At 45.0% G+C, this 57,671-nt stretch carries 46 protein-coding genes (2 of these 46 only partly in view); 17 read left to right on the top strand and 29 right to left on the bottom strand.

The genetic code is table 11. The features are described from left to right. Positions 1-213: the end of an ammonium transporter gene (locus AC0L6N_RS01260; RefSeq protein ID WP_473478109.1), read on the top strand. It extends 996 nt beyond the left edge of the window; the window shows 213 of its 1,209 coding nt (coding positions 997-1,209); its start codon lies beyond the left edge, outside the window; it ends in the stop codon at positions 211-213. Between the two features lie 58 nt (positions 214-271). Here the strand turns inward: AC0L6N_RS01260 and AC0L6N_RS01255 are convergent, their stop codons facing one another. Next, complete coding sequence (locus tag AC0L6N_RS01255; RefSeq protein WP_473478107.1) at positions 272-1,180, bottom strand: LysR family transcriptional regulator; 909 nt, start codon at positions 1,178-1,180, stop codon at positions 272-274. Positions 1,181-1,308: 128 nt separating this feature from the next. Between AC0L6N_RS01255 and AC0L6N_RS01250 the strand changes: the two genes are divergently transcribed. The 10 genes from AC0L6N_RS01250 to AC0L6N_RS01205 all read left to right on the top strand — a co-directional run bounded on the left by AC0L6N_RS01250 (position 1,309) and on the right by AC0L6N_RS01205 (position 11,808). After that, positions 1,309-2,529: an acyl-CoA dehydrogenase family protein gene (locus tag AC0L6N_RS01250; RefSeq protein WP_011573527.1), complete on the top strand. Its 1,221-nt coding sequence runs from the start codon at positions 1,309-1,311 to the stop codon at positions 2,527-2,529. A gap of 1 nt (position 2,530) precedes the next feature. After that, complete coding sequence (locus AC0L6N_RS01245; protein WP_473478105.1) at positions 2,531-3,643, top strand: phosphotransferase family protein; 1,113 nt, start codon at positions 2,531-2,533, stop codon at positions 3,641-3,643. After that, positions 3,644-4,348, top strand: a complete 705-nt coding sequence (locus AC0L6N_RS01240; protein ID WP_473478103.1) for a histidine phosphatase family protein — start codon at positions 3,644-3,646, stop codon at positions 4,346-4,348. An 87-nt stretch (positions 4,349-4,435) separates the two neighbouring features. Next, positions 4,436-5,185, top strand: coding sequence for an SDR family oxidoreductase (locus tag AC0L6N_RS01235; RefSeq protein WP_473478101.1), 750 nt, complete (start codon positions 4,436-4,438; stop codon positions 5,183-5,185). Positions 5,186-5,284: 99 nt separating this feature from the next. After that, a complete protein-coding gene (locus tag AC0L6N_RS01230) occupies positions 5,285-5,947 on the top strand; it encodes a hypothetical protein (protein WP_473478100.1) in 663 nt (220 codons plus the stop codon). Positions 5,948-6,141: 194 nt separating this feature from the next. After that, entirely contained in the window at positions 6,142-6,996 is an 855-nt protein-coding gene (locus tag AC0L6N_RS01225) for a bile acid:sodium symporter family protein (RefSeq protein ID WP_473478099.1), read from the top strand. A gap of 105 nt (positions 6,997-7,101) precedes the next feature. After that, positions 7,102-8,298, top strand: coding sequence for a benzoate/H(+) symporter BenE family transporter (locus AC0L6N_RS01220; RefSeq protein WP_473478097.1), 1,197 nt, complete (start codon positions 7,102-7,104; stop codon positions 8,296-8,298). A gap of 9 nt (positions 8,299-8,307) precedes the next feature. Then, entirely contained in the window at positions 8,308-8,949 is a 642-nt protein-coding gene (locus AC0L6N_RS01215) for a GntR family transcriptional regulator (protein ID WP_473478095.1), read from the top strand. 133 nt (positions 8,950-9,082) lie between these two features. Further along, on the top strand, positions 9,083-11,113 hold the full coding sequence (locus tag AC0L6N_RS01210; protein ID WP_473478092.1) for a putative bifunctional diguanylate cyclase/phosphodiesterase: 2,031 nt from the start codon (positions 9,083-9,085) through the stop codon (positions 11,111-11,113). Between the two features lie 110 nt (positions 11,114-11,223). Beyond that, a complete protein-coding gene (locus tag AC0L6N_RS01205) occupies positions 11,224-11,808 on the top strand; it encodes a thymidine kinase (RefSeq protein ID WP_473478090.1) in 585 nt (194 codons plus the stop codon). 95 nt (positions 11,809-11,903) lie between these two features. Here AC0L6N_RS01205 and ilvN read toward each other — a convergent pair whose 3' ends face one another. From ilvN to AC0L6N_RS01155, 10 genes are all read right to left on the bottom strand, one after another. After that, a complete protein-coding gene (gene ilvN, locus AC0L6N_RS01200) occupies positions 11,904-12,401 on the bottom strand; it encodes an acetolactate synthase small subunit (RefSeq protein ID WP_006994009.1) in 498 nt (165 codons plus the stop codon). Further along, on the bottom strand, positions 12,401-14,119 hold the full coding sequence (locus AC0L6N_RS01195) for an acetolactate synthase 3 large subunit (RefSeq protein ID WP_011573517.1): 1,719 nt from the start codon (positions 14,117-14,119) through the stop codon (positions 12,401-12,403). The genes ilvN and AC0L6N_RS01195 overlap by 1 nt, the downstream gene beginning before the upstream one ends. Before the next feature lie 220 nt (positions 14,120-14,339). Then, positions 14,340-14,708, bottom strand: coding sequence for a MaoP family protein (locus AC0L6N_RS01190; protein WP_473478089.1), 369 nt, complete (start codon positions 14,706-14,708; stop codon positions 14,340-14,342). Between the two features lie 203 nt (positions 14,709-14,911). Further along, positions 14,912-15,400, bottom strand: a complete 489-nt coding sequence (locus AC0L6N_RS01185; RefSeq protein WP_473478087.1) for a DUF4442 domain-containing protein — start codon at positions 15,398-15,400, stop codon at positions 14,912-14,914. A 342-nt stretch (positions 15,401-15,742) separates the two neighbouring features. Then, positions 15,743-16,042: a DUF1244 domain-containing protein gene (locus tag AC0L6N_RS01180; protein WP_006994014.1), complete on the bottom strand. Its 300-nt coding sequence runs from the start codon at positions 16,040-16,042 to the stop codon at positions 15,743-15,745. A gap of 32 nt (positions 16,043-16,074) precedes the next feature. Then, entirely contained in the window at positions 16,075-16,662 is a 588-nt protein-coding gene (locus AC0L6N_RS01175) for a glutathione S-transferase family protein (RefSeq protein ID WP_011573515.1), read from the bottom strand. Positions 16,663-16,811: 149 nt separating this feature from the next. Continuing rightward, complete coding sequence (locus AC0L6N_RS01170; RefSeq protein ID WP_473478085.1) at positions 16,812-19,949, bottom strand: efflux RND transporter permease subunit; 3,138 nt, start codon at positions 19,947-19,949, stop codon at positions 16,812-16,814. Next, positions 19,949-21,112: an efflux RND transporter periplasmic adaptor subunit gene (locus tag AC0L6N_RS01165; RefSeq protein WP_473478083.1), complete on the bottom strand. Its 1,164-nt coding sequence runs from the start codon at positions 21,110-21,112 to the stop codon at positions 19,949-19,951. Before AC0L6N_RS01165 ends, AC0L6N_RS01170 begins: the two co-directional genes overlap by 1 nt. 411 nt (positions 21,113-21,523) lie before the next feature. After that, positions 21,524-23,569, bottom strand: coding sequence for a RecQ family ATP-dependent DNA helicase (locus tag AC0L6N_RS01160; RefSeq protein ID WP_473478081.1), 2,046 nt, complete (start codon positions 23,567-23,569; stop codon positions 21,524-21,526). 195 nt (positions 23,570-23,764) lie between these two features. Then, entirely contained in the window at positions 23,765-25,552 is a 1,788-nt protein-coding gene (locus AC0L6N_RS01155; RefSeq protein WP_473478079.1) for a trans-sulfuration enzyme family protein, read from the bottom strand. Positions 25,553-25,823: 271 nt separating this feature from the next. Between AC0L6N_RS01155 and AC0L6N_RS01150 the strand changes: the two genes are divergently transcribed. Together AC0L6N_RS01150 and AC0L6N_RS01145 are read left to right on the top strand one after the other, a co-directional pair. Beyond that, the gene (locus AC0L6N_RS01150) at positions 25,824-26,801 is read left to right on the top strand and encodes a GGDEF domain-containing protein (protein ID WP_011573510.1); all 978 of its coding nucleotides are present in this window, start codon (positions 25,824-25,826) and stop codon (positions 26,799-26,801) included. Between the two features lie 101 nt (positions 26,802-26,902). Next, on the top strand, positions 26,903-27,289 hold the full coding sequence (locus AC0L6N_RS01145) for a DUF2750 domain-containing protein (RefSeq protein WP_473478077.1): 387 nt from the start codon (positions 26,903-26,905) through the stop codon (positions 27,287-27,289). A 10-nt stretch (positions 27,290-27,299) separates the two neighbouring features. On the opposite strand, the gene AC0L6N_RS01140 is transcribed toward AC0L6N_RS01145, so the two are convergent. Both AC0L6N_RS01140 and AC0L6N_RS01135 read right to left on the bottom strand, forming a co-directional pair. Further along, entirely contained in the window at positions 27,300-27,965 is a 666-nt protein-coding gene (locus AC0L6N_RS01140) for a UPF0149 family protein (protein WP_473478075.1), read from the bottom strand. Then, positions 27,962-28,129 carry a hypothetical protein gene (locus AC0L6N_RS01135; protein WP_473478073.1) on the bottom strand — a complete coding sequence of 56 codons (168 nt, stop codon included), beginning with the start codon at positions 28,127-28,129 and terminating at the stop codon, positions 27,962-27,964. Before AC0L6N_RS01135 ends, AC0L6N_RS01140 begins: the two co-directional genes overlap by 4 nt. A 51-nt stretch (positions 28,130-28,180) precedes the next feature. On the opposite strand from AC0L6N_RS01135, the gene AC0L6N_RS01130 reads away from it, so the two are divergent. Next, positions 28,181-28,807, top strand: a complete 627-nt coding sequence (locus AC0L6N_RS01130; protein WP_473478070.1) for a MarC family protein — start codon at positions 28,181-28,183, stop codon at positions 28,805-28,807. A gap of 57 nt (positions 28,808-28,864) precedes the next feature. Here AC0L6N_RS01130 and AC0L6N_RS01125 read toward each other — a convergent pair whose 3' ends face one another. Further along, complete coding sequence (locus AC0L6N_RS01125; RefSeq protein ID WP_473478068.1) at positions 28,865-29,905, bottom strand: alpha/beta fold hydrolase; 1,041 nt, start codon at positions 29,903-29,905, stop codon at positions 28,865-28,867. 157 nt (positions 29,906-30,062) lie between these two features. After that, positions 30,063-31,655 carry a cation:proton antiporter domain-containing protein gene (locus tag AC0L6N_RS01120; RefSeq protein WP_473478066.1) on the bottom strand — a complete coding sequence of 531 codons (1,593 nt, stop codon included), beginning with the start codon at positions 31,653-31,655 and terminating at the stop codon, positions 30,063-30,065. 414 nt (positions 31,656-32,069) lie between these two features. Between AC0L6N_RS01120 and AC0L6N_RS01115 the strand changes: the two genes are divergently transcribed. Continuing rightward, on the top strand, positions 32,070-32,240 hold the full coding sequence (locus tag AC0L6N_RS01115; protein ID WP_006994027.1) for a DUF3545 family protein: 171 nt from the start codon (positions 32,070-32,072) through the stop codon (positions 32,238-32,240). Between the two features lie 74 nt (positions 32,241-32,314). On the opposite strand, the gene AC0L6N_RS01110 is transcribed toward AC0L6N_RS01115, so the two are convergent. Then, positions 32,315-33,880: a SulP family inorganic anion transporter gene (locus tag AC0L6N_RS01110; RefSeq protein WP_473478063.1), complete on the bottom strand. Its 1,566-nt coding sequence runs from the start codon at positions 33,878-33,880 to the stop codon at positions 32,315-32,317. A gap of 197 nt (positions 33,881-34,077) precedes the next feature. Continuing rightward, positions 34,078-34,698, bottom strand: a complete 621-nt coding sequence (locus AC0L6N_RS01105) for an FKBP-type peptidyl-prolyl cis-trans isomerase (protein ID WP_006994029.1) — start codon at positions 34,696-34,698, stop codon at positions 34,078-34,080. Positions 34,699-35,001: 303 nt separating this feature from the next. Here AC0L6N_RS01105 and ppc point away from each other — a divergent pair, with 303 nt between their 5' ends. Together ppc and AC0L6N_RS01095 are read left to right on the top strand one after the other, a co-directional pair. Next, the gene (gene ppc, locus AC0L6N_RS01100; protein WP_011573504.1) at positions 35,002-37,620 is read left to right on the top strand and encodes a phosphoenolpyruvate carboxylase; all 2,619 of its coding nucleotides are present in this window, start codon (positions 35,002-35,004) and stop codon (positions 37,618-37,620) included. A gap of 173 nt (positions 37,621-37,793) precedes the next feature. Continuing rightward, complete coding sequence (locus tag AC0L6N_RS01095; RefSeq protein WP_473478061.1) at positions 37,794-38,423, top strand: YigZ family protein; 630 nt, start codon at positions 37,794-37,796, stop codon at positions 38,421-38,423. A 21-nt stretch (positions 38,424-38,444) separates the two neighbouring features. On the opposite strand, the gene AC0L6N_RS01090 is transcribed toward AC0L6N_RS01095, so the two are convergent. The 12 genes from AC0L6N_RS01090 to nusG form a co-directional block, all read right to left on the bottom strand. Beyond that, a complete protein-coding gene (locus tag AC0L6N_RS01090) occupies positions 38,445-40,370 on the bottom strand; it encodes a methyl-accepting chemotaxis protein (RefSeq protein WP_473478059.1) in 1,926 nt (641 codons plus the stop codon). A 1,207-nt stretch (positions 40,371-41,577) separates the two neighbouring features. Beyond that, positions 41,578-42,762: an elongation factor Tu gene (gene tuf, locus AC0L6N_RS01085; RefSeq protein ID WP_011573501.1), complete on the bottom strand. Its 1,185-nt coding sequence runs from the start codon at positions 42,760-42,762 to the stop codon at positions 41,578-41,580. Positions 42,763-42,825: 63 nt separating this feature from the next. Next, positions 42,826-44,931: an elongation factor G gene (fusA, locus tag AC0L6N_RS01080; protein ID WP_473478058.1), complete on the bottom strand. Its 2,106-nt coding sequence runs from the start codon at positions 44,929-44,931 to the stop codon at positions 42,826-42,828. 12 nt (positions 44,932-44,943) lie between these two features. Continuing rightward, a complete protein-coding gene (rpsG, locus tag AC0L6N_RS01075) occupies positions 44,944-45,414 on the bottom strand; it encodes a 30S ribosomal protein S7 (protein WP_011573499.1) in 471 nt (156 codons plus the stop codon). Positions 45,415-45,490: 76 nt separating this feature from the next. Beyond that, entirely contained in the window at positions 45,491-45,865 is a 375-nt protein-coding gene (gene rpsL / locus AC0L6N_RS01070; protein WP_006992809.1) for a 30S ribosomal protein S12, read from the bottom strand. A gap of 209 nt (positions 45,866-46,074) precedes the next feature. Then, a complete protein-coding gene (gene rpoC / locus AC0L6N_RS01065) occupies positions 46,075-50,262 on the bottom strand; it encodes a DNA-directed RNA polymerase subunit beta' (RefSeq protein ID WP_011573498.1) in 4,188 nt (1,395 codons plus the stop codon). Positions 50,263-50,352: 90 nt separating this feature from the next. Continuing rightward, the gene (gene rpoB, locus AC0L6N_RS01060; protein ID WP_473478056.1) at positions 50,353-54,381 is read right to left on the bottom strand and encodes a DNA-directed RNA polymerase subunit beta; all 4,029 of its coding nucleotides are present in this window, start codon (positions 54,379-54,381) and stop codon (positions 50,353-50,355) included. A 277-nt stretch (positions 54,382-54,658) separates the two neighbouring features. Further along, positions 54,659-55,030 carry a 50S ribosomal protein L7/L12 gene (rplL, locus tag AC0L6N_RS01055; RefSeq protein WP_006992806.1) on the bottom strand — a complete coding sequence of 124 codons (372 nt, stop codon included), beginning with the start codon at positions 55,028-55,030 and terminating at the stop codon, positions 54,659-54,661. 55 nt (positions 55,031-55,085) lie between these two features. Continuing rightward, complete coding sequence (gene rplJ, locus AC0L6N_RS01050; RefSeq protein WP_011573496.1) at positions 55,086-55,604, bottom strand: 50S ribosomal protein L10; 519 nt, start codon at positions 55,602-55,604, stop codon at positions 55,086-55,088. Positions 55,605-55,968: 364 nt separating this feature from the next. After that, entirely contained in the window at positions 55,969-56,670 is a 702-nt protein-coding gene (rplA, locus tag AC0L6N_RS01045; protein ID WP_006992804.1) for a 50S ribosomal protein L1, read from the bottom strand. A 3-nt stretch (positions 56,671-56,673) separates the two neighbouring features. Continuing rightward, positions 56,674-57,102 (bottom strand): 50S ribosomal protein L11, encoded by a 429-nt coding sequence (gene rplK, locus AC0L6N_RS01040; protein ID WP_006992803.1) that lies wholly within the window; start codon positions 57,100-57,102, stop codon positions 56,674-56,676. A gap of 402 nt (positions 57,103-57,504) precedes the next feature. Continuing rightward, positions 57,505-57,671: the 3' portion of a transcription termination/antitermination protein NusG gene (nusG, locus tag AC0L6N_RS01035; RefSeq protein ID WP_006992802.1), read on the bottom strand. Its footprint extends 406 nt past the window's final position; the window shows 167 of its 573 coding nt (coding positions 407-573); its start codon lies off the right edge, out of view — the gene reads right to left on this strand; the stop codon is at positions 57,505-57,507.

Raw genomic sequence — 57,671 nt, 5'->3', positions numbered from 1 at the left:
ATTTTTGGCAGCGAAAGTCTAGGCGGATTAGGCGGCGTTAGTATAGCGGCTCAAGCGATCGGCACCATAGGGGGGATTCTTGTCGCCCTCATAGGCGGGGTGATTGTTTACGGCGTAATTAACGTCATCACAGGGCTGCGTTTAACAGAAGAAGAAGAGTACAACGGCGCCGATTTAACCATTCACCGTATTGGCTCAACCAACGACGACTAACTACTTTATTGAATTTAACCTACCCGCCGCTGCAATAGCGGCGGCTTATTTACCCCACCTAATTTATAAAAATTCCGTCAAATAATGCTCTTAGCCATGAGAGAGCAGAATCCTGCTCAGTGTTTTTATGCCAGTAAAGGTGCGTGGAAATATCAGCTATGTTGACGGGCAAACTGACCAGTTGCACATCATCCTGCTTAAGATGCTCAGCAATTCTGCGCGGTACCGTCAGTAAATGATTAGAGCAGGCGACCATGCCCTTCGCAGAATAATAATTCTGACAGCGGATCACGACTTTGCGTGACAAGCCTTGTTGTTGAAAGAGTAAATCTTCAACTGATGCGCCACTTGAACGATTCGATACCCCTATGTGTCCGGCATTAAAGTAAGCGTCCTTGGTTAAGCGATCTGCCAAAGGATGGTCTTTACGCACTAAGACACAAAATTCATCGTCTATCAGTTTTTGGTGCAATACAGGGGACTTAATCGGCAAAGCAACGTCTAATGCTAAATCGATATGGCCAGCGCCCAGATCCCGCGTTAAGGTAATGCGATCGACCCTGACGCTAGAAAACGTCACTTTTGGTGCCAGCAAAGCGAGTCGCTCAGTCAGTGCAGGCAAGATGCTAGGCTCTAACGCGTAATGCATACCAATTCTAAAATGGTGCTCACTGGTTAACGGCTGAAACTCTCCCCAGTGCTGCATTATTTGGCGTAATCGGGTCAGGTTATCAATGATCAGCGGGGCCATTCGTTGGCAGGCTGGCGTGGGCAGCATACGATTGTTACTACGCTGAAATAGCGGGTCTCCTAGACATTCGCGTAAACGCTTAATGGAGTGGCTTACCGCAGAGGGCGTAATGTGCAAAGCTTCTGCGGTACGGGTCATATTCTGTTCTACATACAAACTTTCAAAAACTTTTAACAAGTTCAAATCGAGCTTTTTAAGAGCGTGAATGTCAGCCATAATCGCACCAATACATAATGAATAATATTCATAGTATACCTGTACTATTTTTCATTTCATTCAATTTAAAAATACCGTTATGCTCCCTCCATACAATGTAAGCCATTAACGAACAGTAAGGATAAATCATGGATTTTGCTCATAGTGAAAAAACTCAAGATTATATTGCCCGCGTAAAAGCATTTATGGATCAACATGTTTACCCAGTAGAAGAGCAGATTTATCGTGAAACGGAAGAATTAAACCCCACAGGCGACTGGACGAAGTGGCAGATGCATCCTTTTATCGAACCACTTAAAAAGAAAGCGCAACAAGCCGGTTTGTGGAATCTTTTTTTACCAGACGATGAGTTAGGCCAAGGCCTGACTACCTTAGAATACGCACCGTTAGCTGAAGAAATGGGCCGCGTGTTATTCGCCTCTGAAATATTTAACTGTAATGCCCCTGATACCGGCAATATGGAAGTGCTTTACCATTTTGGCAACGAGCAGCAAAAAGACCAATGGCTTAAGCCATTACTGGCAGGCGAAATTCGCTCAGTGTTTGGTATGACTGAGCCAGATGTTGCTTCATCAGATGCCACGAACATGCAAGCCACAGTAGAAGTGGATGGCGATGAATTGGTACTAAACGGTAAAAAGTGGTGGTCAACAGGTTTAGGCCACCCGAATGCCAAAGTGACTATTTTTATGGCGTTATCAAACCCAGAGAATAACAAGCACAGCCAACACAGTATGGTGATTGTGCCGCTTGATACCCCAGGTATTGAAATTAAACGCATGCTCAGTGCCTATGGTGATTTTGATGCGCCTTCAGGTCACGGTGAAATGCACTTTACCAACGTACGCGTACCAAAAGAAAACTTACTGGTGGGGTTAGGTCAAGGTTTTGCAATCGCACAGGGCCGCTTAGGACCGGGCCGTATTCACCATTGTATGCGTTCCATCGGCGCGGCTGAAAAAGCGTTAGAACTTGCTATGAAACGCAGTATGAGCCGCAGTGCATTTGGTAAGCCTCTACTTAAACTTGGTGGTAACGGCGAACGTATCGCTCAAGCCCGTATCGCTATTCATCAAGCGCGCTTAATGACACTGCATGCCGCATGGAAAATCGACGAAGTCGGCGTTAAAAATGCCATGACTGAGATTTCTGCAATTAAAGTGGCTGTGCCTAAAATGTTGCAGGACGTGGTTGATATGTCAGTACAACTGCACGGCGGTGCAGGCATGAGCAGTGATTTCCCACTGGCTCGTTTTGCAGCAGGCGCCCGAGCACTGCGTTTAGCCGATGGTCCTGATGAAGTGCATATGGGCATGGTAACTCGCTTAGAACTGAAGAAATACACCTAGTATGAGCGATATAACAAGCACCAACGTCGCTAATGCCCAGCCTCAAAATGATCAAGCTGGCACAGTGCGCCAAGGCGAGGAGCTCAATCTTGAGTCCCTCTCCCCTTGGATTGCCAAGCAAATTGTAGGGCTAAATGGCGTGCCAAAGGTGACTCAGTATGCAGGTGGTGCATCGAACTGGACATACTGCTTGGCCTATAGCAATCCAGCAGGCGTGGACACAGAAGTTATCTTGCGCCGTGGCCCTGCCGGCACCAAAGCTAAAGGTGCTCACGATATGGGCCGCGAACACAAACTGCAAGCCGCCTTAAAACCGGTGTACCAATATGTGCCAGAAATGCTCGCCCACTGTGCAGATGAATCCATCATAGGGGCTGAATTTTATGTAATGGAAAAGCTTAACGGCATCATTCCGCGCAAAAACATGCCTAAAAATTTACACTTATCCGCTAGCGACACGCGAAAGTTATGCGAAAATGCCTTAGACAGCCTAATTGAATTGCATCAGGTTGATTATAAGGCGGCAGAGCTAAGCTATATTGCGAAGGGCGAAGGTTATACCCAACGCCAAATTGATGGCTGGATTGGCCGTTACCAAAAAGCGCGCACGTGGAACGTGCCTAAAGCGAACTATATCTGTGATTGGCTAAAGGCAAACATCCCTAATGACGAGCATATATGCCTGACCCATAATGACTTTCGCTTCGACAACTTAGTACTCGACGCACAAGAGCCCACACGTATTATTGGTGTACTCGATTGGGAACTCGCCACCCTGGGTGACCCTCTGATGGATTTGGGCAACAGTTTAGCCTATTGGGTACAAGCAGATGATGACAAACTCGCCAAATCAACCCGCCGTCAACCTACTCACCTGCCCGGTATGTATTCTCGCCAAGAAGTCATCGAGTACTATTTAGATAAAACCGGTTTGAAGGCTGATAACTTCGCATTTTATGAGGTGTACGGATTGTTTAGATTGGCCGCCATCGCCCAGCAAATTTATTATCGTTACCATCACAAACAAACCTATAATCTAGCCTTTAAAAACATTTGGATTTTTGTACATTATTTGATGTGGCAATGCCGCAAAGCGATAAAGGGAAAACGTTAGATGGCCAGTATTTATTTGATCCGTCATGGGCAAGCCTCATTTGGCAAAGATGACTACGATTGTTTATCTGACGTTGGTCATCAACAAGCGACCCATTTGGGGGCGGATTTAGCCCGAAAAGGTATCTCTTTCGATAACGTCTTTCGTGGCGACATGTTGCGCCATCAACAAACGGCTGAAGCCTGTTTGCACGCCATGCACGCGCCGGCGCCAATTGTCGCGAATATGACAGTTAATTCAGACTGGAACGAATATGATCACCAAGATATCTTGGCGCAACTGGATCCAGACTTTGCTACGCCAAATGGTGTAAAGCGCTATCTGTCTCAACAGGAAAAGCCTAACCACGCATTGCAAAGCCTCGTTAATAACGCGTTTTCCAGATGGATAAGTAATGATTTTGCCGAGCAATATACTGAGTCATGGCCCGCTTATCAGAAACGTATTCAGCAAGCCTTGCAAAGTACAGTTGCACAAGCCCAAGATTCGAAACACATTGCCGTATTCAGCTCAGGCGGCCCCATTGCACTTTTGAGCCAAATGCTCCTCAAGGTGCCTGCAAATAATTTGATGGACTTGAACTGGACATTGGTCAATGCGGGGGTCACTAAAATCATTGTCAGCAAGCATGGGCTGGTATTATCAAGTTTAAATGATCATTCCGCGTTTGAGGGCCACAACCGCCATCTCATCACGTACAAATAACGATTAATAGCGATTACTAACAATTACTAACAATTACTAACGATAACCAATAACAGCTAACAAAAACTAAGAAGAGATAGATTCAACATGACAAGAAAGAATATCGTTATTACCGGTGCTAGTTCTGGCCTAGGAAAAGGCATGGCCATCGAATTTGCTAAAATGGGCCGAAACTTAGGTCTGTGTGCCCGCCGCGTAGAACGTCTAGACGAACTAAAAGCCGAATTACTGGCGATTAACCCTGATATCAATGTCTTCATTCGCCCTTTAGACGTGGACGATCATGCACAAGTGTTTGAAGTCATTAAAGGGTTTGCCGCAGATATGGGCTCCCTAGACAGAGTAATAGTTAACGCAGGCATGGGCAAAGGTGCCTCGGTAGGTACGGGGTATTTTCATGCTAATAAACAAACCGCGGTAACTAACTTTGTTTCCGCACTGGCACAGTGCGAAGTCAGCATGGAGATTTTCCGTGAACAAAATGCGGGTCACTTAGTTACCATTTCATCGGTCAGTGCCGTTCGCGGTGCGCGCCGAGCGATGACGGTGTACGCGGCGACTAAAGCCGCGCTTACCTCCATGACCGAAGGTATTCGCATCGATGTTATGAACACCCCCATTAAAGTCACGACAATTCATCCTGGGTTTATTCAAAGTGAGATAAACGAGAAAGTGAAAACGGTGCCGTTTATCGTCGATACTGAGACCGGCTGTAAAGCCATGGTCAAGGCCATTGAAAAAGAAGTCGATAGCAGCTTTGTGCCAACGTGGCCTTGGGCACTATTTCGCTACATTGCTCGTATTGCACCGCTCAGCGTATTGGCAAAAATGAGTTAGAACAAGTGCCACATCCAGTAAACGTTAGTTTTAGCCCGTACTATCGCTTTTTTCTACTATGCTAAAAGCGTGCTGTTGTGTAGTGATGGGGTGATACGCATGATGCCAAACACTAAAAGCCCTTGGATGTTACTCTGCCTTTTTTGGATTGGTTTCAGTCACGCTTCAGAGCAAGAAACCTTAATAGTCGGTTGCCAAGATATCGACTACTACCCACATTATAATTTCAACTTAGCGGATGACAAAGGCTACGCATGGGCTGTTTTAGAAGCCTTCTCTAAAAGCAGTGGCCATCAATTTGAGTATCGCGCTTATCCCATTAAACGTTTGCAGCGTGAACTTGCAGATGGAAATATAGCATTCGTTTATCCTGATAATGCCGGTTGGCAATCTTTGCATCAAAAGATTGACTCTCATAAACTATTAAGCGAGCCATTAATCGCCGCAAGCAGCGGTACTATCGTGCTAGAAAAGCGCGAGTTTAACCCAGTCGAAAAATTCAGCTCACTCGCCGCTCCCCATGGGTTTACACCTGAGCACTGGCTTGAAGTCATAGCTCAAAAGCGCTTAAATTTATTAGAAGTTGATACACCAATTGCGGCACTCAATTTAGTGCTCAAAGACCGAGTAGACGGCGCGGATATCGAATATCATGTTGCCCGCTATTTACTGACCCAGTCTGGGCAACAGAACAAGGCAAAACTTGCCCCATGGCCCAGTAACCTTTCATTTGTCTACCATCGAGCGGCGAGACGTTATTGAGCAGTTAAATGCCTTTATTGCGTCAAACCAAGCGCTGATGACACGGCTTCGTATTGAATATCAGCTATAGGGAGCCTTGAATAACAAAGACCCAGCCATTTACGCTCAAGCGTTGCCACTGACCTCTAATTCTCGTCGATGCATAAATAGCATTGATACGTAAAGTCTAATTAAAATAGCGAAATACATAAATAATGACTGAATCCTACTTAACACAATACATAGCTCCCCTTGTTTTGGCGTTTATCATGTTTGGCATGGGGCTAAGCTTAACGAGAAATGACTTTCAGCAGTTATGGCGCGCTCCGTTGCCGATAGTGGTTGGCTTGTTCGGCCAAATGATGCTGTTACCCGCACTGGCTTATGCACTGGCAATCACGTTTGATTTGGCCCCTAATTTAGCCATTGGCATTATGATCCTAGCTGCCTGTCCAGGCGGCACGAGTTCAAATATAATTAGTCAGCTGGCCAGAGCAAACCTAGCGTTGTCGGTTAGCCTGACGGCCATTAGCTCACTCATATGCGTGCTCACTACCCCGCTTATTATCCAATTCGCTGTTATGCAATTTGGCCAGCAAGAAGAACAATCTTTCTCTCTTCTTACTACCACTCTAGGGCTAATATTGATTACCTTATTACCCGTGTTCATCGGTATTATTATTCGTCATTATTTTGCTCAAAAAGCCCTTCGTTGCGAGCCGTTCTTTCGTCACTTGGCCAGTGCCTTTTTGCTCCTCATGATTGTTGCCATTGTTATTCAAGAAAGAGATACCCTGACCTCTTCTTTCGCAGCGGTATTTTCAAGTGCACTGACCTTAAACCTGCTGGCAATCATGACGGGCATCGGTTTAGGTTTATTGTTCAAATTTACACCTAAAGATAGCATCACGCTGGGTATTGAAGTGGGCGTGCAAAATTCGGCCATGGCAATCCTTATCGCGATTACTTTTTTGCAACGAGCTGATTATGCTGTTGCCCCTGGGGTATATGGCGTGACTATGTATATCGGAGCATTTTTACTGGTTCTGTTGGCTAAGAAATACCGCTAACGGTGCGTTAGGCGTTGCGCTTATTTACGATCTGGTAGAAATTTTTCTATTCTTTTGCATTTCGCTCATGCTAAATTTGTATACAAATTTATTAAAGTATACAAGATGAAAGGTTTATTTCGCGATCTGAGTTTTTCCGCCATTAGCGCTGGCTTTATTGCCGTGTTAGTGGGATTTGCCAGTGCTGTGGCCATAGTGTTTCAGGCCGCCCAAGCCGCTGGCGCCTCTCACAACATGATAGTGAGTTGGGTGTGGGCGTTAGGTGTAGGCATGGGCGTTGGCTGCTTGGGGTTATCATGGTATTACCGTCGGCCGATCATAATAGTGTGGTCGACACCTGGCGCTGCATTACTGGCGACGAGCCTTGCAGGAGTGAGTATCGAAAATGCCATTGGGATCTTTCTTTTTGTCGCACTTTTAACCTTAATAACGGGGGTCTCAGGATGGTTCGACAATCTGACGAAACGCATTCCTATGCCGTTAGCCAGCGCTATGTTAGCGGGTATTCTATTGCAGTTTGGCCTCGCTATTTTTAGCTCTTTTACTCTCGAGCCTATGCTCGTTGGCCTTATGATACTCAGTTACTTTATGGCTAAAAGAGTGGCCCCTCGTTTTAGTATTTTGCTGGTTTTAGTCACTGGCGTGTTGTATGCCCAATACTCTAATATGTTTGATATAAGTGCGATAGATGTATCCGCAGCCAGTCCTATTTGGGTATCGCCAACATTCGATTTATCACTCTTGATCGGCGTGGGCTTGCCCTTGTTTATTGTCACTATGACCTCGCAAAATTTGCCCGGCATGGCCGTTTTAAAAGCCAGTGGCTACACCGAGCAACCAATATCCCCTATTATCACCACCAGCGGGGCCCTTAATTTAGTACTAGCCCCCTTTGGTGGTTTCAGCTTTAACCTAGCGGCAATTACCGCCGCTATTTGTACCAGTGAGGAAACCCATGCCGATCCTGCCAAGCGCTACATTGCAGGTATATCGGCAGGGGTCTTTAATATAATTGCAGGATTAGGCGCCACCGTGGTGGTCAGTTTATTTGCGGCATTTCCAGTTGCGCTAATATCAACCTTAGCTGGCCTTGCTTTGCTGGGAACAATAGGCGCAAGCCTCGTTAACTCAGTATACGATCCTAAGTATCGCGACGCGGCCGTATTGACCTTTTTGGTGACCGCTTCGGGCGTATCATTTTTCGATATCGCATCTGCATTTTGGGGACTAGTGGTGGGTATGCTGACATTGCTCTTTAGCGTAAAAACTAAATCTGACACACACGCAAAGCAGCAAAAATAATGAGTACTTATGCATAACGTAAAGACACAAAATCTATATCAGCAATTGAAGCAGGATATTGTTTGCGGCAAGTTGCCTGAAAAAACCGCGCTTAAGCAGGTCAAGCTTGCTGAGCAATATGGGGTGAGTCGTATTCCCATACGTGATGCACTGCAACGCTTGAAAAATGAAGGTTGGTTAGTGGCACATGGCAAGTCCAGTGTGATGTTGCGACCGCTTAACGCCCACGACGCAGAGGACTTGTATCTAATGCGTTTGCAGCTCGAACCGATGTTATTCGCCCACGCTCTCATGAATATTAACTTCGAAACGCTGGGTAAAGCGCGGGATATATTGCAGCAACTACAAATGACCTCCCCCGACGATATATTGTTAAACGGAGAGTTAAACTGGCAGTTTCATCGTTGTTTGTATTTACCTGCTAGTCGCCCTGTGCTGTTTGATACGGTGGCACAAATGCACTTGCTATGTGCCAGATACATTGGCTTTCAAGAAACCACGCTGGATCATTTTTCCCATAGTCAACAAGAACACGAGTCGTTACTAAATGCGATTAATGAAAAAGAGTACGAAATGGCCGATACAATTCTTAAGAAGCATATTCGTAGTGCCGGTGAAAAATTAGTCCAGTACTTATCTACGAGGCCGTGACGTAATTGTTACTATTTCAATAAAATTACGGTAGATTATTAGCCTAAAAGCAGCACACGTGCATGGCAGCTTTCGGTTAATCTACGCTGTGCACTCTATATCTTCAATACTAGCTAACATACTTAGGATGAGAGTGAGCAATACATCTGCAGAATTACATGCGCTAAATAGTCAGGATGCCGCCAAGTTACTGTATAGCAATACGGGGGCGGCCTGCGCCATCACTTTTGCAGCCAGTAGCGTACTTGCATTTGGTTTTCTGAGCACAGAAGTGAGCGAAATCAAGCAAGTTTGGTGGGGATGCATGTTAGTGGTGTTAACGCTGCGCTTAATTGACGGTATTTACTGGCAACGCAAAATCAAACCACGAAATGATTTTGATGGCGAAACAGCGCAACGGCGTTTTAGCATTGGCTGTATTGCCACCGCAATCGTATGGGCCTGCTTACCAATCTTAACGTTCGATCAGGTTAATTTGCTTGAGTTTGCGACCATGATCATTGTGTTGTCTTCCATGGCGGCCGGTGGGCAATCCGTATTAGCTGCTAATGCACGTATTTCTATTTCCTATGCACTGATACTGTTAGTGCCTATTTCTATTCTTGGGGTTATCTCAGACCAAGACTATCGCGTCATTCTTGGCGCATTAGGATTAACGTTCAGCATCGGCTTAGTTTTTTCCTACACTAAAGCTGTAAAATTTACCCTTGATTCCATCAATATTAAAAACATGAATATGGCGATGAGTGAGCAACTTCGCCAAGAAAAATACCAACTGGACAAAGTGAACCGTGAGCTCAGCGAAGCCTACGATAAACTTAACGCTGTAAATAGTACCCTAGAGGAGCAAGTCAGTAAGCGCACCGAGAAAATCGCCCAGTTGTCTTATCTCGACCCACTTACGCAATTGATGAACCGCAAATCCTTTACCCAAACTTTGAGTAAATTAACCGCTAGGGCATCGCAGAGTAATAGTGAGTTGGCTTTGTTGTTTATTGACCTTGATGGGTTCAAAAAAATTAACGACACCATGGGTCACCAAATGGGTGACAGTGTATTGCAGGAAGTCACAAAACGGATAGGCGCATTTGCCGATCAAAATAAGCTCGGACGTTGGAACGGCGACGAGTTTTTAGTCGCACTACCTTATAGTGATGCGCAAACCGCACAAGCCATCGCCAGCGCGATCATTACCAGTATTTCTCAGGTGATTACGGTTAATAATAACAGCGTGCATTTAGGAGCAACTGTGGGCATTGCCATGTGCCCCGAGCACAGCACTGAGGCGGCTGAACTTATCCAATTCGCAGATTTAGTGATGTGTGAGCAAAAGGCCAGTACAAATCGCACGCCCGCATTGTTTAGCAATGAACTTCAGCAAAAAGTGCTCGACACACAGGTTATTCTAGAAGGCCTGCAACAGGCCACAGAGCGACGCCAACTGTATTTGTGCTACCAACCTATCATGTCAGCAAAAGACAGCACCTTTTGTTCATTTGAAGCTCTGTTAAGGTGGGATTTTGCTGGTCGATTTATTGGGCCGGATGAATTTATCCCATTAGCTGAGAAGTCAGGATTGATTAAAGAGATCGGGGCTTGGGTACTCAACAGAGCATGCATGGATGCCAGTCAATGGCAGCATGCACACAACGCTGCGGTATCAGTCAATGTATCGGTTATTCAACTCATGGATGACAGTTTTATCCGAGCTTTAGATAACGCACTGCGTAGCAGCGGACTCAGCCCAGAACGATTACATTTAGAGATCACAGAATCTGTATTTGTGGATAACAAAGTGAAGATAAAGCAGCAGCTTGAAGCCATTCAAAAACGCAAAGTACTGGTGTCAATTGATGATTTTGGGACCGGCTATTCTTCATTATCACAACTACAATCCTTGGCTGTGAACCAAGTGAAAATTGATAAATCATTTGTTGATAACATAGAGAACAACGGCGAAGCCATTATTCGCGCGACCTTATTTATCGCCAGTGAGCTGAACTGTAAAACAGTCGCTGAGGGTGTCGAAACACTAGAACAGGCCCAAGCACTGAAAGCCATGGGAGTAGATTATTTACAAGGCTACTATTTTGCTAGACCTATGCCTAATGAACAGCTTATCGAATGGCAAAACCCAGTCACGGATGTAACCGTCACCGAGTAACGACAAAATAGCCTTTCAATAGCTTACTTTGATGGCGATATCCGCTAACATACCTTGAAAATAATAACGAACGCCAAATTATTTTGGTGCACTTCAGGATCCCGCTTTTCATGGCCCAGCTTTACTTTTACTACTCTGCAATGAATGCAGGTAAATCCACATCTTTATTACAATCTGCGTATAACTACAAAGAGCGAGGCATGCGCGCCGAAATATTTACTGCCGCTTTGGACGACCGCTTTGGTATTGGTAAAGTCGCATCGCGGATTGGCCTAGAAGCCAGTGCACACCTTTTCAATGGCTCCAGCAACTTACATCAGCAAATATCAGAGTTAAATAGCGATAAAAAGCTAGATTGCGTATTTATCGATGAAGCCCAATTTTTAAATAAACAACAGGTGCAACAACTCGTATCTGTGGTGGATGACTTAGACATTCCCGTTCTCGCTTATGGGCTTAGAACTGACTTTGTTGGTGAAACATTTGAAGGCAGTCGCTATTTAATGGCTTGGGCTGACAAGCTTATTGAGCTTAAAACTATTTGCCATTGCGGGCGAAAAGCCACCTTTGTAGTGCGCTTGGATGAGCATGGAAATGCGGCAAAAGAAGGTGCGCAAGTTGAAGTCGGCGGCAACGATAGATACGAGTCTATGTGTCGTAAACACTTCAAAGAGCTGGTATGGGATCAAGTTTAGCTTTTAGTCATCAAAGTAAATTCAAGTAACAAAAAAGGCTCATATTTGAGCCTTTTTAGATTTTAGGTTTGAATCTTAGATATCGAACATAACCCTTATGGGCGCAGTGCTTTGTCACCCCGTGCCAAACCACAGATCCCGGTGCGAGATGCTTCGATGATCTCAGTGCTCTGTGCCAGTACATTGGCAAAGGCATCTAGTTTGTCGCTCGTGCCAGTGACTTGAATAGTATAGTTGTTCAAGTCCACATCGATGATTTGTGCGCGGAAGATATCCACATTTCGGTTCACCTCAGAACGCACTAGCTCACTGCGCGTAGCGACTTTAATCAACATAAGCTCACGCTCAACATGGCTGCCGTTAGTCAAGTCGGTCACTTTAAGCACGTCAATCAGCTTATTAACTTGCTTAGTGATTTGCTCGATAACCTTATCGTCTGCTTGGGTGGTAATAGTCAAACGAGACAAACTTTTGTCGTCTGTCGCTGCCACACACAAAGAATCAACGTTATAGCCACGCTGGGAAAAAACACCCACGATACGGGATAAAGCACCTGGGGCGTTTTCCATTAAAACTGAAATAATACGTTTCATTATGTGCGCTCCGTTTTGCTTAATCTCATGTCGTCCATTGCGCCAAATTTAATCTGCATGGGGTATACGTGTTCGTTTTGATCGATTGCGATGTCCATAAACACCAAGCGTTCCTTCTCTGCGAAACAACGCTCCATGGCGGCATCTAAATCGTCTGGATGCTCAACACGAATACCAATGTGACCATAGGCTTCGGCAAGCTTCACGAAGTCAGGCATAGAATCCATATAAGAGCTTGAATAACGGCTCTTGTAGTTCATATCTTGCCATTGACGAACCATACCTAAGGCGCGGTTATTCAAAGAAATGATTTTAATCGGTAGCTTGTATTGCAAACACGTAGACAACTCTTGGATATTCATCTGAATACTGCCATCACCAGTGATAACCACCGATGTTGCATCAGGATGGGCCTTTTGTACGCCCATTGCAGCAGGCAAACCAAAGCCCATAGTGCCCAAACCACCAGAGTTTATCCAGCGACGAGGTTTGGCAAATGGGTAATACAGAGCGGCAAACATTTGATGCTGACCTACATCTGAACTTAAATAGGCATCACCATTTGTATGTTTATACACCGACTGAATCACTTCTTGCGGTTTAATCAGGTTGTCATCTTTTTTGTAGCTCAAGCAGGTACGGCCGCGCCACTGCTCAATTTGCTCCCACCAATCAGCCAACTTAGCCTTTTGCTTAGTGGTATCGATGTCGCCCATTTGGCTTAGAAGCTGCTTTGCCACTTGGTCCACACTGCCTACAACCGGCACGTGCACAGCAACCGTTTTAGAAATAGAAGCAGGGTCGATATCTACGTGAATAATGGTTGCGTGGGGGCAGAATTTTTCAACGTTATTCGTTACGCGATCATCAAAACGCGCACCTAGTGCCAATATACAATCCGCATTGTGCATCGCTTTGTTTGACTCTAACGTGCCATGCATACCCAACATACCTAGGCTCTGCTCGTGCACGCCAGAAAATGCACCCAGCCCCATCAAAGTAGATGTAACAGGCAAGTTTAGTTTTTCTGCAATTTCAGTCACCAGCTCACTTGCTTCTGCAGCAATTGCGCCACCGCCCACATATAAAATAGGACGCTTCGCTTCAAGCAACACTTTCGATGCTTTTTTGATTTGTTTGCTGTGCCCCTTAAGTGTCGGATTATAAGAGCGCATAGTGACATCTTCAGGGAACTGATACGGATGCTCTTCAAGTACGTTAACTATGTCTTTTGGTAAATCGACCACCACAGGACCAGGACGGCCAGTGTTGGCAATATAATAAGCTTTAGCGATAGCTTCAGGAATATCAACAGCGCGCTTAACGAGGAAACTGTGTTTAACCACAGGGCGCGAACAACCGACCATATCGGTTTCTTGGAAAGCGTCTTCGCCAATATGCATTGAAGGCACTTGACCAGACAAGATAACCATTGGAATTGAATCCATATAAGCAGTGGCAATACCGGTTAGGGTATTTGTGGCACCAGGACCAGACGTAACCAGCACGGTTCCTGTAATACCAGTAGAACGGGCATAACCATCAGCCATGTGCGCAGCACCTTGCTCGTGGCGAACCAAAATGTGTTCTACATCTTCTTGCGCGTACAATGCATCATATATATCTAATACGGCTCCACCGGGATACCCGAATACGTGCTTAACCCCAAGATCTTTTAGGGTTCGCACAACCATTGCGGCGCCTGACATCATTTCCATCGGCTACTCTCCTAAAAAGTTGTTAAAAAAAAGGTTTCGGCACAATATCGCTACCAAACGAACGAAAACTATACTTGAGGGAAGAGTAAGATTAAACAGGAAATGTGATAAAAGTGAGATATATATCCCAATATAGCAATATATTAGGATATATCTTTCGATTCATAAGATTACAACCACGTTAATAGGATGATATTACGAATTTACAACTAAAATAAGGTTAATCATCCAGCTCAATTTCTAAGTCACTATCTTCAGTCAAGTCATCATCATTGCTCTGAGATGACGGTCTACTACCGTAAATATTGCCAAGTTTAGGTCGATGTATACGTTTGTCATACTTAGACCATGCTTTTTCAGCAACATTACTCGGGTCTTTCTCACCTCTAGCCACAGCTAACAGTGAGTTATCTTCATCACATTCCGGTTCAATTCGGCCATCGAGTAAGGCAGCAATTAAACAACCATATTGGCTCAGTGCTTTGCTTTCAGAAATTGAAAAGTCACCTGAACGTGAAAAACCATAAGGATAGTTTTTAGGGTCGCTAAAAACACGTTGAAACAATGATTCTCTAGAAAGTTGTGCCATGATGGCATCCCCGATTTAAATTAAATGAAAGACGTTATAATTTGGCTACTGCCAACCTGCTTTATAATTTAAATCCGAAATCTGTCAATATTTTTCACGGCATTTTATATACGATTTTTTTCCGATAAATAGTGATTTTTGCACTATCGTTTCTATGGAATTTTTATGACAGTTCGTCTGCTCATTTCAAGAGGGAAGAATTTTTAACGTTTAGGCACCCAAGCCCATATCATTTCGCATTCAACAGGCTCAATCCCTGTTGCATCTGTTACTTTGACTTGTACGTTAATTTCACCTTTCTCTCGCTCTTCTAATAGGGCGATCTGCTCATCTGTCAGAGTCGCTATCGCTTTCATGTCGCCTGTCGCACGTTTGACATAATTGAGGTTCATGCACTTAATCAGCGGTAGCTTATCGCCAGGTAAATTGATGCCCACAATAAAACCAGTGGCCGACTCTGCAAGCAACGCCATGGCCGCGGCATGCACACTGCCAATGTGGTTCTGCACCTTTTTACGGTTTTTCATACGATATTCCACCTGACGCCCATTTGTAGCGACAACATCGATACTAGTGGTACCCGCCAATTTAACCTTATGGCGAAACACCTTCGTCATTAAAAAGGCACTAATAGGCGCGGGGTATTGATTAACTTTATCTACGAATTTTCTAAGGGGGTTAGAAACAGGCATGCTGTGACCTTTCATCTGGTTTGACCAGATGCCAGTGTGCCAACAAGAACGCTCAGTTACAAACAATTAATAATTGCATTCGCCAAATGAGCACTGCGGCTATGAAAGTGCTACAGCGGTGTGAGAGTGCTACAGCGGTGTGAGAGTACTACAGCGGTGAGAGTGCTGTAGCTACAAAATGCTGTGCTTTAACAGTGCCTATGAAGGTATTCTCGTGCAGTGCCATGCTAACCAGCGTGATGAGAAACCTGTGTAATAACAGAACGTTGTCGCGTGTGCAGTTATTCACTCCCTAAGCGCAGCCTAGGGAGTGGTTATATGGCAGTCACGTACTCTGGGTAGTTAGCCGCAGGGGTTTTGGCGCTTTTCAAAAGCCTCGAGCTGCTCTGGTGTGGCTGGCGTCTGATATTTTGCCTTCCAGTCGGCAAATGGCATACCGTAAATTGCTTCACGTGCTTGGTCGTAGTCCATGTCAACGCCCTGCTCTTTAGCGCCCGCCATGTACCATTTAGACAGACAATTACGGCAAAAATCAGCCAGAATCATCAAATCGATGTTTTGCACGTCTTTGTTTTCATCCAAATGTTTAACAAGCTGACGAAATGCCGCCGCTTGGGCTTCAGTTTGTTGTTCTGGGGTCATGATTTTCCCTTTGTTCGTTACCTAAATTCAGACTACATTCTGGGGTCAGTTGCGGTAACTTCAATGCGCTGAGCATTTTCTTGGTGAAATTCGAGTAATGCATTTAACCCTTTTAAATTATGCAAACTTCTAAACTCGACCCAGTCGATAAGGCTAAACAAGCATATAGCGGGGTAATTCCAGTTAGCAAATTCGCCGTCTTGCACTTGGCCGTCCAATTCAGCCAACACATTGTTTACTCGTTCTTTTTGCAATTTAAAAAACAATTTATCGGTATCGGCGACCACATCTGATTGTGACAATTGAAACATTTGCACCAGACTATCGTTAACGGCGTCGATTAAGGTTAGCTGGTTTTCTTGTGGCCAGCTTAAGGCTGGGAAGCCATGGCGTTCGCTCAAGTAACGAAATATCACCCGAGAGTCGTAAATAAACAGACTTTTATCGTCTTGCACGTGCTCCAGTGCGGGCACTTTCATGGCCGGGTTTTTAGTGATTAATATTTCACGGCCCGCTTTTTCGTATATCTGCATGTTGATAAACTCATGCTCTATATTGGCTAACCAAATTCGCAAGCGGCGCACATAAGGAGAAGTCGTAGAGCCATACAATTTGTACATATGCGATCCTTTAAATTACACGTAGAGGCGAAGAAAAATAATAGCGAAAGCTGTTGCATGATGCACGTTTTAGGTTGATACGTAGTGAAAAAGTTCACTGAGCACCCAAGAGAAGATGTCGATTTCTTGGGGGCACATTGAGGAGATTATTACTTATCTGCTAGCAATGGCGCGTCCGCCAATTGCGCCATAGTAGCGCTTTTACGCTGATCTCTGCCCGCCTTTAACGCCAACAAACTGGGGGTCAGAACCAAGGTCAGTAAAGTAGCAAATGCTAAGCCACCGGCAACCGCTGTGGCTAATTGCGACCACCACTGAGTAGACGGACCGCCAATATCGACATTGCGACCAATAAAATCAATGTTAATTTCAGCCACCATAGGCAACAGGCCGAGTATAGTCGTCACCGTTGTCATCAAGACTGGGCGCAAGCGTTGGGCGCCCGTACGTAAAATGGCATCGGTGGCGCTGTAACCTTCTTTGCGCAATATGTTATAGGTATCGATCAACACGATATTATTGTTCACCACTATGCCCGCCAGTGCGATGACACCTATGCCTGACATGACCACGCCGAATGGCTTTTGAAAAATAGCTAGGCCTAAAAAGACCCCAACAGTAGAAAACAGCACTGCGCTTAAAATTAAAAAGGCCTGATAGAAGCTATTAAATTGAGTGACCAGAATAATCGCCATAACAAACAGGGCGACCAAAAATGCATTCATCAAGAAGCCTTGGGATTCGGCTTGCTCTTCATTTTGTCCTTTAACCGACAAGCTTACCCTTGGGTCTAGGTTCAGCTCAGGTAACTGCGCCTGCAGTTTAGGCAGCTCAATACTCAGCAACTCTCCAGGGGACATATTCGCTTCAACGGTAATCACTCGCTCGCTATCAACGTGACGAATTAAGTCAGTTTTGGGCTGCGCTTTGCGCTCGACAAAATTGCCGATGGGCACCATACCTGTTGCGGTTTTCATACGCAGTTCGTCAAGCTTTCCGATAAAACGCGAATCAATTGGATAGCGCACACGAATATCGAGCTCATCGTCCACATCATCAGGGCGATATTCACCAATTTTCAAACCATTGGTAACGAATTGTACTGTGCTGCCCACTAATGTGGCATCTGCACCAAAGCGCGCAGCGTCACTGCGATTCACCTTTAGTTGCCACTCAATACCAGGCTGAGATGCGGTATCACTGATAGAGGTAAATTTATCGTTTTCATCTAATGCGTGGCGCACTTTTAATGCGGCTTCGTTCAAAAGCTCAGGAAAGCGAGACGATAACTGGATCTGCAAATCTTTACCCGATTGAGGACCGTTCTGGTCTGGGGTAATTTCAATGTCCAAACCCGGCATATCTGCTAGGCGCTCTTGGGTTTCCTTAAGAACATCGTCTGAATGAGGTCGCAAGTGCCAATCGACCAAATTCAAACGTAAGTACCCAATCTGATCTTGCCCACCAGTGCGAGCATATAAGGTCTCGATGGCGTCCATATCAATGAGTTTTTCTTCTACCTCTTGCACTATGCTGTCTTTCTCGTAAATGGACATCTCACCGGAAGAGCGCACAGTTACATTAATGCCACTGCTGTCGACCTTAGGGAAGAACTCCAGCCCAAGACCCGATGAAAAATACGCGAAGAAGGATAATCCAGCCACCACGAAGGCAATCATTAGTACCTTCCACGGATTGCTTATCGCTTTTGCTAATAAACGCACATAGCGGCCGGTAAACCCCCTTAATTTGGTTAAATCGCCATTCTCTGCGAGCAACATTTGTTCTTTAGCTTGGGCTGAGATGGTTTGCGGTTTACCAAACACGGCCCCGAGCGTGGGGACGAACACCAAGGCCATAAGCAAAGAAGCGGATAGCACGGCAATCAAGGTAAACGGCAAGTACTTCATAAACTCACCCATCATGCCCGGCCAAAACATCAGCGGTGCAAAGGCGGCCAATGTGGTTGCGGTGGATGCGATAATCGGCCAAGCCATGCGTTGTGCTGCCTTTAGATAAGCTTGCTGCTTGGATGCTCCTTCACCCATACACCTGTCAGCATATTCGGTGACCACTATAGCGCCATCTACCAGCATACCTACCGCCATAATCAGAGAGAACAAGACCACCGTATTTAGGGTATAGCCGAACATAGCGATGATAAGAATGCCGGTGAGGAACGAACCCGGTATCGACACCCCCACTAAGATGGCGGTTCGCAAGCCTAAGATAGCCACAATCACCACGGCGACGAGTATAACGGCGCTCGACACGTTATTTTGCAGATCCCCAAGCATCATGTTTACATCAACGCTTTGATCCCCCGTGTAGCTCACATACACACTGCTAGGCCACATGGAAGTTTGTTGAGCGCCTTCTATCAGCTCTTTCACATGAGCCACGGTTTCAAGCAGGTTTTCTCCAGGTCGTTTTTTAACTTCTAAGGAAACAGAATTGTCGCCATTTAGACGCGCAAAACTTGATGGGTCTTTGTAAGAGCGGCGAACCTGTGCAACATCTTGAAAGGTAATAACGCGCTCACCTTGCACTTTTACAGGTTGCTCCATGACATCTTTAACGGACTCGAATACCGATGGCACTTTTACTGCAAAGCTGCCCTTTCCGTTATCCATTGTACCTGCGGGAACTAAGCGATTATTGCGCGATAGCAGGTTGAGAATATCGTTTTGATCCAGCCCGTAAGATTCCATCAACAAGGGATCAACGACAATTTCAACGATGTCTTCTCGATCACCGCCAATATCCACCTCTAGTACTTCACTGAGGCTTTCTAAGCGATTTTGTAGCTCTCTGGCCACGGTGACCAAAGCACGTTCGGCCACAGGACCAGACAACACCACGGTTATCGCCGCTTGTTGACCCGCCATCGTCACTTCATGAATGGTCGGTTCTTCTGTTTCTGAGGGCAACTTGGCGCGCGCTACGGTGACCTTGTCACGCACATCGGCTAGGGCGTCTTTTGAATCTAGGCCTGCGATAAACTCAAGGGTGATATTGGCGAAACCTTCACCTGCGGTGGCTTTCATTTCTTTGACGCCATCAATAGAGCGCAGCTCTCGCTCCATGGGCTTGACCAACATGCGCTCAGCATCTTCTGGGGATATACCGTCGTGCACAATTGATACATAAATAAACGGAATGGGAACGTCGGGATTTGCCTCTTTGGGAATGGTGGCATATGTCACTGCGCCTGCCACTATCAACAAAACAAACATCATCAATACAGTACGGCTATGGGTAAGCGCCGCGGCAATAAGATTATTCATTACTGAGCCTGCAGATCGGCGTTTAATTGTGTGTTATTTGACGTGCCAACTGCGGCTTGCTGATGGCCCATATCGCCCTCAACATAAGTAACCTTGACTTTGTCACCGTCTCGGACAAAACCATGACCTAAGGTGATAACATCGGTGATCTCGCCCATGCCGCCTAGCCACACCCCTTGGCTATCGCTTTTAACAATATCAATGGGGATAAACTTTACATGTTCATCTACCACGGTTTTTACACCTAAATTACCCGCTTCGTCTAACGCCATTACCGAAGGGGTAATACGCACCGCCAAAGTGGTTTTCAGGGGAACAGATAACTCGGTGCTCATACCTGCTAGGTATTTAGTCTCAGGGTTATCAATGGCAACCTCGACATTGAACGTATTGGTACCCATGTCTGACACGCTTGAAATATAACGGATAGTGCCGGTAACGGTGTCATTTGAAATCATACGCCCTGAGGCTTTCTGGCCCAACGTCAGAGCTTGCACATCACTTTCTGTGACATCTGCTGTGATAATCAGTGGGTCTAAATCCACCAGCATGGCTACTTCATCGCCATCCTTGAGTAAATCACCAAGCTCTACGTGACGTTCGTTGACTATGCCGTCAAAGGGAGCTCGCAACGTAGATTTGGATAACGCCAATTCCAGCGTACTGACCTCAGACACCGCTGTTTCTAAGTTTGCTTGCGCTTGCGCTAAGTTTACTTTGGATTGATAGCCTTTTTGGCCAAGTGACTCTGCACCTTCTAACTCGATTTTGCGTTGCGCTAACGTCGACTTTGCTGATTTAAGGCGGTTAAGCAGATCGCTGGTTTCAATATCAATTAGAGGTTCACCTTCTTTCACGCTTTGCCCTTCAGTCACATAGATTTTCACTACTAGACCATTGACTTCACTGCGCAGCGTTACCCTACGATTCGGTTCAGTGCGACCGTATAAGTTAATTTCTCGGGTGATAGGTTTGGCGTGCACTCGCTCAGCACGAACACTAACAAGTCCGGCGTCTCTGTGTTTTGCTTCTTTGCGTGCTTGGGCATTGTCGGTTTGCTCTGCGAATAACATACCGGATGCGACCCAGAGCGTAAGTAATATTAGAATAACAAGCGCTATCCAATAAGGCTGTAAACGAAGGGTGTGCATCAACTTTGACATGAAATTTCCTATAAGACGAGCGCTTGAGTTGTGTGTTTTATTAAGCTTACTGCTAAGGCGTGATTAAAGAAGCAGTTTAAATGTTACTAAGGTGTAAATTATCACCAATAACTATTATTCGGTAACAAGTTATGTATTTTTAATGATTTTAATCACATTTATCTATCAATAACGAATTTTTCTCATCACAGGGCGAAATTATTATGTCCCACGAAATGCCATTACCCTAGTACTGATAAACAGCCTGAAAAACAGCATGATGCCAACCCTTTAGTCAGAAGCGGTGTGACGTACTTTCAATTAGCTTTTAAAAACGGGTTGTCAGAATGGCTTTTTGTAAAAAACCTGTGGTTGCGCTCTCGTTACTGCACGTCAATATTTTACCCTGTAGCGAACACTTATTTATTTACATTATTCTACTATAAAGCGACGTACGACCTCTTTTATCGCTGGGTAGCGACTCTTTTCACACATAGCGTAACCCCGCACTTGGCGTATCTTTAAACGGGTAAATAACGGCATCGTCATACCGGTTAAAAATCGGCAATAGGTATCTTCACTTAGGCGATACTCCACTTTTCCTTCTATGTGCTTTGCCAACGCCTGCATGGCTTCAGCCACGGCAAGTTCATCTATCTCAGGTACTTCACTGGTGACGTGCAGGTGAGCCACTTCCCCACGACATACACTGCAATGACCACATTTTTCTGGGGTATTGAGATCGTCAAAGTAACGTGACAAGTTATGGCTAAGGCATTTATCTAACTGAAAAAAGCGCACCAGCATCGCAATACGTTGCAACTCTTTCTGTTCTTTATCAGTAAAATAGGCGTGCAATGTTTGCGCTAATTCAGGCTGGTTTAGCTTATCCGTATCCACCTGAAACACTTCAGTGATTTGCTTAGTTTGCAATTCAATGAGTTGGTTTTGTGCTAAATACTCCAACGCCGCTACGACTCGAGCGCGCTCGGCCCCGGTTTGTTCAAATAAGCTATCAAAATTCAAACTACCCCATATCTTTTTAAAGTCGGTATTGGCGAACACACTGGTTAAAAAAGCTTGGCGGTTTTCGTCAAAGCGCGCCAGTACATCTGCTTTGTCCTGCAGAAATTTAAAACGCACGTCGGCAAAATATGCATACTGCGGGCGCACAATCCCCATTAGTTCAAGCTGCACCAGTAGGGTTTTTAATGGGAGTTGGCGAATATTACTAAGGGTAGAAAGGCCGTTTATTTGCAGCTCCCACTGGCTAGCATGGGCAAATTCAGTAGCCCCATTATTTTCGTGTTGAGTCGCGTGTTGCCCTATGGGTTTAGCAATGTGATTTTGTGTCCCTTGACGAATATCGTCCAGTAAAATTTGGATCCCCTGCAATTCAGGCGTATCGCCATAGACAAAATTTTCCACTGTGTGTAGACCATCCAAATTTCCCAGTGTAATACAGTGAGAAAGTTGGCCGTCGCGCCCTGCTCGGCCGATTTCCTGGCTGTAATTCTCAATAGACTTGGGTAAATCGTAATGCACGACAAAGCGAATATCTGACTTGTCGATCCCCATGCCAAATGCAATGGTGGCCACAACGACTTGAATACGCCCCTCCATAAAGTCTTGCTGTACCTGCTGGCGAACCTCATCACCTAACCCAGCGTGATAGGCTTTCGCGGACACCCCGTCGGCCGCTAAACGCTGCGCCACTTGTTCGGCGCTATGCTGCAAGGTGACATACACAATCCCGCAGCCTTGATGCGCTTGGATAATCTGTATAAGTGTCTGATTTTTTTCTCGCTCAGGAGTGGCGCTAACGTGCAGGTCTAGGTTTTTGCGGTAGAAGCCGGTTTGCACTACGTGCTGCGGCTCAATGGCAAACCGTTTGGCCATGTCTAATTTAACTTTTTTGGTAGCCGTTGCTGTTAGCAGTAATACCAAAGGGATATTTAACTGGGCTCGATAATCCGGCAGTTTCAGATAATCTGGTCGAAAGTTATGCCCCCACTCAGAAATGCAGTGAGCCTCATCGACAACCAGCATGGATACAGCAACACTGTCGATAAACTGACGAAAGCGCTCATTCTTAAAACGCTCAACTGAGACCATCAATATTTTTATCTCGCCGCTTCGCACGCGCTCCATAGTGCTGCGCTGCTCATCAGGACTCAAGGTTGAATCAATGCTGCCTGCCGCAATGCCTTTGGATTGTAAAAATGCTAACTGGTCTTTCATCAACGCTAATAGTGGTGATACCACTAGGGTCAAATGGGGCAAGTGCAGTGCACAAAATTGATAGCACAAAGATTTACCCGACCCTGTGGGGAAAATAGCTAAGGAAGATTGGCCGTTAAGGAGCTGACTAACAACCTGCTGCTGGCCGCCACGAAATTGATCAAAACCAAAAGTGTTAGCCAGGCTGGCATTTTGTGCCCCCTGATCATTAGCGATATCGACAGTGGTGTTTTGCATGGGGCGGTCCTTTTAGCCTTCGAGAACTTCCATGCATGGGGTAACTAATGCTCTGGCTTAGACGTTAGAGCGAGCTTACACCGAGAGTTGAAAAAGAAAACGAGCGACAATGTGGTTATGACAGTAGTCGCTCAGTATAGGCAAAGCTATGATAGATTTCAGCCTACATTTGCTGAAAAGCAAAGCCCTGTTGTATTAGCCGATCCAGTCTTGAGTGTCTCCTAACGATCTTTGCTGCTGTTGCATCACGCGCGTCGCCACATCTGCGTATAAGCTGTCAACTTGCTCTGGCGACATAAAGCATTCGCTGAACCCTGGGTAGGCTGGGTCAATGTGTAAGCGAGTACTGTTTATTAAGTGTCCGATCAATGCTTTCACATTATCCGTGCCCATAGCCACGCGCATTGTCGTAAGATAAATCCCGCCTTTGTGTTGAGTATCTGTATCTAACTCAGAATGTGAGGTTAACGCTGGACACAGTATAATGGTGTTGCTTTGGCCTATGCTGACCTGATGACTAAATGCCGGTTCAAGCGCATCAAAAAAGCGCACAAACGTATCTCGGTCTATTTCAGCCCTTTGCATATCCATGGTAAATAATGGGCAAGACCAGCCATTGCGCATTTGATTTGCTCTTAGCTGACTATTAGCGTGACCTTCTATCGCGTGACAGTTAACGTTTATATCGGGGTGAGATGCCATAAAGTGACTAAACACGGATGTGTTAATCACCTTTTGTAGCATTCGCATTTCGAGGGTCTTCATGCCGGTTAACACATCAAATGCTTTCTCAGAATCAAGAAACGCGCCTTTGATATAATACACATCCCAAAACATGGTTTTAGACCAATCGTAACCGTTAACACTGTCCCCTTTGGCTTGAAACATACGATAACTTTGCCCTATTACCACACCTGCGGTTGTAGCACCGCTGCCGCAAATATCCTTGGTGTAGCTGTGCACCACATAATCTGGGCGTTCTTGCTCGTCTTCACGCTGCAGCGGTTGGTGCAATACCGGAGTTGCCAGGGTTGAATCAAGCATCACCAAATGCCCTTCGCCGTGACTGATTTTGCTGATAGCGGCAACGTCGAGCACATATCCATGGGGGTTACAGGGCGATTCAAGATACACATGCAATGATTGGTTAACTAAGCGCTGTGCATGCTTGTTTTTCACGTGAGCTAAAAACGCGGAAAATTCTGCGCTTGAGTACCCATCAAACCACTCCAACTGAATATTGAGACGATTTTCACGAGCAAAAAAGTCATGTAATAACTGGTACACACCGCCATACACATTGCGCGACACAATCAATACATCACCATGACTCAACACGTTAGACAACAATGCATCGATCGCGGCCATCCCCGAGTTAAAATTCCACGCTAAGTAGTCTTGTGCATAGGGACCCGCTTCTAAATCAACGATGGCGTTAGCCAGGGAAATATTAGTCGGGTTTAACAAGCGTGAATAAATTTGATGAGTTGACTCCTTCCCTTGAAAGGCATCGTCTACCCATTCTGTGCAGGCATACACATAGGTGGCGGTGCGCACAACCACCGGCGTAGCTGAAAACAACGCAGTCACATTATCGAACAACGGATAGTGGTGTTTGGATAATCCAGCACCACCTTGATTTGTCATGCTTTGATAGGTCGCTCTAAACGGGTTTTGCAAGGTATCCAGCACTTTGGCTATCTGAAATGAAAGGAATTTTTTGGCATTAAAATAAGCGACTTTGTCTTTATGCTCCAATCCTGCCAGTGTGTCGCTAGTGACCTGCCATAATTGATTAACATCGGCTTGGGCGTGATATAAATGGCTCGCCGCCTGAAATAATGCTTGGCCATAGTCAGTTCCAACATCAATACCAAAATGCGCTAACTGCTCTTGTGTTAGCTCATCTATGCTCGTGGCCTGAGTGGTATTACGTTTCGGAGAAAGAAGTTTCGCATGCTCGATACTATGGGTGCGTTGCATAACATTGCCTTAGCCAGTTTATATTTCAAAAAAAAATCATACTCCAAACTTAAGTCGAAAATAAAACGCTTGAACCAAATATAATTTCAATAGATAGGCCTAAACGGCACGAAAACGTTACTAAATTGTTAAATAAGCCATATTTCGCTCACGCTCAGTACTGAAACGATTGAAAATTAACGCACTTTTAGTGGTAAAAAACAGGAACGCCATTAGTATAGGTCTATAGCGTTACGTTGAATAAATCGCTTTGAAGGAAGTCTAGAACGCAATGAAATACCAAAAGCGCTCCTTTGAAGAGCAGATTATTATGTCAATTAGTGCCGCTGCAGCGCTGTGTATTCTCCCCTTTCTCGTTATTCGTATTATCAACCAAGATTGGTACATTGCATTATTAGATTTTATCGCTGTTGCCTCAACGACTGGACTGTTAGCTTACGTGTATTTTACTCGGCGCACACTATTTGCTAGATGGGTGTTGTCTATTATCTGCCTTGCGATCGCCTCGGGTACTATTTGGCTCAAAGGTGCGGAGCAAATCGTCTGGGTGTACCCCGCCATTATTTGCTTATTCTTTATTCTGCCCCCCCAGCTAGCAGCGGTTTTGTGTGCGGTAAACGTTGGCTTCATTGGCTATTTGTTACACGCAGATATGACCTTGCTAGACAATGTGCGCTATTACTTTTCTACCTTAGTGACCTTTTTCTTCAGCTATGCCTTTTCAGATCGTATGCGTTTTCAGCAAGCCCAATTACAGATATTGTCCTATAAGGACCCCCTTACAGGAGCAGGCAACCGCAGAGCAATGGAAGAGAAGCTAATTGACATCGTTAAAGAACAACGCCAGCAGCCCCAAAAGATTAAAGCCTGCTTGCTATTAATCGACTTAGACGAGTTTAAAAAAATAAATGATCAATTGGGCCATGCATGCGGTGATGGGGTGCTGGCACAGACATCAGCGCTGATAGAACACATGCTCACCAGTGAACAGCACTTGTACCGCTTTGGGGGCGAAGAGTTCGTCGTACTCACTGACGGTAGCTTAGAGCAAGCCATTACCCTTGGGGAAAGTATCCGTCAAGCCGTCAATGACTTTCCGTTCGAACAAGGCCTGCACATTACTGTATCTACCGGTATTGCTGAGTATCAGTTTGATGAGACAGAGTTTGAATGGCTTGGCAGAGCAGATACTGCTATGTACCAAGCTAAATCTGCAGGGCGGGATTTGTGTTGTTTGGCTGCCTCCTAATATGAATTACGCCCCAAAACGACTTGTGTTAGAAAGCCTTTGGTCTCGTGCTAGCCATCGGTTAAGATCACGCATTATTTTCAATAAAAAGGTATCCCCTTATGACTCAAGCCCTCGACCAAGACAGCATAGCCAACATTGAACGATTCACGCCAGAGGAGCGCCTAAGGTATTTGGTAAAAGAAGTCGTAAAGCAAAAACAGATTTGGATCCTCACGGATGAAGATGGTTGCGTCATGCTCAACACCGAAGATGAAGACTGTGCACCTGTGTGGCCGAATAAAGAGTTTGCTCAGTCTTGGGCGACTGGAGAATGGCAAGACTGCGAAGCTAAAGCCATAAGCTTAGAAAAATGGTACGCCAGTTGGACCTCAGGTTTAGAAGAAGACGATGTATTTATTGCGGTGTTTCCCAATCAAGATGAAGAAGGTTTAATTATTTCACCTCAAGAGTTGGATTATGAACTAAAGCAACAGGCCAGAAAATAAAGTAGCAAAGCTAGTTGCTAGGTGGGCTGAAGGTTTCAAACTGGTTAGGTAGGTATTCCACCAGCGTTCCTGACAATTTCACATAAGTCTGTAACGCTGAGGGCAATGATAAAAATAGCCTCGGTAGTTGAGCAACAAATTGTTGGTCATTATTACGTACCTTCGCTTGTTCAAACGCCAAAGGCAAATCAGCGAAGGTGCTAAACATGGTTAAGCAATGAGACAAATCCTTAGTGGCTGAAGGCATGGCATTGGGGTTTTTGTTGTGCATTTTTTGCCATGCGTTATTCCATACTTTTTCAAGTCGACTGTGACCCGCTAGCACTCCATTACACCAACGAGATAACGCCAACCGCTCGGAGTTAATTTTTTGCGCGTCTGGCGGCAATTCAAACCGGTCGTCTAGGCACACTTGGTCATCACGCATCAATCTCAATTGATGCTGTAACAAACCCATTAAGATATCAGTCAATTTATCTGCCGTTTCAGTATCAGGCAATTGCCCGTGCTCTTTGAAAATCCACGGTAACCACACCTCTGGCATCGGGATTTCAGGTGCTGACGCCACCGCAAAAACTAGCCCATTTAAATAATCTACTGAAAACAAGGCATGCGATAAAGCATCGCCTTGACAGAGTGCTTTGAGTTCTTGTTCTCTTACAAAAGTAATAGTCATGGTTGCGCTGCCACTTGATTAATTAATTGGATTATCCGTAATTCGCTTACTTGGCGCAATGCGCCACTTTTCTCGTGGTTGCTTAGCCCTGTATTTTGTTTCGCTAAATCACTCAACGAATAAACGCAACCAACGGCGAAGGGGCCATTATTAGTGTCTTTCATGGAATGAAGATATAATCCCCTGGACTAAAAATTAAGGACAATTAAGACACAATGAATCCATTAATAGAGCATGCGCTGTCCGTTTTTATGGCCTTTTTCGCCATTATGAATCCAATCGCCAACACAGCGGTGTTCTTTGGCTTAGCCGGGGACAAAAACAAAGTCGAACAAAGAAGAATTGCCGCAAAATCCTTACTCATCTCCTTTTTTGTTATTGTCATGTTCGCCGTGTTAGGAAAATCTATTTTTCATTTATTCAGTATTACGCTTTCGGCACTTCGCATTACAGGGGGCATACTGGTGTTTTTGATAGGCTATCAAATGCTTCAGGGATCTAATTCGAAATTACACACTGCCGAGGAAACTACCGATACGGATATTACCGTGTCGCCTCTTGCGGTGCCACTTCTAGCAGGTCCGGGGACTATTGCTACTGCAATGAATTATTCTGCTGCAGGCGGATGGATGGAAATTATCATTACCCTGCTCGCTTTTTCTGCACTGAGTCTTATTACCTTCTTTTGCTTTATTTACAGTTCAAAGATACTCAATGCTGTTGGTGAAAGCGGTGTGGATATTATCACTCGTTTAATGGGGCTCATATTAGCGGTAATTGGTGTACAGATGTTAGTTGCAGGATTAAATGCAGCTATCACGTTTTCACCTGTCTCAGGCTGACCTTGACACTGGCTGACGTTAAAGCCAGTGGGGTTGATATGATTAGCGAGAATGGTATTAGTGTAACGCTTTATTCAGTGCGATTTTAAAACGCGAAAAATCTTCTATTTGTGGCAAATGCCCCAAGTCAGCTAACTCATACAACTTAGCGTCTTTGAATTGCTTTATCACCTGCTTACCCAGCAAATCATAACGCCCTAACTCATGAGTATTGCCTATTTTTTGCCAGTTTCGCCCGGGAGCCGTTCTGTCTCGTGTGCCAATAATCAAGCGAGTAGGCACTGAGATATGTTTAAACTCTTCGATGACAGGCTGGGTAAATATCATGTCGTAGGTTATTGCGTTAACCTTTGCAATGCTATCGCTATCAGGCCCTTGCACTTGACCAATCATAAAATGGGTCAAGTTGGCGTACTGCTGATCCCACTGCCCCGCGTAGTAGTTTTTCTGCTGGTATGCCTGAATAGACTTAGCGCTTTTCTTTTGCTCTTGCTGATAGAAAAAGTCGACATCTTTGTATTGGCTATACAACAAGTAATTCTCTAATCCAATTGGATTGACTAACAGCAACTTCGAGGTGCTTTCTGGGTAAAGTAATGCGAAGCGGCTGGCCAACATACCGCCCATAGAATGACCAAGAATGATGCCTTTTTCGATATTCAGTGATGCCATTAGGGCTTTTGTGTGACTAGCCAATACCGCAAACGAATATTGATAATCAACCGGCTTTGAAGATTTACCAAAACCTATTTGATCTGGAATCAACACGCCATACCCTTGCGCGCGCAAATGGTCCGCAGTAGATTGCCAATAGGCGCCGTTAAAATTTTTACCATGCATCAATACCACCACAGGTTTATTTGCCGAACTCGGTAAATACATGTAGCCCATATCTAACGATTGCCCTTGAGACTCAACCGCGAAGTGCTTAACGGCATACGGGTAAGGAAACGCACTTAAGGTGGCGTCGTATTCCAAGGAAGCAACATCCACTGTTTTATCAGCACCATTGGCACTTGGCTTCACCGCCCCACTATTAGAGGGCATTGCCGATACAGACGTCACAACCAACGCTATCAATAATCCTAGTAATCTCATTGAGCTTCCTCATTTTATTTTGTGCCGATTTTAAAGGCAAAAAATGCTCTAAATAGTAAGTACACACTTACCTTGCAATCACCAAATAAAGTGCATATTTGTGCTAATCTTCGTCCCTTGCACGAATACAGCTCTTCACTGCGCTGTAATATTAGGCTTATGTCTCGGCTATTTGATATTCACCTTCAGCGCTTAGCATACGTAAGCTTTCTTCAGCTAAACCAGCCCCAGCTTCGGTAAACATGTTGAATACATAATCCGTTCCCGTAGACATCAGTTTTTCTACTTCATCGTCGTATCGGGCAATAGCAGCTATCTTCCCTTGGTACTTCGCCACACGTAATTGTTGCGTGATATGAGTGGTGTCATCAACAGACGGTAATGCCAGTAAAATAAGTTTGATATCAGTGGTATCGACGTTCTCCCACATATCGGCATCTTCGCCGTCACCTACAATCACTTTTAAACCATCTTCTTGGAGTTTTCGTACGCGCTGTGGATCTGCATCTACGCCGCACAGCTCATCTCCCAATGAAGGCCGCAAAGCGCCATACGCTCCTTTGCCTACTCGTCCCATACCAATCAGTAATACGCTTGCACCTTCAGGTTGCTGATAAATATCTTCTCTCAGGCGAATATTACTTTCATATTGGCGCAGGGTATCTTTCAATTTTAGGTACTGACTGTGGGCAGACTTATAACGCAAGCTGGTGAATACGAAAGAGAACGATACAGCAAGCGCCACAATGACTAACCACTGGGGAGTAAGCCAACCAGAACTAACGGCCAACGCAGCTACAATTAAGCCAAATTCGCTGAAGTTACTGAGCACCAAACCGGACAGATAAGCCGTGCGAGCACGTAGCTTGAATTGCACAAATGTCACAAAGAAGAGTAAAAACTTAAGCGGCACCAGCACACATAAAAGCAATGCAATCATCACCATTTCAAGATCGGGCAATGCTATCAAGCCTATAGATAAGAAAAACCCCACAAGAAACAAGTCTTTAAAACTGAGTAGGGATTTATTTAATTCTGCTGCTTTTGCATGGGGAGCGATTAACATGCCTAAAATCAACGCTCCTAAATCCCCTTTCACACCGACTAAATCGAATATGTAATAGCCGCCAAGTGCAAACAGAAAACCGGTGAGTGGGAGTAATTCACCATGCCCAGCGCTGTTGATTAAGCGGTACAGTAAAGGACGAGCGAACCACAAAGTAAATAACGCGAACGCCCACAGTGTTGGTGCTTTTCCTGCTGCGAATACCAAAAACAGCACAGCGAAGATGTCTTGCATAACCAAAACACCGATAGCGATTTTGCCGTGACGCGTTTTTATTTCTCCGCTTTCTTCGAGAATTTTGACCACGCAAACTGTGCTTGAAAAGCTCAGGGCAAAAGCAAGAAGAGCCGCTTGTTGAAGCGTCATGTCAACGAAATACGATAACCCTAAATATGTCACGCCATATATGACACCAGTGACCAATAGTACCCAAATCACCATATGCTGGGCACTGGCAACCCATACCTCGGGTTTAAGTAAATCGCGCACATTTAATTTGAGACCGATGGTGAACAACATCAGTGTAATGCCTAAATCCGCCAAAGCCTGCAGATTTTCAGAGCTTTCGAAGCCAAAGTAATTAAGCAAAAAACCCGCGCTAAGAAAGCCAATCAATGGCGGTAAGCCCAATTGTTTCATACTCAAACCGCCGACAAAGGCGAACAAAAGCCACATTAATTCCATATGCACTACTACGATAGGTTCTTTTGCCCGTAGCATGGCAACTTTGGATTATTAATCAAGAGGTAAGATCCGCTTAATTACGCAATTACTTTAGAACAAAGAAGGTAAGGATAAAAAATGTACGCGTAGAATGCACAAAAGCCACAATAAGGTCGAAAATTGAGCGTTCTTGGTTTTTAGCGTATTTATCGTCTCGCGCTTAAAAAATAGACAGAAATAGCCTAAACGCCGCCATTTTGCTCGCTCTTAGGGCTATCAGTGTCAAAAAAACTTCACCAAACGTTAATATAAAGTTAAGAAATGTATTCTATTTTACCCACTCCTATGGTAAATATTATTTGAAATTTTCATTTGAGTTCGAATGGAAAGCTCAAAGATTTCAATGCTATACATTATGTAATAATGGAGATCTCAATGGATACATCTGAATTATTAACTGTAATTGATACCGAATCCCGCCCGAATAAAACGAAAACAACAAAAAGAAAGTGGAGAGAGATTGAAGCAATTCACGACCGCTATAAACTACGGCAAGAATTGCGTGAGCTAGGTATGACCCAAGCCGACGAATTAGAGATGTTCTAATCTCTTAAAAAAAACCGCTGAAGTGACCCTTCAGCGGTTTTTTTAATTTTACGCTTGGCAAATATTGACTAGGATTAACCTAATTTGTCAGTAGCAATTTTATAACGTGGGTCTTCATTCAGGTTCATTTCAACATAGCCTTGAGCCTTGCTCATTAAAGCGCGGCATTCTGCTGAGATGTGCCTAATATGAAGCTTCTTACCCTGTAGCTGATATTTGTCAGCCAAAGAGTCAATTGCATCTACTCCTGACGAATCCCAAACACGAGAGTCATTAAAATCAATCACCACATCTTGCGGGTCATTTTGTGGGTCGAACAAGTCTTTAAAGTAAGAAACAGAGCCAAAGAACAGCGGCCCTTGTAGCTCATATACTTTCCATCCATCTTCGTCAGTATGCGTCTTGGCAGAAATGTGCTTAGCGTGTTTCCATGCAAACACCAGTGCCGACACTATTACGCCAACCACTACCGCAATAGCCAAATCAGCGATAACAGTAACTGCCGTCACCAGAAATAGTACAAATGCATCTTCTTTATTTACACCGCGAATAATACGGAAAGAGGCCCACTCAAACGTACCGATAACCACGATAAACATAACACCGACAAGGGCTGCCAGCGGGATCATTTCAATCAAAGGAGCAGCGAAAAGAATGAAGCCAAGAAGTACTAACGCCGCTGTGATGCCAGATAAACGACCGCGACCGCCAGAGTTGATATTAATCATACTTTGGCCAATCATGGCGCACCCGCCCATACCACCGAAGACACCGTTAACTGTGTTTGCCACACCTTGGCCAACACATTCACGATTGCCGCTTCCACGGGTATCGGTCATTTCATCGATGAGTGACAACGTTAACAACGATTCAATCAAACCAACTAACGCCAGAATCACGGATGTAGGTAAAATGATATATAAAGTTTGAAAGTTAAACGGCACCATAGGAATAGCAAAACTAGGTAGCTCACCTGCTAACGTCGCGGTGGCTTTTTGCTCTTCAGGCAACATATCGCGCACAAAATCGATAACAGTGCGTGCTTCTAAATCTAAGCCATGCACTAAAAGCGTTACGGTGACAATAGCGACTAAAGATGCAGGAACGGCTTTGGTTAACTTAGGTAACAGGAAAATAATTGCCATGGTTAAGCCAACTAGACCCAGCATGTAATACAGCGCACTGCCCTGCATCCATTCCAATTCACCCAATGCGTTGGTGACCTTAAATTGACCAAGCTGCGCCAAGAAAATCACGATAGCCAAGCCATTTACAAACCCGAGCATAACGGGGTAAGGGACCAGTCGTATAAACTTACCCAGTTTAAACACCCCGGCCAAGATTTGCAGTAGGCCGGCCAATAACACAGCAGCAAACAAATATTGCACGCCATGCTGAGCAACCAACGCTACCATGACTACAGCCATAGCGCCTGTGGCACCAGAAATCATACCTGGTCGCCCGCCAATTGCAGACGTAATCAAGCCCATCATAAAAGCAGCATACAAGCCGACCATTGGCTCAACACCTGCTACGAATGCAAACGCAACCGCTTCTGGCACTAGCGCTAATGCAACCGTGATACCCGACAGCACATCGTTTTTGACATTGCTGCCACGATCGCCAGTTATATCAATCATTCATTTTCCTCTATTATCCAAGAACACCCTTAATATCCGGCTATTTTACCAGCAAAAACCAACTAGGTGTTTTAACAGTTTGTTAAACACTCATTTTTTCGTGCTCTTTGTGCCACTTGTGCCACGCTTTCTATCGCTGTGCGGTAATCAGGCATAAAAAAAGCCGGCGAACCGGCTTTTAAAGCATAAAATGCGTGTTACGCAATGATATCAAGTAGCTCAACATCAAACACAAGTGTGCTAAATGGTGCGATTGCACCGCCAGCGCCTTGCTCGCCATAAGCAAGATCATGTGGAACAAATAAACGTAACTTAGCACCAACTTGCATAAGCTGAAGAGCTTCAGTCCATCCTTTGATCACACCGCCAACAGGGAATTCAGCCGGTTGTCCACGATCGTAAGAGCTATCGAACACAGTGCCATCTAGCAAGGTACCGTGGTAATGAACACGCACGGTAGATGCAGCAGTAGGTGTTTCACCGTCACCCGCATTCACTACTTCATACTGTAATCCGCTTTCAGTTACCGTTACTTCATCACGCTTAGCATTGTCTGACAAGAACGCTTCACCTGCTTCTTGCGCTTCAGCAAACTGAGCATTTTTAGCAGCTTGCATACGCTCGTGGATTTGATTGAATGCTTCACGCAGCGCGTCGTTAGTCACTTGCGCGGGTTGCAAGTTAAACGCGTCAGCTAGGCCTTCTTGCACGGCAGAGATGTCTAATCCGTCGAAAGGGTTAGCGCGCAATTGCTCACCCATTTGAAGACCGATACCGTAGCTTGCTTGTAGCTCAATAGTTGAAAATTTATCTGACACAATCACTCCTAGAAATTAGAACAAGGGCGTAAAATCACACCACTTTATAAAAAATGGCCGATAGGGTATCACAAAGCGCTCGATGATTTAAAAAAGCGTCCACCTTCGCTTAATCAGTAACCAACGTTGAAAGCTTTCAGATTTAAATACATCTATCGCTGCTACGAACTTTAGGGTAAAAGTATGCATCTTGTTGCTAAGTAACCACAGTTGGTTTTTAGACAATTCACCATTTTAACAGTATGGTAACGGGCTGTTTTTAGCATTATTCTTTAATCTTCTATTATTCCAGCGGAGGCACCAGTGCCAAAAATTCTAGACTCACAACTCAAAGAAACCGTACGTAATCTAGGTTCAACGTTAGGTGACATGATCCGAGCCCAATTGGGGGATGAGTGGCTGCAACGAATAGAAACCATCAGACTAGATGGTCGCGAATCATATAAAGGCGACAGTGAATGTTCTGACAAACTTAAAGCACTATTTAGTGAGCTCGAAGATGAGCAACTGTTAGTCGTAGGTCGTGCATTTTCTCAATTTCTAAATTTAGCGAATATCGCCGAGCAAGAATTTAACAGCGCCAACCATGATCAAGACTCTATTCAAGAATTGTTCAATCATTTGGACAAAGATAACGTATCTGCAGAGACCTTCGAAAAAGCGGTAAACCAACTCAGTATTGAATTGGTATTAACGGCACATCCTACTGAGGTCACTCGCCGCACATTGATCCACAAACACAGCGAATTAGCGCAATGTTTGCGTCAAATACATCAAACGAGCTTATCTGACATTGAACGAGATAAAATTCGCACCAGAATAGCGGATTTGGTGGCACAAGCATGGCACACAGAAGAAATTCGCACCGTGCGCCCTACCCCTGTAGATGAAGCTCGTTGGGGTTTTTCGGTTATCGAAAACTCGTTGTGGGAAGCAGTACCCGATTTCGTGCGTGAGCTAAGCGCAAAATTTGAAGCGAAATACAATCTTGCGCTCCCCCTAGATGCAGCCCCAGTGAAATTAAGCTCGTGGATGGGCGGTGACCGAGACGGTAACCCATTCGTAACATCGAAGGTGACTCAGCAAGTTCTGTTACTCGCCCGTAAACGCGCAGCGAAACTGTTCGCTCAAGACGTGGATATGTTGCAAGTAGAGCTGTCGATGAGTGATTGTGACGACACAATTCGTTCAATGGTAGGCGATGAACTTGAACCGTATCGTGCACTATTACGCCCTTTGCTGGACACGCTAACCAATACCAAAAATGGTATTGCTGAATTTCTAAGCGGTGCGTCAGTAGACGACAGTAAATGGATTGCCAGCAAGGATGAGCTACTGACTCCGCTAATGCTATGTTACAACTCGTTGCAAGCTTGTGGTATGAGCGTCATTGCCGATGGGCGCTTGTTAGACACCATTCGCCGAGTACATTGTTTTGGAGTGCATTTACTTAAGTTGGATATTCGCCAGGACTCTGAGCGTCACGCTGACGTATTCAGTGAGCTTACCCGCCACTTAGGCATGGGCGACTACGGCAACTGGAGCGAAGAAGACAAGCAAGCATTCTTGTTAAAAGAGTTGAGCTCGAAGCGACCTTTATTTCCAGCCAAATGGCAGCCCTCTGCCGACGTTCAAGAAGTGATTGATACTTGTAAAGTGGTCGCACAGCACAGTGAAGAAGGCTTCGGTATTTACATTATATCAATGGCGAGTTTACCTTCAGACGTGCTTAGCGTGCACCTATTGTTGCGCGAATTCGGCGTGACATGGCCTATGCCTGTTGCCCCATTATTCGAAACGCTTGACGATCTGAATGCTGCTGCCACTGTTATTGATGCCTTAATGAACATCGACTGGTATCGTGGTTATATTCAAGGTCATCAGTACGTAATGATAGGTTATTCTGACTCAGCGAAAGACGCCGGCGCTATGGCTGCGGGTTGGGCTCAGTACGAGTCGCAAGAAGCCCTTGTTGGGATTGCTGAAAAGTACGGCGTTGAATTAACGCTGTTTCATGGTCGCGGCGGTACAATTGGTCGTGGTGGTTTACCCGCTCATGCAGCGATCCTGTCTCAGCCTCCAGGCTCTTTATCTGGCGGTTTCCGTGTTACCGAGCAAGGTGAAACCATTCGTTATAAATTTGGCATGCCGCAACTTGCTCAGCGCAGTTTAGCTTTGTACGCCAGCGCGATATTAGAAGCCCTAATTTCGCCGCCGCCAGCGCCGAAACAAGAATGGCGTGATTTAATCACCGAAGTGGCTGCAAACGCGCGCGACAACTACCGCAATACAGTACGTCACGATGAGAATTTCGTGCCTTATTTCAGAGTCGCCACGCCGGAACAAGAACTAGGCAAATTGCCACTGGGTAGCCGCCCAGCCAAGCGTAAACCTAGCGGCGGGATCGAAAGCCTACGTGCTATACCTTGGATATTCGCATGGGCGCAAACACGTTTGGTTTTACCGTCGTGGTTAGGTGCAATGAAAGCGGTTCAAACCGCTATTGACGCAGGTCATCGCCCACTGATCGACGACATGCTTCAAAACTGGCCGTTCTTTCACTCGCGCTTCTCCATGCTAGATATGGTGTTCGGTAAAGCCGACCCACGTATTAGCGCTGAATATGACAAGCGTTTGGTCCCTGAAGAACTGCGGCATTTAGGTGATGCCTTGCGTGATGAACTCAATATGAGCATGAGCTTGTTACTCGATGTGCTTCAACAAAAAGAAGTCATGGAGTCAGACCCGAAAGGTAATGAATCTATGAACATCCGTGCAGGTTACTTACAACCATTGCATTTTTTACAGATTGAATTGCTAGAGCGTATTCGTGCAAAAGGTGAAGAAGCGGACCCAACGTTGGAGCGCGCCATGATGGTGACCATCGCCGGTATTGCAGTAGGTATGAGGAATACTGGGTAGTGCTCTACCAGGTAGCACTCTGCGAAGTAGTGCTTAAGGACGAACACGCAACACCCTCTTAAATAGTTGGTTTGATGCAATAAAAACTGTCTCAGGTAATCACTTGAGACAGTTTTTTTCATTTTACGTATAATTCCTATCATTCCATTTTACACGCCCCACAGATTGAGCTTATGGCAATAACATCCCCTTATTTGATCCCCAGCGCACCAGTCAGCTTTGAAGAAGAAATAAAACGTAGCCGGTTTATCACTCTACTCTCTCATACACCTAGCGCTGCAGAGGCCAAAGCGTTTATCCAACGAATAAAAAACGCGCATCCACAAGCTGGGCACTATTGTTGGGGCTTTGTGGCTGGCCCACCCACGGACTCGATGCAGTTAGGTTTTAGTGATGATGGTGAACCAAGCGGCACCGCTGGTAAACCGATACTCGCTCAATTACAGGGCAGCCATATAGGTGAGATAACCGCGGTGGTGATCCGTTACTCTGGTGGAACAAAATTGGGTACAGGAGGCTTAGTGAAAGCTTATGGCGGCGGTGTTAAACAAGCTCTGTCGCTGTTGACCACCAAAACACGTGTAGCAACAGCTCATATTGCCATTGAATACGATTACGCCTTACAGGGCGTTATAGACGATTTAACGCGTGAATATGACCTTTGTATTACGTCTTCGAGGTTTACAGAAGTAGCCTCTATCGTGGTTTCAGTAGAGGCTATTCAGGTTACAAGTTTATTGAAAAAAGCCTCTTTGTTTGAGAACACAAAGCTCAGAGCACGTCACCTAGAGCCCAAAGAATAACTGAGACACCAGCTAGCTTAACTAGCGTTTACCTTTGCTGAACTGATGCGTTAACACGTCCAACTGTTGCGCCAATGCATTTAACCCACCTGACTCATCTGCCATCTGAGCAATCTTTTGCATATTCACCCCAGAGCGCTTTCTGATGTCTTGCATATTACGATTTATCAACTCGATACTAACGGACTGCTCTTCTGTCGCCGCAGCTACAGACCGATTGGCTTGAGTTATGTCGTTAAAATGTGAACTATTTGCCTCTAGAACCTGATGGGCGGTTCCTATGGAGCTAGCAGTAACTTGAGATTGCTCAATTATCGAGGTGATTTCTTTAGTTGCTGATGCCGAGGTCACCTTGAGCTCTTGCATAATCGCTTGCACTTCATGAGTAGAGTCTGCCGTTCGTTTCGCTAACGTGCGAACTTCATCTGCTACCACAGCAAAGCCTCTACCTTGCTCTCCCGCTCGCGCCGCCTCAATAGCGGCATTCAACGCGAGTAGATTCGTTTGATCGGAAATAGCTTGAATATTCTCCAGTACTTTAGCAATGGTGTCCGTGTTATTGCTCAGTGAACGAATGACCTCGGCAACATCGTTTATCTTAGTCACTAATCCATTAATATCTTGCTGGGTGTTAGTGATAACCTGAGATATTTGATCTCCTTCAGAATTGATTTGTACCGCCACCACCGTTGCAGATTCAGCACTTTTTGCCACTTCACTTACTGCACTGCTCACCTGACTTAGATTCATCGATATATCTTGAGTGTGCTCATCGCTTTGTTGCGCACTTTCTAAGGTTTGGCCGGCGATATTTTGTAATGAACGCGCGACATCTTTAAGCGCTATACTGTTTTGCATTACGTCACTAAACGTCATATCTAATTGATTAACGAAATCGTTGTAGCCCTTTGCAACATCTGCTAATTCCTTTTGACCCGTTTCAGGTAAGCGATAAGCAAGATCCGCGTTCCCTGTTCCTAATTTTTTAAAGACGCCTGCAAGTTCATTGATAGGCCGCGTAATGCTGGTAGCGACAAACCACGCGGCCAAACATGCTATTGCTGCAATTAAAATTGACCAGAGCGTAATATTCCATACTGCGTTGTCTAAGGTGGCGAATATTTCGTTGTACGGTACTTGGGCCACGACATACCAATTCATGCTGGGTATATAACTGCTTACGACGAACATTTTGGTATTGTTCATCTCTACAATGGCTAGATTGAAGTCGCTCTTTTCTAATAAGCTGGTCCCATTACCATTACCATATAAGGCATCTAGGTTGGCGTTATTAATCAGTCCTGTTTCAGTATGAAGTCGAACCAGCCCTTGATCATCAACCAAATAAACGAAACCCGATGCTTCTAACTTAAAACTTGCGAGCAAATCGACAACGTCTTTAAAGGACTTAGCGGTACCAGATAACCCCCTTCCATTGGCTTGCTGATAGTTTACGAACAAATCTGTTTTACCCGTATTTGGATCTCGATAAACGCTGACCATATCGGCTCGTTTACTTTGGATGTATTTAAAAAACCAACCATCAGCCGTATCGTCTTTTAAAGTACGCAGAAAACCCTCTTGATTCCAGTAACGATTCGTCTGTTTGTCCGCAAACGAAGCGGCACTCAAGTTGTGCTGACTCACGGTATTTTGCAATAACTGAACAAGGAGTTTCTCACCTTCTGCTGATTGCCCTTGCTCGTTCCATTGCAGAATAAAGGGATCTGTCGCAATTTGAGTAGCGACAATTTGCATGGCTGTTATTTTGCCGTCAATTTCACTTGCGATCCGCTTAACAACGTTGGGTAACTCCGTGCCAAGTACACGATCCTCGATCGTGGTGCGAGCGGTCATCATGCTGATACCGCCTACTAATGTAGAGGTTAACAATACGAAGATACTCAGAGTGAAAATAATTTTTTGCTTTATGGACAACTGTTTCATCGGTGCTCTTTTAGGACTTTGAAGAGTGTGGCGGAATTAATATTTGTATCGGCAGCGATACGCATTGCATAACACCATTCTACACAACTACAAACAAATAAAGGCTAGTAATTTTACCAGCCCTATAACTTCGAAAGTGAAGTGCTTCCGCTTTAGCGCTTAGACTGACTTACCATACAGGATAGCAACAATAGGCTTTCTGGCAGACTTAACAAAGGGGGAAACCGAAGTCTTTCTGGTGCACCGCACCAGCCGGTTGAACGCCCCACAGGGGTGAAAGTCAATTTGTTTAGGCGCATTGCGCCGCCTGACTGAACGGGCACACAGGATTGTGTGCACTGGACCGAGCTACCAGGGAAGGGTTAGACCGCATTTTGTACACAGCTACATCACTCTAAAAGCGGGCCCATCACTTAGAAAGTGATTACTCCCGCTTTGTGTACAGTGACATCTAGTTGCATCACCAGGGACGGGTTAAACCTCGTTTTGTATAGACATAAAAAAAGGCCACCGAAGTGACCTTTCTTTCAAATCAATTTGCTAGTAATTAAGCAATGATTTTTGCAACAACGCCTGCACCTACTGTGCGGCCACGTTACTCCGGGCATCCTGCCCTACGCCCTACGGGCCATGCTTCGCATGTTTAAAATCGTTCCCGACGATTTTGTCACGGAATAATCCGCTTGAAGCCACACAATACGTGCAAGCACAAAAAAGGGTGAAACCGGAGGTTTTCTGGCGCACTGCGCCAGCCGGTTGAACGACCGATACGGATATCGGGCTGGCCGCATCACCAGGGACGGGTTAAACCCCGTTTTGTCTGGACATAAAAAAAGGCCACCGAAGTGACCTTTCTTTCAAATCAATTTGCTAGTAATTAAGCAATGATTTTTGCAACAACACCTGCACCTACTGTGCGGCCACGTTACTCTGGGCATCCTGCCCTACGCCCTACGGGCCATGCTTCGCATGTTCAAAATCGTTCCCGACGATTTTGTCACGGAATAATCCGCTTGGAGCCACACAATACGTGCAGGCACAAAAAAGGGTGAAACCGGAGGCTTTCTGGCGCACTGCGCCAGCCGGTTGAACGACCGATACGGATATCGGGCTGGCCGCATCACCATGGACGGATTAAACCCCATTTTGTATAGACATAAAAAAAGGCCACCGAAGTGACCTTTTTTTCAAATCAATTTGCTAGTAATTAAGCAATGATTTTTGCAACAACGCCAGCACCTACTGTGCGGCCACCTTCACGGATTGCGAAGCGTAAACCTTCGTCCATCGCGATAGGAGCAATCAATTCAACTACGAATTTCAAGTTGTCACCAGGCATTACCATTTCTACGCCTTCAGGAAGCTCTACAGCACCTGTTACGTCAGTTGTACGGAAGTAGAACTGTGGACGGTAACCTTTGAAGAATGGAGTATGACGGCCACCTTCGTCTTTGCTTAGTACGTATACTTCAGCTTCGAATTGAGTGTGTGGGTTGATTGAACCAGGCTTAGCTAGTACTTGACCACGCTCAACATCTTCACGCTTAGTACCACGAAGCAATGCACCGATGTTCTCACCAGCACGACCTTCGTCAAGCAATTTACGGAACATTTCAACACCAGTTACCGTTGAAGTCGTTGTATCTTTCATACCAACGATTTCTACTGCATCACCTGTGTTTACGATACCACGCTCAACACGACCTGTTACAACCGTACCACGACCTGAAATTGAGAATACATCTTCAATTGGAAGTAGGAAAGGCTTGTCGATGTCACGCTCTGGCTCTGGGATGTAGCTATCAAGGGCTTCTGCAAGCTCAATGATTTTTGCTTCCCATTGCTCTTCGCCTTCTAGGGCTTTAAGCGCTGAACCTTGGATTACTGGTAGGTCGTCGCCAGGGAATTCGTATTCTGAAAGCAATTCACGTACTTCCATCTCTACCAATTCTAGCAATTCTTCGTCGTCAACCATGTCACATTTGTTCATGAAAACAACCATGAAAGGTACGCCAACCTGACGGCCTAACAAGATGTGCTCACGTGTTTGTGGCATAGGACCATCGGTCGCTGCTACTACTAGAATCGCGCCATCCATTTGAGCAGCACCAGTGATCATGTTTTTTACATAATCGGCGTGTCCAGGACAGTCAACGTGTGCGTAGTGACGAGTAGGCGTATCGTATTCAACGTGAGACGTTGAAATTGTGATACCACGCTCGCGCTCTTCAGGAGCGTTATCGATTTGATCGAATGCAGATGCTGCACCACCGTACGTTTTTGCTAGTACAGTAGTAATTGCTGCTGTAAGTGTAGTTTTACCGTGGTCAACGTGGCCGATTGTGCCAACGTTTACATGGGGTTTAGTACGTTCAAACTTTGCTTTTGCCATTTTACAAATTTCCTAAGTTAAAAACCCGGCCCTACTAATGTAGTAAACCGGACCAGACCTTTATTAAGATTGACGAGCGTCAATAATGGCTTTCGCAACATTATTAGGCGCTTCTGAATAATTAAAAAATTCCATTGAATATGATGCTCTTCCTTGCGTAGCTGAACGCAAGTCAGTGGAATATCCAAACATTTCTGATAATGGCACTTTCGCAAGAACAATCTTGATCCCAGCGACACCGTCTTCCATGCCTTCTATCACACCGCGTCGGCGATTCAAATCACCAACAACATCACCCATCCAGTCTTCTGGGGTGGTAACTTCAACTTTCATTGTGGGTTCAAGCAATACAGGTTTTGCCTCAGCAGCGCCCTTTCTAAAACCCATTGAACCAGCGATTTTAAACGCCATTTCAGAAGAGTCAACATCATGATATGAACCGTCGAACAAAGTTACCTTTACATCAAGTACCGGATAACCTGCAAGCACACCATTTTGCATCTGTTCGTGGATACCTTTATCAACGGAAGGAATGAATTCTTTTGGAATTGCACCACCGACTATATTGTTAATAAATTCGTACCCAGCCCCTTCTTCATTAGGCTCGATTGTCAGCCAAACATGACCAAATTGACCACGGCCACCTGATTGACGAACAAACTTACCTTCAACGTCGACTTTGCCACGAATGGTTTCGCGGTAAGCAACTTGAGGTTTACCTACATTGCATTCGACGCTAAATTCACGCCTCATGCGATCTACAATGATATCAAGATGAAGTTCACCCATCCCAGATATGATTGTTTGTCCTGACTCTTCGTCAGTATTAACTTTAAATGATGGATCTTCAGCCGCTAGTTTACCTAACGCTAAGGCCATTTTTTCTTGATCGGCTTGTGAGCGAGGCTCAACTGCAATAGAAATAACGGGCTCAGGGAAGTCCATCCGCTCGAGCGTAATGATATGGTTAGGGTCACACAAGGTGTCACCTGTCGTCACATCTTTGAGACCTATTGCCGCAGCAATATCGCCTGCTCGAACTTCTTTGAGTTCCTCGCGATCTTTCGCGTGCATTTGCACTATACGACCAAATCGCTCACGCTTAGCTTTAACAGGGTTATATACGCTATCACCAGTGTTAACCACACCAGAGTAACAACGGAAAAATGTTAAAGTACCCACAAATGGGTCAGTAGCGATTTTAAATGCTAAAGCTGCAAACGGAGCATCGTCATCTGCTGGACGAGTCGCTTCAGTTTCATCTTTATCATCTAACACACCAGTGATAGCTGGTACGTCTGCGGGTGCAGGTAAGAATTCAATTACTGCATCCAAAACCGCTTGTACGCCTTTATTCTTGAAAGCAGAACCACAAGTAGCGAGTACAATTTCATTATTAATTGTACGCTGGCGCAATGCGAGTTTGATCTCTTCTTCGGTTAGCTCTTCGCCTTCCAAATACTTGTCCATCAATTCGTCACTGGCTTCTGCGGCGGCTTCTACAAGTTCAGTACGTAGCGCTTCTGCTCTGTCTTGCAATTCAGCAGGGATACCTTCATAGCTAAATGTCATGCCTTGATCAGATTCATTCCAATTGATGGCTTTCATCTTAATCAAATCGATAACACCTCTGAAGTTCTCTTCTGAACCGATATTGAGGTGAATAGGAACACAGGTAGCACCGAGTCGTTTGCGAATTTGCCCAACCACTCGTTCAAAATCTGCACCGGCTCTGTCCATCTTGTTGACAAACACGACCCGAGGGACGTGATATTTGTCAGCTTGACGCCAGACCGTTTCTGATTGAGGTTCTACACCGGAAGAACCACAAAATACGACAACGGCACCATCAAGGACCCGCAAAGACCGCTCAACTTCAATCGTGAAGTCAACGTGTCCAGGCGTGTCTATGATGTTGATGCGATGTTGGTCGTATTGCTTATCCATACCTGCCCAAAAGCAGGTCGTAGCCGCCGAGGTAATAGTGATACCGCGCTCTTGTTCCTGTTCCATCCAGTCCATGGTGGCAGCGCCATCATGGACTTCACCGATTTTATGCGACAAACCGGTGTAGAAGAGAACACGTTCCGTCGTCGTGGTTTTACCCGCATCGACGTGAGCCACGATACCGATGTTACGGTAGCGATTGATAGGCGTTTTACGAGCCATAGCTTTCTCTTATTACCAACGGTAGTGAGCGAATGCTTTGTTGGCTTCAGCCATACGGTGAACGTCTTCACGTTTCTTAACCGCAGAACCTTTGTTTTCAGCAGCGTCGAGCATTTCAGCTGCAAGGCGTTGAGCCATTGATTTTTCACCACGTTTACGAGCAGCGTCAACTAACCAGCGCATACCTAGGGCATTACGACGAACAGGACGAACTTCTACTGGTACTTGGTACGTAGAACCACCCACACGGCGAGATTTAACTTCTACCGTAGGACGGATGTTGTCCAAAGCGTCTTCGAAAATTTCTAGGTGAGACTTGCCAGCTTTATCAGCAACAATGTCGAGTGCACCGTAAACGATTTTTTCAGCAGTCGATTTTTTGCCATCTAACATGACAACGTTCATAAATTTTGCAAGTAACTGCGATCCGAACTTAGGATCCGGTAGGATTTTGCGTTGACCTACAACTCTTCTTCTTGGCATCTTAATTCTCCGTAGAATTCAGGAATATCCCAAAACTCAATTAATACTTTAGTTTGGCCTTACTAACGGAGAACCGTTAAGACTTAGGCCTTTTTGCGCCGTACTTAGAACGGGCTTGTTTACGTGAACTTACGCCTGCGCAGTCTAATGTACCGCGAACAGTGTGGTAACGAACACCTGGTAAATCTTTAACACGACCACCACGGATAAGAACAACACTGTGCTCTTGTAGGTTATGGCCTTCACCACCGATGTATGAAGAAACTTCAAAACCGTTGGTTAAACGAACACGACAAACTTTACGCAATGCAGAGTTTGGCTTCTTTGGAGTGGTGGTATATACACGAGTACATACACCACGGCGTTGTGGACAGGCCTGCAATGCCGCTACGTTGCTCTTCGCATCGGGCTTTTGGCGTGGCTTGCGCACTAACTGGTTAACTGTTGCCATTAACTAGCTCCTGGTTAAAATTACGACTGAGAATATCCTTACATAGGATATAAAACGCGAAAAATCCGCGGCCCGTTATCTGTTACCAAATTTCGGGTCGCGGAAGTCTAATGACCAAAGTTTGACCTGTCAAGCGAGAACGCCAATAAAGACCGATTAAGGCCTAAATTGGCGTCCATACCATCTGGGTTAACAAATGATCTTATTTTTTACTCATCAGATGATGGCGTGTCCATTACTTCAGCATTAAGTGCTTCAGTTAAGGCTTGCTCCGCATCTGCTGCAGAGACAGATAGTTCTTCAACTGCCTGACGCTCTGCTAGTTTTCTTGCAGTACGTTTCTGGTGATACGCAAAACCGGTACCGGCTGGTATCAAACGACCTACAATAACGTTCTCTTTCAAGCCACGTAACTCATCTTCTTTACCTTGCACAGCGGCTTCGGTAAGTACACGAGTGGTTTCTTGGAAAGATGCCGCTGAGATAAATGACTCAGTGGACAACGATGCTTTTGTGATACCCAATAACTGTGTTTCGTACTGAGCAGGGATTTTGCCTTGCTTTTCCAATTCACGGTTAGCGATTTTCACGTTAGATACTTCTACTTGCTCACCTTCAAGGAAGTTACTGTCGCCTGCATAAGTGATCATACACTTACGTAGCATTTGACGAATAACCACTTCGATGTGCTTATCGTTAATTTTTACCCCTTGGAGGCGGTAAACTTCTTGTACTTCATTAACGATATAGTTAGAAACAGCACTGATACCACGTAAGCGTAGGATGTCATGAGGTGACTCTGGGCCATCCGCAATAACTTCACCTTTCTCAACGTTTTCACCTTCGAACACGTTAAGTTGACGCCATTTAGGGATCATCTCTTCGTATGCATCAGCGTCTTTCGGCGTGATAACAAGACGTTTCTTACCTTTGGTTTCTTTACCCCAACCAATGGTACCTGAGACTTCGGCTAAAATAGCTGGCTCTTTAGGTTTACGTGCTTCGAACAAGTCAGCAACCCTTGGAAGACCACCGGTAATATCACGTGTTTTCGAGCTTTCCTGAGGAATACGCGCTAACACATCACCAGGCTTAGCCTGCATACCGTCAGTGGCTTCAATCGTGGTGAAACTCGGCAAACGAATTTCTTGTAAGCCATGCTCATCACTTTCAAGGATTAGCTTAGGCTCTTTAGCATTCGCCTTAGATAGATCATTTACGACGATACGTGTAAGACCTGTCAACTCATCCTGCTGCATTTCGGTGTTACTGTCATCGATGTCAGCAAAGCTGATCTTAGCTTGACGCTCAGTAACGATTGGATGCGAATGCGGGTCCCAGTTAGCAACGACTTCACCGCTAGTGACTGTCGCATTGTCATCTGTGGTTAAGATAGCACCGTAAGGCACCTTATAACGCTCTTTCTCACGACCTTGATCATCAATAATAGTGATTTCAGTTGAACGAGAAACGATAACCACTTTGTCGTCTGTGTTGCGAACGAACTTAGCATTTTGTAGCTTCAGTGTACCTGTTGTTTTGACCTGTACGCTGTTCTCAGCTGACGCTCGTGATGCCGCACCACCGATGTGGAACGTACGCATGGTTAACTGTGTACCTGGCTCACCGATTGATTGTGCTGCAATAACACCAACCGCTTCACCGTGACCAACCATGTGACCACGTGCAAGGTCACGACCGTAACACTTAGCACATACACCAAAGTCATTTTCACAGGTAATAACCGAGCGAACTTGGATTTGATCAACCGAGTTAGACTCAAGCATATCAACCAATGCTTCATCCAGTAGCACGTTACGTTCTACTAGAATTTCATTAGTACCAGGCTTCAACACGTCTTCGGCAACGGTACGCCCTAGTACACGTTCACGAAGCGGCTCAACAACGTCACCACCTTCGATTAGCGGTGTCATTTTCACACCTTCGAATGTGCCACAATCTTCGTTATTGATAACCAAATCTTGTGCAACATCAACCAAACGACGAGTCAAGTAACCTGAGTTAGCTGTTTTCAATGCCGTATCGGCCAAACCTTTACGCGCACCGTGAGTAGATATAAAGTACTGAAGTACGTTTAGACCTTCACGGAAGTTAGCGGTGATTGGCGTTTCGATGATTGAACCATCTGGTTTCGCCATCAGACCACGCATACCCGCCAACTGACGAATCTGTGCGGCACTACCACGAGCACCAGAGTCGGCCATCATAAATACTGAGTTGAATGATGCTTGGTCTTCCATCTCACCGTCACGGTTCTTAACCGTTTCGATTGATAGATTTTCCATCATGGCTTTCGCTACTTTTTCGTTAGCGTTAGACCAGATATCGATAACCTTGTTGTAACGCTCACCCGCAGTAACAAGACCAGACTGGAATTGCTCTTGGATTTCACGTACTTCAGCTTCAGCACCTTCAATGATGTCTTTCTTCGCATCAGGGATAACCATGTCATCGATACCAACAGAAGCACCCGCAATCATTGCGTAGTGGAAACCGGTATACATAATTTGGTCAGCCGCGATAACAGTATCTTTCAGACCTAGAGTACGGTAACAAGCGTTCAGTAGGCGAGAAATCATCTTCTTGCCCATGGCTTGGTTGATTAACTCAAAAGGCAAGCCTTTTGGTAATACCAAAGACAAAATTGCACGACCAACAGTAGTATCTGTCAATGTTACTTTCTCTGTCTTAGAACCGTCTTCTGCTACGTCATACTCAGTGATACGTACCTTAACGCGAGCGTGAAGTTCCGCATTACCCGTACGATACGCTTTTTCAGCTTCGTCTGGGCTAGTGAACATCATGCCTTCACCTAAACCATTAACACGGTCACGTGTCATATAGTACAAGCCCATTACAACATCCTGTGAAGGAACGATGATAGGCTCACCATTGGCTGGTGATAGAATGTTGTTGGTTGACATCATTAACGCACGTGCTTCTAGCTGTGCTTCGATAGTCAACGGAACGTGAACCGCCATTTGGTCACCATCGAAGTCAGCGTTATACGCCGCACATACTAATGGGTGCAATTGGATCGCTTTACCTTCAATTAGGGTTGGCTCAAACGCCTGGATACCCAATCGGTGAAGTGTAGGCGCACGGTTAAGTAATACTGGGTGTTCACGAATAACTTCGTCTAGAACGTCCCATACTTCCGGATCTTCACGTTCAACTAATTTTTTGGCTGCTTTAATGGTTGTCGCTAAACCACGCCCTTCTAATTTTCCATAGATGAACGGTTTGAATAGCTCAAGTGCCATCTTCTTAGGAAGACCACACTGATGTAAACGTAGAGTAGGACCAACAGTGATAACTGAACGACCAGAGTAATCTACACGTTTACCCAATAAGTTTTGACGGAAACGACCTTGCTTACCTTTGATCATGTCAGCCAAAGATTTAAGAGGACGCTTATTTGAGCCTGTGATAGCACGACCACGACGGCCGTTATCTAACAAGGCATCAACTGCTTCTTGTAACATACGTTTTTCGTTGCGCACGATAATGTCAGGTGCAGCAAGGTCTAGAAGACGCTTCAAACGGTTGTTACGGTTAATCACTCGACGATACAGATCGTTCAAATCAGATGTTGCAAAACGACCACCATCTAGCGGTACCAGAGGACGTAAGTCAGGTGGTAATACCGGAAGAACAGTAAGGATCATCCACTCTGGCTTGTTACCAGACAATTGGAACGATTCAAGTAGCTTCAAGCGCTTAGTGATTTTCTTACGACGAGTCTCAGAGTTAATGCTAGGCAATTCTTCGCGCATAGCAGCAACATCAGCATCAACGTCTAGGGCTTTAAGCAATTCGAAAACCGCTTCGGCACCCATTTTTGCTTCAAACTCGTCACCGTGCTCTTCTAGCGCATCAAGATATTCTTCTTCAGAAAGAAGTTGGCTGCGCTCAAGCGTTGTCATGCCAGGTTCGGCAACAACATATGATTCGAAATAAAGCACACGTTCGATATCACGAAGTGTCATATCAAGCATCAAACCGATACGTGACGGTAATGATTTAAGGAACCAAATATGTGCAACTGGACTTGCCAATTCAATGTGGCCCATACGCTCACGGCGTACTTTGGTTAACGTTACTTCAACGCCACATTTTTCACATATAACACCACGGTGTTTAAGGCGCTTATATTTGCCACACAAACACTCGTAGTCTTTAACCGGTCCAAAAATACGCGCACAGAACAAGCCATCACGCTCAGGCTTGAAAGTACGGTAGTTAATGGTTTCTGGCTTCTTAACTTCACCGAAAGACCATGAACGGATCATGTCAGGTGACGCAAGACCAATTCGAATATTATCGAATTCTTCGGACTTGTGTTGTTGTTTAAGAAACTTTAATAAGTCTTTCACATTACTCTCCCAGCGGAGTCAGTTGAAAAAGCCTGATGGATGGATTAACACCCATCAGACTATCCTGTCTATAAGCTCTGCAGACGCGGCTTATTGCTCTTCCAGCTCGATGTTGATACCTAGTGAGCGAATCTCTTTCAACAATACGTTGAAAGATTCTGGCATACCAGGTTCCATGCGATGATCACCATCAACGATGTTTTTATACATCTTAGTACGACCATTCACATCATCAGATTTAACTGTCAACATTTCTTGCAAGGTGTAAGCGGCACCGTATGCTTCCAGTGCCCATACTTCCATCTCTCCGAAGCGCTGACCACCGAATTGAGCTTTACCACCCAACGGCTGCTGTGTAACCAAGCTGTATGAGCCAGTTGAACGAGCATGCATTTTGTCATCAACCAAGTGGTTAAGTTTCAACATGTACATGTAGCCAACTGTTACTGGACGTTCAAATTCACGTCCGGTACGACCGTCAAACAAAGCGATTTGCCCACTTTCAGGAAGATCAGCAAGCGTAAGCATATGTTTGATTTCTGCCTCAGTAGCACCATCAAACACTGGTGTTGCCATAGGCACACCTTTACGCAAGTTATCTGCTAGACGGGTAATTTCGTCATCACTGAAGTTATCAAGATCCACTTCTTGGTGAGTTGTGCCAGCACCGTAAACCTCTTTAAGGAAGCTACGTAACTTGGCCATCTCTTCGTGCTCTTTTAACATGCGGTCGATTTTCACGCCTATGCCATGAGCAGCCATACCTAAGTGAGTCTCAAGGATCTGACCGATGTTCATACGTGACGGTACACCCAATGGGTTCAATACGATGTCTACCGGCGTACCGTTAACATCGTAAGGCATGTCTTCAACTGGTTTAATTGTTGAAATAACACCCTTGTTACCGTGACGACCAGCCATCTTATCACCAGGTTGAATTTGACGTTTAACAGCCAAGTAAACCTTAACGATTTTAAGAACGCCTGGTTGAAGATCATCACCTTGAGTGATCTTGCGTCGCTTGATTTCGAACTTCTTATCAAAATCAGCTTTGATTTCAACAAACTGCTCAGCAATTTGATCAAGCTCAGTTTGCGCATCTTCATCTGTTAGCGTTAGGTCGAACCATTTTTCACGTTGAGCAGACTCTAAACGAGACTCTTCGATACCGGATTTAATCAACAAGTTTTTAGCACGAGCGAAGATGCCATCAGCAAGAATATTGAATTCGTCTGATAAATCTTTCTTCACTTGACGTAACTGCATGCCTTCAATTTCAAGTGCACGCTTATCTTTTTCTACGCCATCACGAGTAAATACCTGTACATCAATGACAGTACCACGAACGCTGTTAGGCACGCGCAATGAAGTATCTTTAACGTCAGATGCTTTCTCACCGAAGATAGCTCGTAAAAGTTTCTCTTCAGGTGTTAACTGTGTTTCACCTTTAGGGGTAACTTTACCCACTAAGATGTCGCCACCTTTAACTTCAGCACCGATGTACACAACACCGGACTCGTCCAATTTACCCAGCGCAGATTCACCTACATTTGGAATATCAGAACTGATTTCCTCTGGCCCTAACTTGGTATCCCGTGCCACACAGCTCAATTCTTGAATATGAATTGTGGTGAAACGATCTTCCATAGCAACGCGCTCAGAGATCAAGATTGAATCTTCGAAGTTATAACCGTTCCAAGGCATGAATGCGATACGCATGTTTTGCCCTAGCGCTAATTCACCTAAATCAGTAGATGGACCATCGGCTAATACGTCACCCGCAACAATTGGCTCACCAACATTACAAGTAGGACGCTGATTGATACAGGTGTTCTGGTTAGAACGGGTGTACTTAGTTAAGTTGTAGATATCGATGCCCGCCTCGCCGGCAACCGTTTCTTCTTCATTAACTTTAATAACAATACGGCTTGCATCAACGTAGTCGACACGACCACCGCGTTTAGCTACTACTGTTACACCAGAATCAACTGCAACTGTTTTTTCCATACCGGTACCAACAAGTGGCTTATCTGCAATAAGCGTTGGCACCGCTTGACGTTGCATGTTCGCACCCATCAAGGCTCGGTTAGCATCATCGTGTTCTAGGAACGGGATGATACTGGCTGCGATTGAAACGATTTGCTGCGGAGATACATCCATGTAGGTGATCTCAGAGCTTTCTTTCAATGTTGTTTCACCGCGGTGACGACAAGGGATCAAGTCATCAGCAAGACGGCCAGATTCATCAAGCACAACGTTAGCCTGTGCGATTGAGAATTGACCTTCTTCGATTGCTGATAAGTAATCGATTTCGTCAGTCACTACACCGTCAACAATCTTACGATATGGTGTTTCTAGGAAACCAAAATCATTGGTACGAGCGAAACTCGCCAGCGAGTTGATCAAACCGATGTTTGGTCCCTCAGGTGTTTCGATAGGACATACACGACCATAGTGAGTCGGGTGTACATCTCGTACTTCGAAGCCTGCACGCTCACGTGTAAGACCGCCCGGGCCTAAGGCTGAAATACGACGCTTATGGGTTACTTCAGACAACGGGTTGTTCTGATCCATAAACTGAGACAACTGGCTTGAGCCAAAGAACTCTTTAACCGCAGCCGAAATAGGCTTCGCATTAATAAGGTCTTGAGGCATAACAGCGTCTAAATCACCTAAGCTCAAACGTTCCTTAACGGCACGTTCAACACGAACTAGACCAACACGGAATTGGTTCTCGGCCATTTCGCCAACAGAACGAATACGACGGTTACCCAAGTGATCGATATCATCAACGTCGTCTTTACCGTCACGAATAGTGATCAGTTGCTTCATTACGTCAACGATGTCGTCTTTGTCTAATGTGCCTGCACCGATAGATGTTTCACGACCTAAACGACGGTTGAACTTCATACGTCCAACAGACGATAAATCGTAACGATCCTCGGAGAAGAACAGGTTAGTAAATAACGTTTCTGCTGCGTCTTTCGTTGGTGGCTCACCAGGGCGCATCATGCGATAAATTTCAACCAACGCTTCTAGGCGGTTAGTTGAGCTATCAATGCGCAAGGTGTCAGAGATATAAGCACCGTGATCAAGTTCGTTAATATACAAAGTTTCAAACGTTGTATATCCGGCTTCTTTAAGTGCCAGAACATTTTCAAGTGTTAATAGATCGTTTGCAGCAACAACAAGTTCACCGGTTTCTTGATCCACGTAATCACACGCGAATACACGGCCAACTAAGTATTCAGCTGGTACTTCAAGTTCAACGATACCGGCTTTTTCAAGCGCACGGGTATGACGAGCTGAAATACGACGGCCTGCTTCTACAAGCACATTGCCATCCGAGTCTAAAATATCGAATTGTGCAGTTTCACCACGAAGGCGATCTGGCACGATATCAGACATGAAACGATTACCGTCGATACGTACTTGGTTCTTCTCAAAGAACATACCAAGAATTTCTTCGGTAGGAATTTCTAATGCACGTAGCATGATAGTCGCAGGCAATTTGCGGCGTCTATCGATACGAACATAAAGGTTATCTTTAGGGTCAAATTCAAAGTCTAACCACGAACCACGGTAAGGTATAACGCGCGCGTTATATAACACTTTACCTGATGAGTGAGTTTTACCTTTATCGTGATCAAAGAATACGCCTGGCGAACGGTGTAACTGAGATACGATGACTCGCTCAGTACCGTTAATGACGAAAGTTCCATTTTCAGTCATGAGCGGAATTTCGCCCATGTAAACTTCTTGCTCTTTGATGTCTTTTACTGTGCCTGGTGCTGCTTCACGATCGAACAACACTAAACGTAATTTAACACGCAAAGGCGCTGAAAAGGTTACACCACGGATTTGACATTCTTTTACGTCAAATACGGGCTCACCTAAACGGTAACTTACGTACTGTAATTCTGCGTTACCAGAGTAACTTTTTATTGGGAAAACTGATCGAAATGCTGCTTCCAGTCCATGCTGACCATCGACGTCAAGGTCAATAAACTTTTTAAAAGAATCTAGCTGGATTGAAAGTAGATACGGTATTTCCAATACCTGTGGGCGTTTGCCAAAATCCTTACGGATACGTTTCTTTTCGCTATAAGAGTAAACCATGGGTTCCTCAGCCTGCCGATTTTTGACCCAACTTGCTAAATAGATTTTCTATAAAGCAAACTTCCAGCACCCTTTATTTTACACTTTAACCGTTTACCAAAGTCATTAAGAGGCTTACTTAACTTATTGGTTTTATTTAGGTTTAAATGTAATTTGCGCTAACAAATAGAATAAATTTTAAAGGATGAAAATACTTTATCCTACAGCGCAAAAAGGCTGGTGATTATAAAATCACCAGCCTAAGCCTTTTCAGGCTAGTAACCTGTCGTTAGACAGATTACTTAAGCTCAACTTCAGCGCCAGCTTCTTCAAGCGTCTTCTTAAGTTCTTCAGCTTCTTCTTTAGCAACGCCTTCTTTAATCGCTTTCGGTGCAGCTTCAACTACTTCTTTAGCTTCTTTCAAGCCAAGACCAGTTGCGCCACGTACCGCTTTGATTACAGCAACTTTGTTACCACCGAAAGATGTCAAAACAACATCGAATTCAGTTTGTTCTGCAGCAGCTTCACCGCCAGCAGCAGGAGCAGCGGCAGCAACAGCAGCAGTCGCTGTTACACCGAATTTTTCTTCTGCAGCTTCGATAAGCTCAACAAGGTCCATTACTGGCATTTCAGCAATTGCGTTTAAAATATCTTCTTTGGTTAGAGCCATTTCTCTAAACTCCTGGGTTTAATGATTAAAAAATTATATGTACAAAGGAACCAAATTATTTGGTTTCTTTGATCGCTGCCAATACGCGCACAAACTTGGAAGGAATTTCGTTAACAGTTTGAACGAATTTCCCAACAGGTGCTTTGAAGGTTGCAAGCAATCTCGCAAGCGCTTCGTCGCGGGTAGGCAATGCTGCCACTGCGTCCAATTTCTCAGGACCCAATAGACCACTACCAATAGAAAGGGCAGTTACGTTTAACTTGGCATTCGTTTTAGCGAAGTCTTTAAAAAGACGCGCCGCACCGCCTGGTGCTTCAATCGAAAATCCGTAAATTAACGGACCAGTTAAGGCACTTTCCAAATCAGAGAACTTAGTTTCGGATAATGCGCGCTTAGCTAGAGTATTTCTAACAACTTTTAGATATACGCCTTGCTCACGAGCTTTAACACGAAGTTCAGTTAGTTCTGATACTTCCATACCACGGTATTCAGCAACGGCAACGGATAGAGCTTGAGATGCAACTTCGCTAACTTCTGCGACGATCTCTTTCTTTGCTGCTAAGCCTAGTGCCACTGTGTTCACCTTCTTTAAGTCTGAAAAGTCTATTATTAAATAACACTTTTCAGGATTCACAGATTGATAGAACGCTTATCTTGATTAACTCAGGCTAAGTATTCTACCGCTCTACGGTGTTCGTTAATCCCAGAGAGTCTGAGTCGAAATCACCGTCTGCGCAGGCTATTGTTTTAAGTAAAGCATTTAAGATTTTGCAATCTGTGTAACTGCTCTCTTACTTCAGTTACTGCTTTACGCCTGCGGTCTTGGACGGGAGTCATGTGTTAATGAAAACAATGACTCCAACCCATACCTTTCTAGAGAGAATAAGTAGTCAAAAATTCAACTACTTACAAGTGCCTTAGCTAAACTAAGGCTAAAATTAGCTTGCTGCTGTTAAACTAGCTTGGTCGATGGTAATACCCGCGCCCATAGTAGTGCTTAAGCTGATTTTCTTAATGTATACGCCTTTAGCCGATGAAGGCTTGGCTTTCTTAACAGCTTCAATCAAAGCGGCTAAGTTTTCTTCGATTTGGTTGCTTTCAAAAGCAATCTTACCGATGCTGGCATGAATGATACCATTCTTGTCATTGCGGTAACGAACCTGACCAGCTTTAGCGTTCTTAACCGCTGTCGCTACGTCTGGCGTTACTGTACCCGTTTTAGGGTTAGGCATTAAACCACGAGGGCCTAAGATTTGGCCTAACATACCTACAACGCGCATTGCGTCAGGAGATGCAACAACTACGTCAAAGTTCATTTCGCCTTTCTTAACTTGCTCAGCTAGGTCTTCCATACCAACGATGTCAGCACCCGCTTCTTTAGCAGCTTCAGCGTTTGCACCTTGAGTGAAAACAGCAACACGTACTTCTTTACCAGTACCGTTAGGAAGCACAGTTGCGCCACGAACGTTTTGATCAGATTTACGTGCATCAATGCCAAGATTTACAGCAACATCAACACTTTCAGCGAATTTTGCGGTAGCAAGTTCTTTCAACAAAGCAACCGCTTCATTGAAATCGTATTCTTTCGTCGCTTCTACTTTGTCACGTACAAGACGAGCGCGTTTAGTCAATTTAGCCATTTCTTATCCCTCTACTACCAAGCCCATGCTGCGTGCAGAGCCAGCGATGGTGCGAACAGCTGCTTCTAAATCAGCTGCAGTTAGATCTGGTTCTTTCGCTTTAGCAATTTCTTCTAGTTGCGCAAGAGTCACTTTACCCACTTTTTCAGTGTTAGGACGACCAGAACCACTTTTGATACCAGCCGCTTTCTTAAGCATGTAAGAAGCAGGTGATGTCTTGGTTTCGAATGTGAAAGAACGGTCTTCGTAAACAGTAATTTCTACTGGAACGGGAGAACCTTTTTCCATGTCACCTGTTTTAGCGTTGAATGCTTTACAGAATTCCATGATGTTAACGCCTTTTTGACCCAATGCTGGACCAACTGGCGGACTTGGGTTAGCAGCACCAGCCGCAACCTGTAATTTGATAATGCCTGTGACTTTTTTAGCCATGATAATACTCTCAATTAATGGGTCAAACGCCTCGCAAACACTGAGAATGCTTGCTTAATTGGCTTCCCGTTCAACAAAAAGGGCCGCGAAGTATAGACTAACTATAAACCCTTCGCAACCATTATGTACGAACTTTATCCAATTCATGTCGAAACCATAAGCTGCATAATGTTCGATTTAAAATCAAAAAAAGATGTCGTTTGGACATCTTTATTTTAATTTCTGCGACGCCATCTTTGGCGCCAATTGCCAGTCAAACCATCCGAATTTTCGAAACATCGATGTATTAACAAAAAAGACAGCCTAGCGCTGTCTCTTCGTTCACTTCCTGTGACAGGTTCCAGCCCGACATCCCTGCTGGTCGTGCAAGCGGCGAAAGCTAAGCTTCCGAAAGCCCCGCTTTTACCCCTTCTCGACTTGGCCGAATTCTAATTCTACAGGTGTTGAGCGACCGAAAATAAGCACCGATACTTTTAAGCGGCTCTTTTCGTAATCGACTTCTTCAACCACACCGTTAAAGTCAGCAAAAGGACCATCGGTAACACGTACCACTTCGCCTGGTTCGAACA

The organism is Paraglaciecola sp. G1-13 (genome assembly GCF_055809255.1).
This window is presented reverse-complemented; position numbering and strand designations above follow the sequence as displayed.

Bases quoted from the DNA above. Each gene is read 5' to 3' on its own strand.
- AC0L6N_RS01255 (WP_473478107.1), bottom strand. From the start codon at position 1,180: ATGGCTGACATTCACGCTCTTAAAAAGCTCGATTTGAACTTGTTAAAA.
- AC0L6N_RS01250 (WP_011573527.1), top strand. From the start codon at position 1,309: ATGGATTTTGCTCATAGTGAAAAAACTCAAGATTATATTGCCCGCGTA.
- AC0L6N_RS01245 (WP_473478105.1), top strand. From the start codon at position 2,531: ATGAGCGATATAACAAGCACCAACGTCGCTAATGCCCAGCCTCAAAAT.
- AC0L6N_RS01240 (WP_473478103.1), top strand. From the start codon at position 3,644: ATGGCCAGTATTTATTTGATCCGTCATGGGCAAGCCTCATTTGGCAAA.
- AC0L6N_RS01235 (WP_473478101.1), top strand. From the start codon at position 4,436: ATGACAAGAAAGAATATCGTTATTACCGGTGCTAGTTCTGGCCTAGGA.
- AC0L6N_RS01230 (WP_473478100.1), top strand. From the start codon at position 5,285: ATGATGCCAAACACTAAAAGCCCTTGGATGTTACTCTGCCTTTTTTGG.
- AC0L6N_RS01225 (WP_473478099.1), top strand. From the start codon at position 6,142: ATGACTGAATCCTACTTAACACAATACATAGCTCCCCTTGTTTTGGCG.
- AC0L6N_RS01220 (WP_473478097.1), top strand. From the start codon at position 7,102: ATGAAAGGTTTATTTCGCGATCTGAGTTTTTCCGCCATTAGCGCTGGC.
- AC0L6N_RS01215 (WP_473478095.1), top strand. From the start codon at position 8,308: ATGCATAACGTAAAGACACAAAATCTATATCAGCAATTGAAGCAGGAT.
- AC0L6N_RS01205 (WP_473478090.1), top strand. From the start codon at position 11,224: ATGGCCCAGCTTTACTTTTACTACTCTGCAATGAATGCAGGTAAATCC.
- ilvN (WP_006994009.1), bottom strand. From the start codon at position 12,401: ATGAAACGTATTATTTCAGTTTTAATGGAAAACGCCCCAGGTGCTTTA.
- AC0L6N_RS01195 (WP_011573517.1), bottom strand. From the start codon at position 14,119: ATGGAAATGATGTCAGGCGCCGCAATGGTTGTGCGAACCCTAAAAGAT.
- AC0L6N_RS01190 (WP_473478089.1), bottom strand. From the start codon at position 14,708: ATGGCACAACTTTCTAGAGAATCATTGTTTCAACGTGTTTTTAGCGAC.
- AC0L6N_RS01185 (WP_473478087.1), bottom strand. From the start codon at position 15,400: ATGCCTGTTTCTAACCCCCTTAGAAAATTCGTAGATAAAGTTAATCAA.
- AC0L6N_RS01180 (WP_006994014.1), bottom strand. From the start codon at position 16,042: ATGACCCCAGAACAACAAACTGAAGCCCAAGCGGCGGCATTTCGTCAG.
- AC0L6N_RS01175 (WP_011573515.1), bottom strand. From the start codon at position 16,662: ATGTACAAATTGTATGGCTCTACGACTTCTCCTTATGTGCGCCGCTTG.
- AC0L6N_RS01170 (WP_473478085.1), bottom strand. From the start codon at position 19,949: ATGAATAATCTTATTGCCGCGGCGCTTACCCATAGCCGTACTGTATTG.
- AC0L6N_RS01165 (WP_473478083.1), bottom strand. From the start codon at position 21,112: ATGTCAAAGTTGATGCACACCCTTCGTTTACAGCCTTATTGGATAGCG.
- AC0L6N_RS01160 (WP_473478081.1), bottom strand. From the start codon at position 23,569: ATGCAAAACACCACTGTCGATATCGCTAATGATCAGGGGGCACAAAAT.
- AC0L6N_RS01155 (WP_473478079.1), bottom strand. From the start codon at position 25,552: ATGCAACGCACCCATAGTATCGAGCATGCGAAACTTCTTTCTCCGAAA.
- AC0L6N_RS01150 (WP_011573510.1), top strand. From the start codon at position 25,824: ATGAAATACCAAAAGCGCTCCTTTGAAGAGCAGATTATTATGTCAATT.
- AC0L6N_RS01145 (WP_473478077.1), top strand. From the start codon at position 26,903: ATGACTCAAGCCCTCGACCAAGACAGCATAGCCAACATTGAACGATTC.
- AC0L6N_RS01140 (WP_473478075.1), bottom strand. From the start codon at position 27,965: ATGACTATTACTTTTGTAAGAGAACAAGAACTCAAAGCACTCTGTCAA.
- AC0L6N_RS01135 (WP_473478073.1), bottom strand. From the start codon at position 28,129: ATGAAAGACACTAATAATGGCCCCTTCGCCGTTGGTTGCGTTTATTCG.
- AC0L6N_RS01130 (WP_473478070.1), top strand. From the start codon at position 28,181: ATGAATCCATTAATAGAGCATGCGCTGTCCGTTTTTATGGCCTTTTTC.
- AC0L6N_RS01125 (WP_473478068.1), bottom strand. From the start codon at position 29,905: ATGAGATTACTAGGATTATTGATAGCGTTGGTTGTGACGTCTGTATCG.
- AC0L6N_RS01120 (WP_473478066.1), bottom strand. From the start codon at position 31,655: ATGGAATTAATGTGGCTTTTGTTCGCCTTTGTCGGCGGTTTGAGTATG.
- AC0L6N_RS01115 (WP_006994027.1), top strand. From the start codon at position 32,070: ATGGATACATCTGAATTATTAACTGTAATTGATACCGAATCCCGCCCG.
- AC0L6N_RS01110 (WP_473478063.1), bottom strand. From the start codon at position 33,880: ATGATTGATATAACTGGCGATCGTGGCAGCAATGTCAAAAACGATGTG.
- AC0L6N_RS01095 (WP_473478061.1), top strand. From the start codon at position 37,794: ATGGCAATAACATCCCCTTATTTGATCCCCAGCGCACCAGTCAGCTTT.
- AC0L6N_RS01090 (WP_473478059.1), bottom strand. From the start codon at position 40,370: ATGAAACAGTTGTCCATAAAGCAAAAAATTATTTTCACTCTGAGTATC.
- tuf (WP_011573501.1), bottom strand. From the start codon at position 42,762: ATGGCAAAAGCAAAGTTTGAACGTACTAAACCCCATGTAAACGTTGGC.
- fusA (WP_473478058.1), bottom strand. From the start codon at position 44,931: ATGGCTCGTAAAACGCCTATCAATCGCTACCGTAACATCGGTATCGTG.
- rpsG (WP_011573499.1), bottom strand. From the start codon at position 45,414: ATGCCAAGAAGAAGAGTTGTAGGTCAACGCAAAATCCTACCGGATCCT.
- rpsL (WP_006992809.1), bottom strand. From the start codon at position 45,865: ATGGCAACAGTTAACCAGTTAGTGCGCAAGCCACGCCAAAAGCCCGAT.
- rpoB (WP_473478056.1), bottom strand. From the start codon at position 54,381: ATGGTTTACTCTTATAGCGAAAAGAAACGTATCCGTAAGGATTTTGGC.
- rplL (WP_006992806.1), bottom strand. From the start codon at position 55,030: ATGGCTCTAACCAAAGAAGATATTTTAAACGCAATTGCTGAAATGCCA.
- rplA (WP_006992804.1), bottom strand. From the start codon at position 56,670: ATGGCTAAATTGACTAAACGCGCTCGTCTTGTACGTGACAAAGTAGAA.
- rplK (WP_006992803.1), bottom strand. From the start codon at position 57,102: ATGGCTAAAAAAGTCACAGGCATTATCAAATTACAGGTTGCGGCTGGT.